Here is a 56,267-nt window from a genome sequence, read left to right on the forward strand (position 1 = left end):
CCCGGTCCTTCGCGAGCTTGCGGTAGAGACCCACCGGTGTCTCGGCGTCGGCGAGCAGGCGGCGCACGACGGGGATGACACGGCGGGTACGAGCGAGCTCGAGGAACCTCGGCAGCGCGGGCCAGGTGGCACCGAGCTCGCCGCTCGGCACAGCGTCAGGGCCCGTCTCGTGCTCGCTCATCGCGCCGTCTCCTCTCGTTCGCGGCCGGCGTCCTCGCCGGCCTCCTCGTCGCCCACGACCGCGCCCAGATCGGTGAAGAAGCAGGTGCGCTCACCGGTGTGGCAGGCCGCGCCCACCTGCTCGACCCGGACGAGCAGGGCGTCGCCGTCGCAGTCGATCGCGACCGACCTGACGTACTGCCGATGTCCCGAGGTGTCGCCCTTGCGCCAGTACTCCTGCCGGCTGCGCGACCAGAACGTGACACGCCCCGTGGTGAGCGTGCGTCGCAGCGCCTCGTCGTCCATCCAGCCGAGCATGAGCACCTCGCCGGTGTCGTGCTGCTGGATCACGGCGGCCACGAGACCCGCGGCGTCGCGTCGGAGCCGGCCGGCGACCTCGGGTGGCAGAGGGTGTGTCGTCACGCCCCGCATTGTGCCGGGTGTCCCCGACCACCGATGACGAGCGGTCGCGTCATTTCCCGGTGGGGACGAACCCCGTTGCCTAGCATCGGCTTTCAACGAGAGCGAAACGTCGCTCTCGTGGCACCCGCGTGTGCCCGGCCCGATCACGGAGTCGCCCCATGTCCATCCGTCCCCTCCTCCCCGCCGCCCTCGGCACGATCGCCCTCACGGGCTCACTCGCCGTCGGTCTTCCCGCCACGGCCGCCCCTTCCACCCCCACGGTGACGCCGCCCGCGGCGGCTGCACCCGCAGCACCGACTCGGGCGTGCTCCGAGACCCCGGTCTTCGCCGGCAAGGTGCCCACCCCCTCCTCGTCGCTCGGCTTCGACCTGGGCACCCGCAAGGCGAGCGTCGACCAGGTGTACCGCTATCTGAACCAGGTGGATCTGGCCAGCGACAAGGTCACGGTCGGCACCTTCGGCCGCACCGCGACGGGCGCGCCGCTGAAGTACGCGCTCGTCGGGCGCCCTGACGTGCTGTGGGCCGCGCAGTCCGGCCGCCTCACCGCAGACGTGGAGGCGCTGCGGAACCCGCGCACGCCGGCCGCCACGGCTGCGGCGATCGCGGCGCGCAGTCCGTTGATCCTCTGGGTCGCCGGCAACGTGCACGGCAACGAGCCCGCCTCCACCGACGCCGAGATGCGCCTCATCCACGAGCTCGCCGACCGCACCGACTGCGGTGCGACCGACGTCCTGGCGAACGCCCTCGTCGTCGTCGTGCCCATCCAGAACCCCGACGGACGCAACGCGAACACCCGCGCGAACGCCGCAGCGTTCGACATGAACCGCGACTGGTTCGCCCGCACCCAGCCCGAGACCCGAGCCAAGCAGGCGCTGCTCGCGAAGTTCCCGCCGCACGTGTTCGTCGACCAGCACGGCATGGGCGGCAAGGGCTACTACTTCCCGCCGAACGCCGACCCGATCTTCCACGAGACGGCCCGTCAACCGCTCGGCTGGATCGACGACATCGCGGGCAAGGCGAGTGCGGAGGCGTTCCGAGCCAAGGGTTACGCCTACGAGACCTGGCAGGCGGGCTTCGACCTCTTCTACCCCGGCTACGGCGACACCTACCCCGTGCTGCGCCACGGGGCCGCCGGCATGACCCACGAGGTGGGCCAGGCCGCGCCGTTCGCCGACCAGGTCGACAAGCACTTCACCGCCGGCATCACGGCGCTGCGTGCCACCGCCCGCGCCCGTCAGCGCATCAACACCGAGTACCACCAGCAGTTCGTCGAGGCGCAGGCCCAGGGCCGGGCGTGCACCCTGCAGCCGAACCACGTCGACAACCCCGGCAACACGGTGCAGCGCGCCGTGCCCGACGTGCGGGTCTGCGGGTACTTCGTGCGCAACGACGACCCGGGCCGCCGGCGCGAGGTCGCGACCCTCGTCTCCCGGCTGCAGCAGGACGGGGTCGAGGTGCACACGCTGCAGGCCCCGGCCCACGTGCCCGGTTTCAAGGCCTACGGCAAGCCCGCGGCCACGACCGTCATCCCCGCCGGGAGCTACTGGATCCCGATGGCGCAGGGCCAGAAGCACTGGATCCAGACGATGCTCGGCGAGGACACCTACGTTCCCTTCCCGTACTTCTACGACGTCTCCGGTTGGTCGATGCCCCTGCTGCAGGACGTCTCCGCCGGCTCCGCGCCGGTCGTCCCGGCGATGCGCACGACGCCGACGCCCCGGGTCTCGGTGCCGCGTGTCGCACTGCCGGCCGGACTGCCGAACGTCGGAGTGCTCACGGCCTCGGCGAGTCCGTTCAACCCCAACCAGAGCACGGGCTGGCTGCAGTGGCGGCTGAGGTCGGACTGGCGGATCCCCTCGACGACCCTGCAGGCCTCGCAGATCACCGCCTCGACCCTCGCCGGGCTCGACGTGCTCATCGTGCCGAACATCGACGGCAAGGCGCTCAACGCGGCCATGGGCACCGAACGCAACGCCGCGCTCGCGACCTGGGTACGCGACGGCGGTCGCCTCGTCACGTGGAAGGGCGGCACGCAGTACGCCGCGCTCGCCGGACTCTCGTCGGCGGTCCTGAAGAACCCGGCCAACGAGGTTCCCGGTGCTCTCGTGCGGGCCACCGCCCCTCGCAGCGGTCCTCTCATGAAGGGCGCGGGATCCGACGTGTGGACGATGTACGAGGCCGACCCGATCATGACCGCCGGGCGCGGCGAGGTCGTCCTCTCCTACCCGCGCGCCGACTCGCCGGCCTGGGCCGTCTCGGGCTTCGCCAAGGGCGTCGAGGAGATCGCGGGCAGCACCGCCCTCGTCGACGAGCAGGTCGGGCAGGGGCGCGTCACCGCGTTCTCGTTCGAGCCCAACTTCCGTGCGTTCACCGACGGGACCGCCTCTCTCGTCCGCAACGCGATCGTCGACTCTCGTGGCACCCTGCAGCGCTCCGTCGACGCCCCCGGTGGACGTAACGCCACCGCCGCCGAACGCCGTCGCGCCGGCATCGCCGCCACCAAGCTCGACCGGCAGGGCGTCACCGCGCGGATGGACGACCGCTCTCGTCCCTGAGCCTCACCCGCGCATACCTGTCCGCGTGTCGCGCGGAAAGAGCTGCTGCGGCCGTACTCCGGCGCGGGGTACGGCCGCAGCGACGTTCGGCGCCGGATGTCGTGTGCGATCGATCCGACCGCGTGCCCCGACGCGCATCACTCGCGTCGCAGATGGACTCGCCGGTGCGGGACTCGGCTGTGATGATGGGGCCCATGACCGGACTCGCTCAGCTCGAACGCGAGGCGCTCTGCGCCACTCTCGTCGACGTCGGCCCCGACGCACCGACCCTGTCTGCGCCCTGGACGACGCGCGATCTCGCCGCTCACCTCGTCGTGCGCGAACGCCGACCCGACGCACTGCCGGGGGTGCTCATGCCCGCGCTCGCCGAGCACACCCAGCGCGTGCAGGATTCCTACGCGGCGAACGACTGGTCGACGCTCGTCGACATGGTGCGCGAGGGCCCTCCCGGCTGGAACCCCACCCGGGTGCCGGCGGTCGACGACGCGATCAACCTCGCCGAGTTCTTCGTCCACCACGAGGACATCCTGCGGGCCGCCCCCGGCTGGACCCGCGAGGGCGCCCGCCGCGTCTCCGACGACACCGAGAGCGCCCTGTGGACACGTCTCAAGCAGGCCGGTCAGCTGCTGTTCCGCCGCTCACCGGTGGGTGTCGTGCTGTTCTCCGAGGAGCACGGCCGGCATTCTGCCAAGGGCCCGACGAAGAAGGGCACCGTGGTGCTGCAGGGACGCCCCAGTGAGCTCGTGCTCTTCGCGTTCGGCCGGGGCGAGGTCGCCGACCTCGACTACCAGGGCACCGAGGCAGCGATCGCCGCACTCAAGGGCGCCGAGTTCTCGGTCTGAGGGGCCCGGCGGCAGCGCCCCCTCAGGCCTGCAGCCCCATCAGCGCGAGGAGCGCCTCGGTGTCGAGGTGCTCCTCGACCGCGTCGGCGAGCCGTTCGATCATCGACTCGCGGCGCGCGGCGAATCCGGGAGCCGTCGTCGCGACGCGGAACGTGCTGCCGGACAAGGCGGCCGCCTCGGTGAGGAACGCCCGGCGGAACGCGTCGTTCTCGAACGCGCCGTGCCACGTCGTGCCGAAGGCCGCGCCGCTGCGCCAGCCGTCGAGGAACGGCTCGACACCCTCCTGACCTGCGGGTACCGTCGCGACGCCGTGGTGGATCTCGTAGGCCCGTACGACGTGACCTCGCCACGCGCCGCTCGGTGTGGCGAGGGCCTTCTCGCGGGCGAAGTCGACGCGGGTCGGGAGCAGCCCGAGGCCCTCGACGGAACGCACGTCGCGGGACTCGACGCCGTCCGGGTCGTGGATCTCGCGGGCGAGCATCTGGTATCCCCCGCAGATGCCGAGGATCGGCGCGCCTCGTCGTGCTCGCGCCGTCAACGGCTCGTCGAGCCCCCGACTCCGCAGCCACGCGAGGTCGTCGAGCGTGGCTCGGCTGCCGGGAAGGACGACGAGATCGGCGCCGGTGACCGTGTCGGGGTCGGCGGTGATCGTCACGTCGACGCCGGGCTCGGCCGCGAGGGCGTCGACGTCGGTCGCGTTCGACAGCCGGGGAAAGCCGACGACGGCCACTCGCAAGGTTCCGGAGGAGGGTGGGTGGGTGTCCACGGCCCGCGACCACCCGCCCAGGGCGAGAGCGTCCTCGCCGTCCAGCCACGCGCCCTCCAGCCACGGCACGACGCCGAGCACGGGCAGTCCGGTGCGCTCGGTGATGACCTCGAGCCCCGGGCGCAGCAGGTCGACGTCACCGCGGAACTTGTTGACGATCCACCCGCGCAGGTGGGCCCGATCGGCCGCGTCGACGAGCGCCCACGTGCCGTACATCGCCGCGAGCACCCCGCCCCGGTCGATGTCGCCCACGACGACCACCGGAAGATTCATCGCGCGAGCCATACCGAGGTTGACGTAGTCGCCGCCGCGCAGGTTGACCTCGGCCGCGCTGCCGGCGCCCTCGGCGAGGACGACGTCGAAGCGGGAGGCGAGATCCTCGAACGCCGCGTAGGCCGTCTCCGCGAGCTCCCGCCGGCCGGTCGCCCATTCGCCGGTACCGAGCTCTCCGTGCGGCCGGCCCATGAGCACGACGTGGCTGCGCCGATCCGAACCGGGTTTGAGCAGCACGGGATTCATCGCCGCCTCGGGCACGACGCGGGCGGCGACGGCCTGCACCCACTGGGCGCGACCGATCTCCGCACCGTCGGGACAGACCATGGAGTTGTTCGACATGTTCTGGCTCTTGAAGGGCGCGACCCGCACTCCCCGCCGCACGAGCCAGCGGCACATCCCGGCCGTGAGCAGGCTCTTGCCGGCGTCCGAGGTCGTGCCGCAGATCAACAGGCCGCGCGGCCCGTTCGCGTGCTGCATCGTCACCGGCTGCTCCTGACGGGGATGGGCCCTCGCGCGGCGGCGACGAGCACCGCGACCAGTAGCGAGGCATGGGAGACCGCACGCGAGAGCCGCACGGCGCGAGGCAGATCCGCGACCCCGGCGGGCGGGCCGTCACCGAGGGTGCCACGGTCCTCGACCTCGCCGGAGTAGGTGTTCTCGCCGCCGAGGCGCACGCCGAGGGCGCCGGCGGCGCTCGCCTCGACGGGCCCGGCGTTGGGGCTCGGATGACCCGCGGCGTCGCGTCGCCACACCCGCCAGGCTTCACGGGAACTCCCGCCGACGACGGGCGCGAGCAGCACCGTGAGCGCAGCGGTCACCCGGGCCGGGACGAGGTTGACGATGTCGTCGAATCTCGCCGACGCCCAACCGAACTCACGCAGCTCGGGCGTGCGGTAGCCGACCATCGCGTCGAGGGTGTTCGCGGCGCGGTAGCCGAGCAGGCCCGGAACGCCGGCGATCGCACCCCACCACAGCGGCGCGGTCACGGCGTCGGAGGTGTTCTCGGCCAGGGACTCGGTGGCGGCCCGGGCGAGCCCGGCGGCGTCGAGGCCGGTCGCGTCGCGGCTGCACAGGTGCCCCAACCGGAGCCGGGCCGGGCCGAGATCACCGTCGTCCGTGCCGATGAGTCGCGCCATCGCCCGCCCCTCGCCCGCGAGGCTCGTTCCGCCGAGCACCGCCCACGTCGCGACCGCCGTCGACGCCGATCGCAGCAACGGCCTTCGTGCACAGAGCCGTTCGACGACGAGTCCGAGTGCGACGCTGCCGCCGACGAGGATCCCCGTGTACGCGACCCCGGCCGCCCGGGACCGCCCAAGGCCTTGTCTGGCTCTCAGCCGCGTGCCGAGGGCGTTCGCGAGGCTCCCGAACACCGCCACCGGGTGCCCCCGACGAGGGTCGCCGAACACGAGGTCCGCGGCGTACCCGAGCGCCAGTCCCGCCGAGCGGGCGCTCGCGGTCGCGGCCCAGGCCTTCCCGGGGGACGACTCCCGCGCGGCCGCGGCCTCCGACGACGCGAGACGCGTCGAACGGGGTGCGGCGATGGTCGGCATGATCACGGCGGCAGTCTCTCAGGCGCCGCGAGTCCGGTTGACGCAGGCCACCGGCGGTGGGACGGTCTAGGGACCGACGACCCGCGCGGGGGAAGTCCGGTGTGAACCCGGCGCTGACCCGCAACCGTGAGCCGTGACGGCGAGCCGGAAGGCCCGCGCAGGTCCTCGGCCCACATCGTTCGTCGAGGCATACGAGCGGGGCCGGTGCCTCCCCGCGTGTGCAGAAGGGACTTCCCATGACACCCGCGGTCCTCTCCCCCAGCCGCCGCGCTCCTCGCACCCTGTTCGCGCTCCTGGTCGCACTGCTCACCGCGACCGCCGTCGTTCTCCCCGCCGGCGCCGCTCACGCTGCGGGCGCCAGCCGGTTCTGGGGTTACTACCAGTTGCAGAACGGCGCCTGGGAGTTCGCCACGACCGGTCCCGACCAGTCCACCCCGGCCGACGGCGGTGTCGAGGGCTGGCGCTACGCCGTCGCGTCGATGGACGAGCCTCGTCGCCCGCGGGCCGTGATGACGTTCGATCAGATCTGCGGCGACACGCCCGCCGAGAGCGGCAAGAAGCGCGTCGGCGTCGTCATCGACTTCGGCCGGCCCGCCGATGCGGCCGACGGCACGACGACCCCGCCGGAGCCCAAGGCCACCTGCGCCGTCGTCGCCTCCGCCGCCACCGGCACCGACGTCCTCACGGCGGTTGCGAAGCCGCGCCTCGAACAGGCCATGGTGTGCGGCCTCGACGGCTACCCGGCCACGGGATGCTTCGAGGAGGTCGCGTCCCCGCCCGCGGCCGCCGCGTCGCCCGACGAGACCGTGAGCCCGAGCGTCGCCGCCGCCCCGGCAGCCTCCCCGGCAGGGTCGGCCAGTGCGTCGGCTCCTGCAACGGCCGTGTCCGATCCCGCACAGACCCCGACTCCCGCTGCGACCAGCGACGCTCAGCCGTCCGCTGACCAGCCCCTCACCGGTGCGTGGCTCTGGATCACGCTCGGACTCATCGTCGTCGCGGGGCTCGTCGCCGCGTTCGTCTCGATGAACCGCCGTCGCCGCAGCCGGGACTGATGCGTCGTTCCCCGTCGCTCGCCCGATCGCTTCACCCCGTCGCCTGGTGGGTGTGGGCGATCGGACTCGCCGTCGCCGCGTCCCGCGCCACCGAGGTGCTCACGCTCGTCGCGGTGGGCGGAGTCGTGGCCTGGGTCGTGGTCGAGCGGCACGAACCGGGGGGTCTGCGAATCCTCTTCGCGTTCCTCGGCATCGGGGCGGTCACCTTCGTCGTGCGGCTGACGATGACCGCGCTCTTCGGGGGCGGGATCGTCGACGGGCCGGTCGTCCTCTCGTTGCCCGAACTGCGGCTGCCCGCCTGGGCAGGTCGACTGCGGCTCGGCGGCGACGTCACCCTCGGCGCGCTCACGAGTTCGGTGCTCGAGGCCCTGCGGCTGGCCGTCATGCTCCTCTGCCTGGGCGGAGCCAACGCCCTGGCCGGTCCTCGACGGCTGCTGCGGCACGTCCCCGCCACGCTCTACGACGTCGGCACCGCGCTCGTCGTCGCGCTCTCCTACGCACCAGAACTCGTCGACGACGCGAGCCGGGTGCGGGCCGCGCGCATGTTGCGCGGTCACTCCGGCCGCGGGGTGCGAGAACTCGGCACGATGGCTCTTCCGGTGGTCGCCGGAGCGCTGGAACGCTCGCTGCATCTCGCGGCGTCGATGGAGTCCCGCGGTTACGGCCGGGCCGGGCACCGCGGCGTCCGGCGGCAGCGTCGAGCCACCGCGGTCGGCCTCGTCGGGGTCGTCGGTGTGCTCGTCGGCGTCTACGGACTGCTCGACGCCGCAACGCCGTTCCTGCTCGCGGCGCCGCTCGTCGTCGCCGGGCTCGTGCTCGCCGCCGGTGCACTTCTCGTCGGGGGCTCGGCCGACCGGCGCACGCGCTACCGCCACGATCCCTGGTCGTGGCCGGAGACGATCGTCACCGCCCTCGGCATCGGGCCCGCCGTGGTCGTCGTCGTGCTGTCGGCGACGCGAACGCCCACGACGGTGCTCGCCCCGACGGCCACCTCCGCCCTGACGGTCGCCGTCGTGTTGACCGCGGGGCTCGCGGGTGTCGTAGCTCCGCCGCGGCCCGAGCACCGCACCCGTCCGAGGACCGATCGCGTCGACCTTCCGGTGGGCCGGGCCGCATGACCGGATCACTCGACGCACCGCTCGTCGCGATCGACGACCTCGAGATCACCTACGACGGCGCCGACTCCCCCGCCCTCGTCGTCCCCCGCTGGCGCGTCGAGGAGGGCGAGCTCGTCCTCGTCACCGGGCCGACGGGAGGCGGCAAGTCGACGCTGCTCCAGGCCCTCAACGGGCTCGTCCCGCACTTCACGGGCGGCACCCTGCGGGGGCACGTGCGCATCGCGGGACGCGACACCGCGAGTCACCGCCCCCGCGATCTCGCGGAGGTCGTCGGCCTCGTGCGCCAGAACCCGGCCGCCTCGTTCGTCAGCGACACCGTCGAGGACGAGATCGCCTACGGGATGGAGGTGCTCGGTGTCGCGCCGGGCGTGATGCGGCGGCGGGTCGAGGAGATCCTCGACGTTCTCGGGCTGGCGGACGTGCGCGACCGCCGTCTCTCCACTCTCTCCGGCGGCCAACAGCAGCGTGTGGCGATCGCGGCGGTGCTCGCCGCCGGGCCGCGTGTGCTCGTGTTGGACGAGCCGACCTCCGCGCTCGATCCCGTGGCCGCCGAGGACGTGCTCGCCGCGCTCACCCGGCTCGTCCACGACATGGCCCTCACCGTCGTGCTCGCCGAGCACCGGCTGGAGCGCGTCGTTCATCACGCCGACCGCATCGCGCTCGTCGAGCGCGGGGTCGCGACCGAACCCCTTCCGCCGCGGGAGGCCATGGCGCGCTCGGCCGTCGTCCCGCCCGTCGTCGCGCTCGGCAAGCTCACCGGGTGGCGGCCGCTACCCCTCTCGGTCCGCGAAGCACGACGCGCGGCAACGGGATTGCGTGACCGCCTCGCGCCGGGTGTCGAGACGCCCGCCGCCGCGACGGCTCAGGCCGCCGGTGAGAGCGACCGGAGGCGAACGTGGAGCCTGCGGCGACGCCCGGCCTCCTCGCGCCCCCTGCAGGCCCGGGTGACACGCGCCCAGGTCGAGCGCGGACGCACGCCGGTGCTGCGCGGACTCGACCTCGAACTCCCGCCCGGTGGCGTCAGCGTGCTCATGGGCCGCAACGGGTCGGGCAAGTCCACGCTGCTGTGGAGCCTTGCCGGTCGACTCGCTCCGACGAGTGGCGCGATCGAGATCCGGCGCACGGCCGACGGCGCCGACGACCTCGTGGAGCCACGCGGCCTGCGGCCCTCGGAGCGCATCCGCCACGTCGGGCTCGTGCCGCAGGACCCCATGACCCTGCTGTACGCCGACTCCGTCGCGGCCGAATGCGCCCAGGCCGACTCCGACATGCGCGCCGAACCCGGCACGGCTGCAACGCTGCTCGAACGCATCGCCGGCCCGGTCGACGCGTCCCTCCACCCGCGCGACCTCTCCGAGGGACAACGTCTGGGTCTCGCGCTGGCGGTCATTCTCGCCGCCCGCCCGGCCCTCCTGCTCCTCGACGAGCCGACGCGGGGACTCGACTACGCGGCCAAGGCACGTCTCGTGCAACTCCTCGGCGAACTTGCCGAAGAGGGACACACGATCCTCGCCGCCACCCACGACGTCGAGCTCGCGGCCGAGATCGCCGATCGCGTCGTCCTCATGGCGAGCGGTCGCGTCGTCGCCGACGACACCTCCGCCGGTGTCCTCGCCCACTCCACGGCGTACGCACCACAGGTCGCCCGGGTCATGCACCCGCTGCCCCTGCTCACCGTCGGCGACGTCGAGCGTGAGCTCGACGCCACACGGCTGGGGAGTCACCCATGACCCTCACCCGCCACCACCCGGCTCGCGAGGTCGTCGAGCCCCCGCGCGCGGCCCCCACGTGGCCCGGCACCGTCGTCCTCGTCGTGGTGACGGTCGTCGGCGTGCTCGCGTTCACCTGGCCGTTCTTCGCGACCTCCACCCTCGTCACCGAGCACACCCAGGACGCGCCGTGGGTGTTCGCGGGAATCATGGCGCTGCTCGCGGTCAGCCTGCTCGCCGAGCAGGGCAACGGCCGGCTCGACGCGAAATCCGTCGCCGTGCTCGGTGCACTCGCGGCCCTCGGCGGAGCCCTGCGAGTGCTCGGAGCCGGCACCGCCGGGCTCGAACCGGTCTTCTTCCTCGTGGTGCTCGCCGGGCGGGTCCTCGGCCGGCGGCTCGCGTTCCTCTGCGGCTGCCTCGTCCTGCTCACCGGAGCGTTCCTCACCGGTGGCGTCGGGCCGTGGACCCCGTTCCAGATGATCGCCACCGGCTGGGTCGCGCTCGGCGCGGCACTGCTGCCAGGACGGTTACGGGGGCGCGTCGAGGTGGTCGTGCTCGCGCTCTACGGCGCAGCTGCCGGCCTGGCGTACGGCGCGATCATGAACCTGTGGTTCTGGCCGTTCCTCGGCGCCTCCGCACCGAGCGGTGCCGGGTTCGTACCCGGCGCCGGCGCCGCGAACCTCACCCACTACCTCGTGTTCTACCTCGCGACCTCCCTCGTCTGGGACGCACCGAGGGCTCTGCTCACGTTCGTTCTCGTCCTACTCGCCGGAGGCCCCATGCTCGCCACCCTGCGTCGCGCCACGCGTCGCGCCCGCTTCGAGCAGGCGTCGTGATCACCCTCGTTCTCGGCGGCGTCCGCAGCGGTAAGAGCGCCCTCGCCGAGCGGCTGCTCGCACACGGCCCCGCCCGTTACGTCGCCCCCGGGCCGGTACCGGACCCGCACGACCCGGCCGATGACGAATGGGCCGAACGCGTCGCACTCCACCGGCGGCGACGCCCCGCGTCCTGGACGACGCTCGAGACCGGTGACGTCGCCGCCGTCCTCGGCGCCGACGGTCCCCCGGTGCTCGTCGACTGCCTCGGCACGTGGCTGACCCGGGTCGTCGACGACGCCGCGGTCTGGGAGGAGCGGGAGCGCGGCCGCGAGGTCGTCGCCGCCGCCCGCGCCGATCTCGTCACCGCGCTGCGCCAGGCCCGCTGCGACGTCGTGCTCGTGAGCAACGAGGTGGGTCTGGGGGTCGTGCCCGCCACGCCGTCGGGCCGGTTCTTTCGCGATGAACTCGGTCGACTCAACACCGCCGTCGCCGCCGTGGCCGACGAGGTGCTCCTCGTCGTCGCCGGTCGCGTGCTCGACCTCTCGAAGACACCGGGGATCGACGTCTTCGTGACGGCCCGGAGCGCGCGATGACCGAGTCACCTACTGCCGCGCCGCTGCTCGTCGACGGCTGGCGCATGTCGGTCGGCACGCTCACCGCGATCCCGGTCCGGCCGCCGTCGAGGATCGACCGTCGGGTGGCCGGGCTCGCGATGCTCCTGGCGCCGCTCGCCACCCTGCCCATCGCCGGGATCTGGCTGCTCGGCGCCTTCGCGGCACGGCTCCTTCCCGCGCCCACGCTGTTCGCCGTCGTCGTGGTCGCGCTCATGGTGCTCTCCACTCGTGCCATGCACGTCGACGGTCTCGCCGACACCGCCGACGGGTTGTCGGCGAGCTATGACCGCGAGCGTGCCCTGGTCGTCATGCGTACGGGAGACGTCGGGCCGAGCGGCGCCGCGGCGATCGCCCTCACCCTCGCGCTCCAGGGCTCCGCGACCGCCACGCTGTTCACAGCGGCGACGTTCGGGCTGGGCACCGTTCTCGGCCTCGGACTCGTCGCGTTCGTCGCCTCCCGGCTGTCACTGGCGTTCGCGTGCATCTCGGGGATTCCGGCGGCCCGCCCGGGTGGCCTGGGTGCGACCGTCGCCGGGAGCGTGAGCCGGTCGGCCGCCGCAACGTCGGCTCTCCTGATCGCCGTGTTCGGCGCTCTTGTCGCCGCCCTGGGCGGTGGCCGGTGGGCCGCCGCGGGGGCCGTGTTCGTCGTCCTCGTCGCGATCGTGACGACGCGCCTGCTCGTGCGTCGGTGCGTGCGTCGACTCGGTGGGATCACCGGTGACGTGCTCGGCGCGGCGATCGAGATCTCGGCCGCCATCACGCTCACGGCCGCCGCCGTGGTCGCGCTCGTGGTGCCGATGCTGCGCTGAATCAGGCGTGCAACCGGCTGAGGAACCGGCGGGTCTCCTCGGAGGCCGGCGCGTCGATGACCTGTGACGGCGGCCCGATCTCGGCGATCACCCCGCCGTGCAGGTGGGCGACGACGTCGGCGACCTGGCGCGCGAACCCCATCTCGTGGGTGTTGAGGATCATCGTCATGCCGTCGTCGGCGAGGGCACGCAGCAGGTCGAGCACCTCCCCCACGAGCTCGGGGTCCAGAGCCGACGTGACCTCGTCGAGAAGCAGGAGGCGTGGCCGGTTGACGAGGGCACGCGCGATCGCGACCCGCTGCTGCTGCCCGCCGGAGAGGTCGTCGGGTCGGGCCGTCGCCTTGTCGGCGAGACCCACCCGCTCGAGCATCTCGAGGGCCGCCGTGCGCGCCTCGGCCTTCGAGCGACCGTGCACGCGTACGGGTGCGAGGGTCACGTTGTCGACGACCGAGAGGTGAGGGAAGAGGTTGTAGCTCTGGAAGACGATGCCGATGCGCGAACGGATGTCGTCGACGTCGACGCGCGGGTCGGTGAGCTCCTGCCCGTCGAGGGTGATGACGCCGTCGTCGATCGTCTCCAGGAGGTTGATGCACCGCAGCAGGGTCGACTTGCCCGAGCCCGACCCGCCGATGAGGACGACGCATTGGCCGGCGCGCACGTCGAGGTCGACGTCGCGCAGCACGAGGTTGCGGGGCTCCCCGCGGTGGCGGCCGGGGAACGACTTGCGGACTCCGCGCAGCGACAACAGGACATCGCCGGCGGTCGGGGCGGTGCCCCGCGCGGCGGGTGGCGTCGGCGTGATCACAGGTGTCCTCCCGCGCCCTGGAAGCCCTGTCGCCGCGCGACCCAGTCGGTGAAGCGGGCCATCGGCACCGTGAGCAGGATGAACAGCACCCCGGCGACGACGTACGGCGTGTAGTTGAAGTCGGCGGCCGTCTCGATCTGCGCGGCGCGGACGGCGTCGACGACGCCGAGGATCGAGATGAGGCCGGAGTCCTTCTGCAACGACACGAGGTCGTTGAGCAGCGGCGGCTGCACGCGCCGGATCGCCTGCGGCACGACGACGTGCCGCAACGTCTGGGCGTAGGACAGGCCCAGCGAACGGGCGGCGGCACGTTGGGAGGGGTGGATCGACTCGATGCCGGCGCGGAACACCTCGGCGACGTACGCGGTGTAGGACAGCACGAGCGCGACGCAGCCCCAGAACAGGACGCTCGTCGGCAGCCCCTGGAGGCGTAGGGCGGGGGCGCCGTAGCCGAGGAGAAGCAGGACGAGGATGAGCGGCAGCCCGCGGAACAGGTCGACGTAGATCGTGCCCGCCAGTCGCAGCGGGAAGAAGACGGGTCCGCGCAGGGTGCGCATGATGGCGACGAGCAGTCCGAGCACGAAGATGACGACGCCGCAGACCACCATGATCCGCAGGTTGAGCCACAGGCCGGTCAGGACCGCGGGGAACGCCTCGACGGCCTTGTCGAGGTTGAAGTACGTCCACCGCACCCGAGGCCAACCGGGTGAACTCGTGAGGAGCCACCACGCGACCGCGGCGATGGCGAGGGTGCTCAACGCGGAGATCGCGGCCGAGCGTCTGGCGCGGGAGCGGCGATAGGCGGCGCGGCGGCGCTCGTGGTCCGAGGGATGCCAGTCGTCGTGCGCGGCTGCCACCGCGCCTTCAGGGGTCTGCGGGGCGGGGTTCACGGGGTGCGTCACTGCAGTTCGGGCGCGCCCTGCTTGTCCAGCCACTGCCGTTCGAGCTTCTCGAGGGTGCCGTCCTCGCGGAGGGCGTCGACGGCCTGGGAGACGCACGGCGTGAGCGAGGAGCCCTTGTCGAGAACCGCACCGAACTGCTCGGGCTTGCCGCCGAACTGTGGGAGGCGGCCGACGATGACGCCGTCGTCGAGCTGGGCGGCGGTCATGTAGAAGGCGGTGGGCAGGTCGACGACGATGCCGTCGATCTGGTGGTTCTTGAGGGCCTGGACGGCGAGGTCGTTGGTGTCGAAGGCGTTGGGCGGGGTGGACGGCTTGATCTGCCCGGTGATGGCGGTGTAGCTGGTGGTGCCGACCTGAGCGCCGAGCTTGGCGCCCGCGAGGTCGGCGACGGCGCGTTTGCCGTCCAGCGGCGACCCCTTGTAGGTGACGACGGTCTGCTGCACGTCGTAGTAGCCGGAGGAGAAGTCGACGGCCTGGCGGCGGTCGTCGCTGATGGAGATCTGGTTGAGGTCGATGTCGAACTTCTTGGGGCCGGGGGCGATGGCCGTGTTGAAGGGGACGACGACCCAGCTGACCTCCTTCTTGTCGAAGCCGAGCTTGTCGGCGACGGCGTAGGCGACGGCCGATTCGTATCCCTTGCCGTTGGCGGGGTCGTCGTCGGCGAACCAGGGCGCGTAGGCGGGCTTGTCGGTGCCGACGGTGAGGGAGCCGGGGGTGACGACCTCGAGCGACCCCTTCTGGCATTCGGTGGTGGCGGCCGTGCCGGTCGCCTGGGGCGTGTCTCCGGTCGGAGCCCCGGGCTGCGCACCGCCGCCGTCGGTGGGCGCACTGCAGGCCGTCAGGGCGGCGAGAGGCGCGAGGAGGAGGGCGAGGGCGAGGCGCTGACGCATGGGGGCCGTCCTTGGAGTTCGAGAGCAGTTCACCGCCCCCGCAGGCAGGAGACGGGGAAGGGCGACGCCACCCTACCCCGCAGTTCGAGAAGGCCAACCTCACCCGAGTGAGGAGCGGAAGACGACGGCCCCGTTACCTTCTTCGCGCCCCGAAGACCCGAAACCCCCTCCGGATGGGCTCCGGACGGGGTTTCGGGTTCTCGTCGCTGCCGAGCGCAGTGAGGCCTGAATCGGTGGAACACGGACGCGCGCGAGCGAAGCGAACACCGCGCGAAGCGTCAGTCGTGTACTCCGGCCTCGACGAAGGGGGGTTTGGTGACGGTGGCGGGGATGTCGCGGCCGCGGACGTCGATGGTGACGTGGTCGCCTTCTTTGATGCCGCGGTCGATGAGGGCGAGGGCGATGCCTTTGCGGAGGGTGGGTGACATGGTGCCGGAGGTGACGGTGCCGATCTCGTCGCCGTTGTCGTTCTTGATGGTGCAGCCGGCGCGGGGGATGCCGCGGCCGTCGACGAGGAGGCCCCAGGAGAGGCGGCAGGTCTTCTCGGCGCGTTGGGCGGCCAGGACGTCCTTGCCCCAGAACTGGTCCTTGTTCCAGCCGACGGCCCAGCCGGCGCGGGCCATGTTGGGGGTGATGTCCATGGAGAGTTCGTGGCCGTGGAGGGCGTAGCCCATCTCGGTGCGAAGGGTGTCGCGGGCGCCGAGGCCGCAGGGGAGGCCGTCGTAGGGCTTCATGGCGTCGACGAGGGCGTCCCAGAGTGCCTCGGTGTCCTCCCAGCGGGGGACGAGTTCGTAGCCCTTCTCGCCGGTGTAGCCCGTGCGGCAGACGGTGAGGGGTTTGCCGTTCCACTCGGCGCGTTCGAACGACATGTACTCCTGGCCGGTGGGGAGGCCGAGGGCCTGCAGTACCTCGTCGGAGCGGGGGCCCTGCACGGCGATGATGCCGTAGTCCTGGTGCTGGTTCTCGAGTTCGAGACCCTCGGGGAGCTTCTCGCGCATCCGGCGAACGACCTCGGTGGTGTTGGAGGCGTTGGGGATGAGGAAGACCTCGTCGTCGCTGAAGTAGTACTGGATGAGGTCGTCGACGACGCCGCCGGTCTCTTCGTCGCAGCACATCGTGTACTGGGCCTTGGGTGGGGAGACCTTGTGGAGGTCGTTGGTGAAGCAGGCGTTGCAGAAGTCGGCGGCGCCGGGACCGCGGACGACGGCTTTGCCGAGGTGGGAGACGTCGAAGATCCCGACGCGTTCACGCACGGCCTCGTGTTCCTTGAGGACGCCCCCGCCGGGGTATTCGATGGGCATGAGCCATCCGCCGAAGTCGGCCATCTTGGCGCCGAGTGCCGTGTGGCGTGCGTGCAGCGGGGAGGTGAGGAGGTCGGTCTCTGTCATACGGCCACGGTAGACGCACGCGCCGTCGATATTCTCGGGGTTGGCGCGAACCGCGGCGGGACTGGGCGGGACTGGCTGGATGGTTGGTGGCGCGTGGCGGGTGGCCGCGTCTCGTCTTGCGGCCGGTAGGGGGCGCTCGTAGCCTCGGGAGCCCGGCCCGGCGTGATCCGTGCCGTACCAACCGATGAGGTGAACGTCGTGATCGTGCAGATGATCGACAGGCTGATCGGCAGGATCGGCAAGTCCAAGGCGCTCGATGCGGTCGGCAAGCCGGTCGCGAGCGAGGTCCAGAAGTTGACGGAGCCCACTGTCGTGCGCAACGCGTTGTCGGGGTCGTGGCTCGGTCATCCGCTCCACCCGGTGCTCACGGATGTGCCGATCGGGGCCTTCACGATGGCGACGGCACTGGACGTGTCGATGGGCGATGAGGGGGCGGCAGCGGCGAAGCGCCTCGTCGGGCTCGGCCTGCTCGCCTCCGCTCCGGCGGCGTGGTCGGGTGCCTCCGACTGGTCGACGTTGCACGGCGCGATCCAGCGGGTCGGCCTCGTGCACGGCGCGCTCAACGGCGCGGCGACGGGCCTGCAGGTCATGTCGTGGTTCGCGCGCGGGCGTGGCCACCGCGGCACGGGCACGATGCTGAGTCTCGGCGCCGTCGGCCTCACGGTCGGAGCCGCCTACCTCGGTGGCCATCTCAGCTTCGTCAGAGGTGTGGGCGTCAGTCACGAAGCCTTCCAGACGCGCAAGTCCGGCTGGACCGACGTCGCCGGCGCCGACGAGCTCATCGAGGGCCGACCCAAGCGGGTCATGGTGGGCGAGACTCCGGTCGTGATCGTGCGCAAGGGCGGCCACGACCACGCGTTGTCGGCCACGTGCAGCCACGCCGGCGGTCCGCTCGACGAGGGGAACGTCGAGGGCGACTGCATCGAGTGTCCGTGGCACGGGAGCCGGTTCCGTCTCGCCGATGGCGAGGTCGAGCGCGGACCCGCCTCGATCGCCCAGCCCGCGTGGCACGTACGCACCGAGGGTGATCGGATCCAGGTGCGTCCGGCGCCGCGCTGACGGTGGACTGCTGCCGCCGCCCGCCGCCCGGAACGGTGCACAGGAGCCCGCGACACACGCTCCCGTGACGACGACGCAGGCCTTACGCCTTCCGGTCGGCGCCACTTTGCGCGGGTTCGCACGCGCGGAGCGCAGGCATGGCATCCTACGAGGCAGAGAGCCCGACGACCGCTCGGGCGTCCCTCGTGACGACCGAGCAGTTCATCGATCTCGGCGCCCAGAAGATGCGCCCGGCCCGTCCGGCCCGACGACCTGATCGAGCACATCGTCCCGACGGATTGCGCTCGGGCGGGGCGTCGTCCGACGACCTTCCCGGCTGTGCCGCCCGCCCGGGCGAGTGCCGGGTCTCACCCCCGATCACAGGAGGACCACGTGAAGCTCAGCTTCGCCACCATCGCCCCCGATTCGGTCAAGGCCGACGCGCTCGTCGTCTTCATGCGGCCTGCGGCCGACAAGGGTGGGACGCCGCGGCTGGTCGCGGCGGACGCGCTACCCGGTGCGTCGGTGTCGCACGTCGAGAACGCTCTTTCCGGCCTGAAGGCGAAGGGCCGGGCCGACGAGGTCGTCACGTTGACGTCGGTGCCCAAGGTCGCCGCTTCGGTGGTCGTCGTGACGGGCCTCGGCACGGCCGCCGGCGAGGCCGCACCCACCCACGAGGAGGCGCGTCGCGCTGCCGGCGCGGCGGCTCGCGCCCTGACAGGTCGTGCGAACGCGGCCGTCGTCCTGCCGGTCGCCACGCCCGAGTTCGCCGCCGCGGTCACCGGCGGCCTCGTGTTGGGTGCGTACCGGTTCGACACCCACCGCGGAGCCAAGGCCCGCGCCGCGGCCGAATCCGCGGTCGGCGAGATCGCGCTCGTCGCCGGCAAGAAGGCACTCAAGGGCGGGCTCGACGGTGATGGCGGCAAGGTCACCGAGACCACCATGAGCGAGGCCGTCGCCGCTGCCGAGACCGTCGCCCGCTACCAGTGCTGGGCCCGCGACCTCGTCAACACCGCCCCCAACCAGCTCTACCCGGCCTCCTTCGCCGACCTCGTGCAGCGTGCGGCCGGCAAGGGCGTGAAGGTCGAGGTCCTCGACGAGAAGCAGCTCCTCGACGGCGGCTTCGACGGCCTCGTCGCGGTGGGTCAGGGTTCGACCCGTCCTCCGCGCCTGGTCAAGATGACCTACGCGCCCCGCAAGGCCGGCGCCTCGCTCGCGTACGTCGGCAAGGGCATCACGTTCGACTCCGGTGGCCTGTCGCTCAAGCCCGCCGCGTCGATGATGACGATGAAGTCCGACATGGGCGGAGCCGCCGCCGTCGCGGGTGCCGTGCTCGCGATCGCCGCCCTCGGCCTGCCCGTGGCCGTCACCGGCTACCTCTGCCTCGCGGAGAACATGCCGAGCGGCGGTGCGACGCGCCCCGGCGACGTCATCACCCAGCGTGGTGGACTCACCGTCGAGGTCCTCAACACCGACGCCGAGGGCCGTCTCGTCCTCGCCGACGGCATCGCCCTCGCGGCGGAGTCGGCTCCCGACGCGATCGTCGACATCGCGACGCTCACCGGCGCGCAGATCGTCGCGCTCGGCAAGCGCACGGCCGCCGTCCTCGCCAACGACGACGAGTTGCAGGGGGCCCTCACCCAGGCCGCCGCCGACGCCGGCGAGTCGGTGTGGCCGCTGCCCATCGTCGAGGAGGTCCGCGGTCACCTCGACAGCACCGTCGCCGACATGAAGAACATCGGCGAGGCCGGTACGGCCGGCACGCTGGCGGCGGCGGCGTTCCTGCGCGAGTTCGCCACCCCCACCGACGAGGGCAAGAAGCAGGCGGCCACCCGCACACAGCCGTGGGGGCACATCGACATCGCCGGCCCGTCGTTCAACGAGGGCGGCGTCTACGGCTACACGGGCAAGGGCGGCACGGGCTTCGGTGTGCCGACGTTGGTCGAGTTCGCCCGCGGGTACGTCACCGACTGACGTCTTCGGCCGCTCACCACGGGCGGGTCCGTCCTCCTCACCGGTACGAGCCGGCGAGGGCAGGGGCGGACCCGCCCGTTCGCGTGCACGACACGCACCCGCCCCTCCTCCCGCCCTGCTCCGCCCCGCGTGCACGACACGCACCCGCCCCTCCTCCCGCCCTGCTCCGCCTTGCCCCGCAGAGTGTCCCGTACGTGCTCGTGGGCGGTCGTCGTCCCCTCTGACCTGCCTCATCACGCACGTGCTTGGCCCGGTCGAACGACGAAAACCCCTCAGTTCCACCCCGACTCGTGACGAACAGGCTCCCGATGGGCCTTCCCTCGGGCGGATGCGGGACCCCCGCCTGCCACCCGCCCGGCCCGTCGGTCCTGTCGTCGGTCGAGGAGAGCACGGGTGTTCCCACGTCTGGTCGTCCCGGCCACGAGGGCGGCTCGATGAGCCGCTCCCGCGTCGACTCCCTCGACGGCCTGCGGACGATCGCCGTGCTGCTCGTCGTCGCCTTCCACGTCGGGGTTCCCGGGTTCGCCGGGGGCTACCTCGGGGTCGATGTCTTCTTCGTCCTCTCGGGGTTCCTCATCACGACCTTGCTGGTCAAGGAGCTCGGTGCGACCGGTCGCATCGACCTGGGGCGTTTCTGGTCGCGCCGCGCGCTGCGCCTCATGCCCGCCTCGCTTCTCGTCGTGCTCGCCGTCGTCGTGTGGGCCCTGTTCGTCGCCCCGCCCTACCGTCGCCCCGGCATCGGCGCCGATGCGCTGTGGTCGCTGCTCTACGTCGGCAACTGGCGCTTCATCGGCTCGGCGGGCTACTTCAGCGACGACGGCACGAGTTCGCCGTTGTTGCACGTGTGGTCCCTCGCCGTCGAGGAGCAGTTCTACCTGGCCTGGCCGCTCGTGCTCACGGTCGTCGGCGCGCTCGTCCGGCAGCGGGTGGGCCGCGGGGATCGGGGCGTCGTCGACTCCGCCACTCGCCTGGAGGGCGAACGCCGCCGCCGTCGCGCCGCCGCCGTCGCCACGGGATGCACCGCGCTCGCACTGGCGGTCGCCTCCGCCGTCTGGCTGCACGCGCTCTACGACCCCGCCGCTCCGGAGCGCGCGTACATGGGCACCGACACCAAGGTCTTCGAGCCCCTCATCGGGGCGGTCGCGGCGGCCCTGCTCACGCGCGAACGCGTCCAGCGCCTCGTCGTGCGCCATCACGCCACTCTCATGGCCGGTGGCCTGGCCGGCCTGGGGATCGGTGTCGCGACCCTGGGTGGGCCCTCCCCTCTCTACTTCGGCGGTGGTGCCGTGGCGTTCTCGATCTGCTGCGCCGTGCTCGTGGCCGCCGCCACCGCCGGAGGCAACGGCCACCTCGTCGCCAGGACGCTCGGACTCCCGCCGCTCGCCTACGTCGGCCGGATCTCCTACGGGGTCTACCTCTGGCACTGGCCGCTGACCGTGTGGATCCTCGGCGACCACACCGGCTTCGAGCCGTGGCGGGCGCTTCTCGTCGTCGTGCTCACCCTCGCCGTCGCCTCGGTGAGCTATCACGTCGTCGAACTCCCGCTGCGCACCGGCGGGCTCACCCGCATCACTCCTCTGCAACTCCTGCCGGTCGGCGTGGGCACCCTGGCCGCGAGCGTCGTCATCTCCACGGCCCTCGGCGGCACCGCTCTCAGCCGGTTCAACCCCCTCACCGAGCACATGGCGGCGTCCATGGCGTCCAGCGGCGCCCGGCAGGACACGATGGTCGTCGTCGGCGACAGCGTCATGCGCCGTCTCACCCCCACCCTGGCGACGGAGGCCGCCACACGCGGAATCACCGTGCTCGACGCCGCCCGTGGTGGCTGCCCGGCCCTCACGGTGCCCGCCCTCGCCCCCGACGGCACACTCCTCGCCAAGGGCGCCTGCACCGACAAGGTCCGTGCCGCTCAGGACGAGGCGATCGCGCAGCACCACCCCGGAACCGTCTTGTGGTGGTCGCGCTACGAACTCGCCGACCGCCGCGGCGACGACGGTCGCCTTCTGCGTGCCGGCACTCCGGAGTTCTGGGCGGCGCAGCGAGCGTCGTTCGTCGCGGACGCCGCCCGGCTCACCTCCCACGGCGCGCGCCTCGTCGTCGTCCTCACCGACCGGCCGGGCATCGGCCTCGCCTCGCGCTGCACGCCCGACCGGTGCGATCCCTTCCTCCACCGCCTCTGGTACGACGACGAACTGCGCCGCACCTGGAACACACTCGTCACCGAGGTCGCCGCCGACGACCCGCGGATCGAGACGATCGCGCTCGACGACGTCTTCTGCCGCGACGACGCCGTGCCCTGCGACGATCGCCTGCCTCTCGACGCGAGCGGACTCCCCCGCGACCACACCCCACCGGGCGCCGGCGCGGCGGCGGCCGCACCGAGTTCGGTCCCGGGCTCGACGCCGGGCTCCGGCATCACCCCCGCGTCCCGCGGTTCGGTGAGCAGCGGCAGACCGCCCGCGGCTGCGCACGTCGTGCCCCGCACCCGCTCCCGCGTGGACGCCGCCGAGCTCACCGGCCTCGCGCGCCCCGACGGGTCGCACTTCTCCCCCGAGGCGGCGCCCGCCGTCTGTACCGCACTGCTCGATCGCGTGGCGGCCGCGATCCGGGGCTGAAAGGGAGCGTTCCTCCAGCGTCCGTGCGAGGATGAGGCCCGTCGCGCCCCCGTGACCCGGGAGGCCGCACCGCCGGCGCCGGCATCCACGGCGTCGTGCCGGACTGGACCGTGCATCGCCGCCGGAGAAGGAGCCGCTCAGCATGACCGACAGCAGCGAGACCTACGACCTCGTCATCCTGGGCGGAGGCAGCGGCGGATACGCGTGCGCGCTGCGTGCCGCGCAACTCGGCCTGAGCGTCGCGCTGGTGGAGAAGGACAAGCTGGGCGGCACCTGCCTCCACAAGGGCTGCATCCCGACCAAGGCCCTGCTGCACGCGGCCGAGGTGGCGGACTCCACGCGCGAGAGTGCCAAGTTCGGCGTCAAGGCCACCCTCGAGGGCATCGACATGCCGGGCGTCCACACCTACAAGGACGGGGTCATCGGCCGGTTGCACAAGGGCCTGCAGGGTCTCGTGAAGGCCGCGAAGGTCACCTACGTCGAGGGCGCGGGCAAGGTCGTCGGCAAGGACGACGCGGGCACGGCCGTCGAGGTCGACGGCCGCCGTCTCGTCGGACGCACTCTCGTGCTCGCCACCGGTTCGCGTCCGGTCACCCTGCCCGGCATCGAGATCACCGGCCGCGTGATGACGAGCGAGGGCGCGCTGACCCTGCAGGAGGTCCCGCAGCGGGTCGTCGTCCTCGGCGGCGGCGTCATCGGTTGCGAACTCGCCTCCGTCTTCGCGTCGTTCGGTTCGACGGTGACGATCGTCGAGGCCCTCCCCCGCCTGCTCGCACCCGAGGAGCCGTCGATCTCCAAGACGCTCGAACGCAGCTTCAAGAAGCGCAAGATCGGCGTCAAGACGAACACCCGTTGCGCCGCCGTCACGCAGAACGACGACGTCGCCACCGTGGAACTCGACAACGGCGAGAAGCTCGAGGCCGACCTCGTGCTCGTCGCGGTCGGTCGCGGCCCGGTCACCGACGGACTCGGGTACGAGGAGCTCGGCCTCGAGATGGAACGCGGGTTCGTCCTCGCCGACGAGCGCTGCCGCACCAACGTCGAGGGTGTGCGGGCCGTCGGTGACATCGTCCCCGGCCTGCAGCTCGCGCACCGCGGGTTCGCCCAGGGCATCCTCGTCGCCGAGGACATCGCCGGTCTCGACCCCGAGCCCATCGAGGAGTCCGGCATCCCCCGCATCACCTACACCGACCCCGAGGTCGCCTCCGTCGGCGTCACCGAGGCCAAGGCCAAGGAGGTGCACGGCGACGACGCCGTCGAGGCCATCGAATTCAACCTCGGCGGCAACGGCAAGTCCCAGATGCTCGCCACGTCCGGCTTCGTCAAGGTCGTGCGGGTCAAGGACGGCCCCGTCGTCGGCATCCACATGATCGGCGCCCGGATGGGCGAACAGATCGGCGAGGCCCAGCTCATCGTCGGATGGGAGGCCCTCCCCGAGGAGGTCGCCCAGTTCGTCCACGCCCACCCCACCCAGAACGAGGCGCTCGGCGAGGCCCACATGGCCCTCGCCGGCAAGCCGCTGCACGCCCATGCCTGAGTCGTCGCTCCCATCGGGACCGACATCCCGCACGACATCCCGCACGACGCCGGAAGGGGCACCGGCCCGCCGCAGGCGGCGAACGGTTCTCTCCTAGACTCGTCGACAACACCGCACACCCGAGGAGACACGAGAAATGTCAGAACGCGTGACCATGCCGGCTCTGGGCGAGTCGGTCACCGAAGGCACCGTCACCCGCTGGCTCAAGAGCGTGGGCGACTCCGTGGAGGTCGACGAGCCCTTGCTCGAGGTCTCGACCGACAAGGTCGACACCGAGATCCCCTCCCCGGTCGCGGGCACCCTGACGAAGATCCTCGTCGACGAGGACGAGACGGTCGAGGTCGGAGCCGACCTCGCTCTCATCGGCGACTCCTCCGACGTCGAGGACGACGACTCCTCCGAGGGTGGGCAGTCGCAGGAGGAGCCGCAGGACTCCGGCAGCGACACCGAGGAGAAGAAGGAGTCCCAGGGCGCGCAGCCGGAGTCCGACGAGTCGGCGGCCGAGACCCCCACGACCCCGTCCGCCGAGTCCGACGAGCCCAAGAAGAAGCCGACCGGCGACGTCAGGGGTGGCGACCGCGTGACGATGCCGGCCCTGGGCGAGTCGGTGACCGAGGGCACCGTCACGCGCTGGCTCAAGTCCGAGGGTGACGAGGTCGAGGTCGACGAACCGCTGCTCGAGGTCTCCACCGACAAGGTCGACACCGAGATCCCCTCCCCCATCGCGGGCACGCTCACCAAGATCCTCGTCGGTGAGGACGAGACGGTCGAGGTCGGCGCCGACCTCGCGGTCATCGGCGGCGAGGCCTCCGGCGGGGGCGACGAGGAGCCCGAGCCGGCTCAGGAGGAGCCCGAGGAGAAGCCGGGGGAGAAGCCGGAGCCCGAGCAGGAGAAGAAGCCGGAACCGGCGAAGGAGGAGAAGCCCGAGCCGAAGAAGGAGACGCCGAAGGCGGAGAGCAAGCCTGCCGCCGACGAGGGCGCTCCGGCCAAGGCCGAGCAGACCGACGCCTCCGCCTACGTCACGCCGCTCGTGCGCAAGCTCGCGGCCGACCACGGTGTCGACCTCTCCACGCTCACGGGCACCGGCGTCGGCGGCCGCATCCGTAAGCAGGACGTGCTCGACGCGGCCAAGGCCGCCGAGGACGCGAAGAAGCAGGCCGAGGCCCCGGCTCCGTCGGCGCCGGCTGCTCCCGCGGCTCAGGCACCGCAGGCGGCTCCCGCGGCCCCCACCGCGGTCCCGGTGCCCTCCGACAAGCGTGGCACCAGCGAGAAGATGTCGCGTCTGCGCAAGATCATCGCTCAGCGCATGGTCGAGTCCCTGCAGGTCTCCGCGCAGCTCACGGCCGTCGTCGAGGTCGACATGTCTCGCGTCGCGGCCCTGCGTGCCCGCGCCAAGGCCGACTTCGAGAAGCGCGAGGGTGTCAAGCTCTCGTACCTGCCGTTCATCGCGTTGGCCACCATCGAGACGCTCAAGGCCTTCCCCACGCTCAACAGCAGCATCGAGGGTGAGGAGATCGTCTTCCACGGCGCCGAGCACCTCGGCATCGCGGTCGACACCGAGCGCGGCCTGCTCGTGCCGGTCATCAAGGATGCGGGTGACCTCAACATCGCCGGCATCGCCCGCAAGGTGGCCGATCTCGCCGAGCGCACCCGCACGAACAAGGTGACGCCGGACGAGCTGGGTGGTGGCACGTTCACGATCAGCAACATCGGCAGCAACGGTTCGCTGCTCGACACGCCGATCATCAACCAGCCGCAGGTCGGCATCCTCGGCACGGGTGCGATCGTCAAGCGCCCGGTCGTGGTCCAGGACGAGTACGGCAACGACTCGATCGCGATCCGGCACATGCAGTACCTCGTCCTCACCTACGACCACCGTGTGGTCGACGGCGCGGACGCGGGTCGGTTCTTGTCGGCGTTGAAGAAGCGCCTTGAAGAAGGTGCCTTCGAGGTCTGACGAAGTAGCGGCTCGCGGTGACACCGCACGAGCGAAGCGAGCCGGTGTCGCCGCGGGCCGCGTGAGGATGTGCGGTTCGACGGGGCGGTGGGGTCTCCTGCCGCCCCGTCGCCGTCGTGTCGGGTCTGGTTGTCGGGGCGGGAAGGGTTGTGCGATGGGGCAGGGGTTGTGCGATGGGGCGGTCGTCGGAGTTCGTGGGTCTGGGGCGAGGGGTGGGTTGACGTGCGTGTTGCTCTCACGGGTGCGTCGGGTCTGATCGGGTCGGCGTTGTCGCAGGCCTTGACGACGCGGGGCGATGAGGTCGTGCATCTGGTCCGTCGTGCGCCGCGGACCTCGGCGGAGCGGGAGTGGTCTCCTGGGGAGGCGCTGGATTCGGGTGTGCTCGGCGATGTCGACGTCGTCGTGCATCTCGCGGGGGCAGGGGTGGCGGATCGGCGGTGGACGCCGGAGTATCGCAAGACGATTCGGCGATCGCGCATCGACGGCACTCGGACGCTCGCGAACGCGGTCCTCGCGCAGGAACGGCCGGTGCGGGTCGTGAGCGGCTCGGCGGTGGGCATCTACGGCAGCGACCGAGGTGAGGAGGTCCTCACCGAGACGAGCGCTGCCGGCAAGGGATTCCTCGCCGACGTGGTGCGGGCGTGGGAGGGCGAGATGCGCCCGGTCGCGGCGGCGGGGATTCCGGTGGCGTTCGCGCGCACCGGCATCGTCCTGTCTGCCGACGGCGGTGCGATGGCCAAGGTGCTCCCGCTGGCGAAGGCGGCTCTGGGCGGTCCGCTCGGGGACGGTCACCAGTGGTGGCCGGTGGTGACGTTGGACGACGAGGTGGCGGCGCTCGTCTGGCTCGTCGATCACCCGGAGATCACCGGGCCGGTCAACATCGCGATTCCCGAGCCCGTACGGCAGGGGGAGTTCATGGCTCTGCTGGGTGAGGAGTTGCACCGGCCGTCGGTGATTCCCGCTCCCGCGTTCGCGCTGCGTGCGATGCTCGGCGGGTTCGCCGACGACGTCCTCGGCAGCCAGCGGGTCGCCCCCAGGGTGCTCGAGGAATCCGGCTTCACGTTCGCCCAGGGCGACGGCACGAGCGCCGCCCGTTGGCTCACGTCGCGTCGCGACAGGCAGGAGTGAGGAATGCGTTACGAGGAACTGGGGTTCGCGCCCGACTACGTGGACTACGTGCAGGCGTGGGATCACCAGCGTGAGGTGCACGCGGCGGTGGTCGCGGGTGAGCTGCCCGACACCGTGCTGCTGCTCGAGCACGCTGCCACGTACACCGCGGGCAAGCGCACCGAGCCTCACGAGCGGCCGTTCGACGGCACCCCGGTCGTCGAGGTCGACCGCGGGGGCAAGATCACGTGGCACGGCCCCGGGCAGCTCGTCGGCTATCCGATCGTGCACCTGCCCTCGCCGGTCGACGTCGTCGCGCACGTCCGTCGTCTCGAGGAGGCGATGATCGGCGTGTGCGCCGACCTCGGTGTGGACGCCGGGCGCGTCGAGGGCCGAAGCGGTGTGTGGATCGCCGCCGACGACCGTGGGCCGTGCCGCAAGATCGGCGCGATCGGCATCCGGGTCAGCCAGGAGGTGACGATGCACGGGTTCGCGCTCAACTGCGACTGCGACCTCTCGTGGGGTCAGGTGATCGTGCCGTGCGGCATCTCCGACGCCGGGGTCACGAGCCTGTCGACGGAGCTCGGGCGTGACGTCTCGGTGGCGGAGGTCCTTCCGCTCGCGAAGGCGCACCTCGATCGCGTGCTCGACCCGGTCTCCCTCCACGAGGCCACCGCCGCCCCGCTCGGCGCCTGACCGGGCCGCTGCAGGCGGACGGACATGTGCCCGGGACGCCTGCGGCGCTCCGACCTCCCCCGGGTACCCTGGGAGACCCACCACGGACGGGCCCATCGACAACCCGACTCGAACACGGCGCCGCGAACGAGACGCCGGCAACACGGCGACGACCGAGGCGCCATGGACCGGCAGCACGAGCAGGCATCACGCACAGGCACCACGTACAAGCACCACGTACAGGTACGGAAAGGATGGTCTTCGTGACCGTCGCACCAGAGGGACGCAGGCTCCTGCGCGTCGAGGCGCGCAACGCAGAGACCCCGATCGAACGCAAGCCGTCGTGGATCCGCACGACCGCCAAGATGGGGCCGGAGTACGCCGCCATGTCCAAGCGGGTCACGGGTCAGGGCCTGCACACCGTGTGTCAGGAGGCGGGCTGCCCCAACATCTTCGAGTGCTGGGAGGACCGGGAGGCCACCTTCCTCATCGGCGGTGACACGTGCACGCGCCGCTGCGACTTCTGCGACATCGCGACCGGCCGGCCCGGGCCGTTGGACGTCGACGAGCCGCGCAAGGTCGCGGAGTCCATCGTGCAGATGAACCTGCGTTACGCCACGGTCACCGGTGTCGCTCGCGACGACCTGCCCGACGGCGCGGCCAAGTTGTACGCCGACACGATCCGCGAGATCCACGCGCTCAACCCGAACACCGGCGTCGAGATCCTCCCGCCCGACTTCGGCGCCCGGCCCGAGCTCGTCGGTCAGGTCTTCGACGCGCGGCCGGAGGTGTTCGCGCACAACCTCGAGACCGTCGCCCGCATCTTCCGCAAGATCCGGCCGGCGTTCACGTACGAGAAGTCCCTCAAGGTCATCACGATGGCCAAGGAGGAGGGCCTCGTCACCAAGTCCAACCTCATCCTCGGCATGGGCGAGGAGGAGCACGAGATCGCCCAGGCCATCCGCGACCTGCACGACGCGGGCTGCGACATCCTCACGATCACCCAGTACCTGCGCCCCTCCAAGCTCCACCACCCGATCGACCGGTGGGTCAAGCCCGAGGAGTTCATCGCCTGGTCGGAGTTCGCCGAGGAGACCGGCATGCTCGGTGTCATGGCCGGCCCGCTCGTGCGCTCGTCCTACCGCGCCGGCCGCCTCTGGGCCCAGGCCATGCGCAAGGCGGGACGCGAGCTGCCCGACAACCTCGCCCACCTGGCGCAGAGTGCCGACGAGCCGGCCCGCCAGGAGGCGGCCACCCTCGTCGAGCGACGCCTCACCCCGACCACCTCTCGCTGAACCCCGACCAAGGAGCACGACCACCACGATGGCCCGCACGTCCAAGGGCGCGAGTGCCGCGCCGGCGCCGCCGAAGAAGCCGCGGTTCGAGAAGCTGCGTCAGATCTACACCCTCGCCAAGAACGACGACCCGCAGATCCTGGTCAAGCTCGTCGGGATCACGCTGGCGGTCGTTCTCGTCGGTCTCGTCATCGGGCTCGTCGTCAAGCACCCGCTCTACTGGAGTCTCGTCTTCCTGCCCCTCGGTGTGCTCGCCGCGTTCATCTACCTCACGCGTCGGGCCGAGCGGGCGGCGTACAACGCCATCGAGGGGCGTCCCGGAGCCTCGGGAGCGGTGCTGCAGGGATTGCGCCGGGGGTGGAGCTACTCCGAGGAGCCCGTCGCCGTCGAGGGCGGCCGAGGCCAGAACATGCAGGACGCGGCGATGGTGTTCCGCGCCGTCGGGCGCGCGGGCGTCGTGCTCATCGGCGAGGGACCGCAGGGCCGGGCCTCGAAGCTGCTCCTGGGCGAGAAGCGCAAGGTCAACCGCCTCACCCCGAACGTGCCGGTGACGTTGTTCCGCGTCGGCTCGGGCGAGCCCAACCCGAAGACGGGCGAGGAGGTGCTCGCGCCCCGCGACATCGTGCGTCGCATGGGCAGGCTCAAGAAGACCCTCACCCCCACCGAGGTCACCGAGGTCGACCGGCGGCTGCGGGCCCTCGGCGCCCAGCGGCCTCCGATTCCCAAGGGCATGGATCCCAACCGCGTCCGCTCGATGGGCCGGGGCAGCCAGTTCCGCTGACCCGGCTCGATCCGGCTCTGCGACGCGGCTGCGTGGGGTCGACGTGGCGGTGGGGTTCAGCGGGCGCGGACGAGCACCGTTCCGGGCAGCTTGTCGTGCAGGCCGCGTTCGTCGCGGTCGTAGATCAGGCCCGGCACGACGAGGGCGATGAGCACGGTCCGCCAGAGGGCGGCCACCGGCCCGGCCCATCCGCCGTCGACGCGCACGACCCGCAGCCCGAGGATCCGGTGACCGATCGTCGAGCCGGTCGTGCCGACGAGCAGCAGGTGCATCGCGAGGAAGACGAGGCTGGGCAGGAACACGCCGAGACCGCCCTCGCCCTGCCGGTAGCCGAGGAACGCCATCGCGATCAGCTGGCAGACGACTCCGTCGACGAGCAGGGCCGGGATGCGCCGGGTGAACGGGGCGATCGAACCGGGACCGTGCTCCGGGAGGCCGAGCCGTTCCCCGGGGTAACGGTGATCGTCGGGAGTCGTGGGGGGTCCGGAGAGCCAGGATCCGACGTCACGACGTTCCACCATGCCGGTCAGCCTATCGGCCGCGCACTCCCCTTCCCTTCGCGTCTCTCCCCCGCCGTCGCCACCGGCGGGCCGCGACACGAAACACCGGTGAAACACAGCGGTGACGAGCACTTAACGGCGACTCGTTAGTGTCGCCTCGACAGTGGACGCCGACCCGGTGTCCGGATCCTGAGGAGAGCAGCGTGTTCACCACACCAGAAGAGGTTCTTGCGTTCATCGAGGACGAGGGTGTCGAGTTCGTCGACATCCGGTTCTGCGATCTTCCCGGTGTGATGCAGCACTTCAACATCCCTGCGAGCACGGTCGACATCGACTTCTTCACCGAGGGACAGGCGTTCGACGGCTCGTCGATCCGCGGATTCCAGGCCATCCACGAGTCCGACATGAAGCTCATCCCGGATGTGACGACGGCGTATCTCGATCCGTTCCGGGACCACAAGACGCTCATCATGAACTTCTCGATCGTCGACCCGTTCACCGACGAGCCGTACTCGCGCGATCCGCGGAACATCGCGGCGCGTTCCGAGGCCTACCTGCGGTCGACGGGAATCGCCGACACGGTGTTCTTCGGGGCCGAGGCGGAGTTCTACGTCTTCGACGACATCCGCTTCGAGAACTCGCCGCAGTCGACGTTCTACAAGCTCGACTCCGTCGAGGCGGCGTGGAACACCTCACGTGAGGAGGAGGGCGGCAACAAGGGGTACAAGACGGCGTTCAAGGGCGGCTACTTTCCCGTGCCGCCGGTCGACCACTTCGCCGACATCCGCGACGCGATGTGCCTGCGGATGGCCGAGGTGGGCCTCAAGGTCGAACGCAGCCACCACGAGGTCGGCACCGCCGGTCAGCAGGAGATCAACTACCGGTTCGATTCCCTGCTCGCGGCGGCGGACGACGTGATGAAGTTCAAGTACGTCATCAAGAACACGGCCTGGGAGTTCGGCAAGAGCGCGACGTTCATGCCCAAGCCCCTGCTCGGCGACAACGGCTCGGGAATGCACACGCACCAGTCGCTGTGGAAGGACGGCGAGCCGCTGTTCTACGACGAGCAGGGTTACGGCGGCCTGTCGGATCTCGCCCGCTGGTACATCGGTGGGCTGCTCACGCACGCGCCGGCGCTGCTGGCGTTCACGAACCCCTCGGCGAACTCCTACCACCGGCTCGTGCCGGGTTTCGAGGCGCCGGTGAACCTCGTCTATTCGGCGCGGAACCGTTCGGCGTGTATCCGCATTCCGGTGGCGGGGGCGTCGCCGAAGGCGAAGCGCATCGAGTTCCGCATTCCCGACCCGTCGGCGAACCCGTACCTGTCGTTCGCGGCACAGCTCATGGCGGGGTTGGACGGCATCCGTAACCGCATCGAGCCGCCGGAGCCGATCGACAAGGACCTCTACGAGTTGCCGCCGGAGGAGCACGCGGACATCGAGCAGGTGCCGTGCACGTTGGAGCAGGTGCTCGACGCGCTCGAGGCCGACCACGAGTTCCTGCTCGAGGGTGACGTGTTCAGCGAGGACCTGATCCGCACGTGGATCGACTGGAAGCGGGAGAACGAGGTCGCGCCATTGCGTCTGCGGCCGCATCCGTACGAGTTCCAGATGTATTACGACATCTGACGAAGATGAGGCCGGGGGTAGGAGCGCAGCGAAGCGAGCATCCTGCCTCGGGTCGAATCGAGGAAGATTCGCCGACGATTACGACATCTGAGGAACAGAGCCCGGAGGTAGGAACCGCAGCGGGGCGAGGATTCCTGCCGCAGGGTGATGGGACTCAGATGGCGTCGAGAACATCGCCATCTGTCCCCTGATCCGGAAGTAGGAACCGCAGCGCAGCGAGGATTCCTGCCGCAGGGTGATGGGACTCAGATGGCGTCGAGAACATCGCCATCTGTCCCCTGATCCGGAAGTAGGAACCGCAGCGCAGCGAGGATTCCTGCCGCACGAGCCGTCATCGCGTCGTCGGTGGCGGCTCGTGTCGTGTTCGGGTGTGGTGACGATCTCAGGCCGTCCCGGGGACCGCGCCCTCGTGTCGGGCCGAGACTGGCGGTATGGAGATCGCGGTGTTGGGGACGGGGTCGTATCTGCCGGAGCGGGTCGTGGACAACGACGAGGTGGGTCGCGCGGCGGGTGTCGACGACGAGTGGATCGTGTCGAAGACGGGGATCCGGCAGCGGCGGTGGGTGGCGGAGGAGCAGGCGACGTCGGATCTGGCGATCGAGGCGGCCCGGGCTGCGCTCGACTCGGCCGGGGTGGTGGCCGAGGACATCGCGTTCGTCGTCGTGGCCACGTCCTCGCCGGATCATCCGCAGCCGCCGACGGCGGTGTACGTCCAGGACGCGGTCGGTGCGTCGGGGGCGGCGGCGTTCGACATGAACGCGGTGTGCAGCGGGTTCGTGTTCGCGGTGGCGGTCGTGGCTCGGATGCTCGCGGGCGGGGGTGGATACGCGCTGGTGGTGGGGGCCGACATCTACTCCCACATCCTCAACCCGGAGGACCGGCGCACGGTCGCGTTGTTCGGTGACGGGGCCGGGGCGGTCATGCTGGGGCCGGCGGGCGGCGTCGGCCATGAAGAGGGGCGGGCGGTCAAGGAGTTCGTGCTCGAGGAACTGCCGCCGCTTGTGGCGGCCTTCCTCGACGAGGCGGGTGTCGACCCCGCCGACGTCGATCATTTCGTGCCGCACCAGGCCAACCGCCTCATGCTCGCCGAGCTGTTCCCGCGGCTCGGTCTCACGGACGCGCGGATGCACGAGACGATCGTGGAGTACGGCAACACCGGCGCCGCCTCGGTCGGCATCACCCTCGACGAGGCCGCCCGCGCAGGCGAGTTCGATCGAGGTGACCTCGTCCTCCTCGCGGGGTTCGGCGGCGGGATGGCCGCCGGTCTCGCGCTCCTGCGGTGGTGATCTAGGCCACGATGTCCCGCATTCCAGACACCAATCCGGCGACAGTCGGCACCCGCAAGGCGATTCGCTGAGAGGCTGCACCCCGTACCTCATACGACGATGTAGCGAGGAAGTGAGTCAGCGGATGACGCTTCGACAACAGATCATGCGCCGCAAGCCTCTGGCAGCGGCAGACGAGGGTTCCGACGAGGCCGGCCATCTCAAACGGTCCATCGGCACCTTCCAGCTCACGATGTTCGGTGTGGGCGCCACCGTCGGCACCGGAATCTTCTTCGTGTTGCAGGAGGCCGTGCCCCACGCCGGCCCGGCCGTGCTCATCTCGTTCCTCATCGCCGGCATCGCGGCGGGCCTGTCGGTGCTGTGCTACGCCGAACTCGCGGCCGCCATCCCGGTCAGCGGGTCGACGTACTCCTACGCCTACCACACGCTCGGCGAGGGCATGGCCATGGTCATCGCGGCGTGCGTGCTGCTCGAGTACGGCGTGTCGACGTCGGCCGTGGCCGTCGGGTGGAGCGGGTACTTCAACGAGCTGACCCACGGTCTGTTCGGCTGGCAGCTTCCGCAGAGCTTGTCGTACGCCCCCATCCCCTTCTACGAGCCGGACGGATCGATCGCCGATCCCACGGGCATCGTCAACCTGCCGGCGGTTGTCCTCGTGTTCCTCTGCATGTTCCTGCTGCTGCGTGGCGCGACGGAGTCGGCGACGGTGAACACGATCATGGTGCTCATCAAGCTCTCGGTGCTCATCATGTTCGCGGTCATCGCGTTCACCGCGTTCCAGGCCGACCGTTTCGACAACTTCTGGTCGGCGGGTGCGGGTGGGATCAGTACCGCCGCCGCGACGATCTTCTTCTCGTTCATCGGTCTGGATGCGGTCGCGACGGCCGGTGAGGAGGTCAGGGATCCACAGCGGGCGTTGCCGCGGGCGCTCATGGCCGCGCTCTTCGTCGTCATCGGCGTCTACCTGCTCGTCGCGGCCGCCGGCGTCGGTTCCCAGCCGCTGCAGGAGTTCTCGAGTCCCGACCAGCAAAGTGCCGGCCTCGCGGTCATCCTCCGCAACGTCACGGGCTCGGAGATCCCGGCGATCATCCTGGCGGCCGGCGCCGTCATCTCGGTGTTCTCGGTCACCCTCGTCACGCTCTACGGCCAGACCCGCATCCTCTTCGCGATGGGTCGTGACGGCATGGTCTCCCCCAGGTTCGCGCACGTGAACCCGCGCACGATGACGCCGAACTACAACACCGTGGTCGTCTCGATCGTCATCGCGATCATCGCGGGCATCGTGCCTGCGGGGTATCTGTGGGACACGGTCTCGATCGGCACGCTCGTCGCGTTCACCGTGGTCGCGGTCGCCGTCGTCGTGTTGCGACGCACGCAGCGTGACCTCTACCGGCCGTTCCGGGTGCCGGGATACCCCGTCACCCCGGTCCTCGCCGTCGTCGCGTGCGTCTACGTGCTCTGGGGCCTGCCGTGGCACACGTGGGCCGCGTTCTTCGTCTGGCTCGCGATCGTGCTGGCCTTCTACTACGTCTACGGCCGCAAGCACGCCGCATTGGCCCGGCTGCGGCACGTCCCCGAGGATGTTCTCGAGCCGGGCGCCGGCGTGCACGCGTCCGAGGCCACCCGTACCCGCATCGACCCCGAGGAGGATCCCCGATGACGTCGACCTACGTCGTGGGCTGGACCCCGTTCCACCGTGACGCCGGATCCATCGAGCTGGCCTGCCGCTTCGCGCGATCCACGGGAGCCCGGCTGCACGTCGTCTCGGTGTTGCCGAGCGGGTGGGGTGGCATCGCGCGCCGCGATCCCCAGTCCGCCGAGGCCGAGGCCGAGCGGGCCCTGCACGAGGCTCGCAGCGTCATGGACGCCGCCGGCGTCGAGGGCGAGACCGTCGCCACGACCGGCCGGTCCGTTCCGCAGACCCTGCTCGACGCCGTCCGTGAGACCGAGGCCCGCTGCCTCGTCCTCGGTTCGGGCACGGAGGCGGGCATCGGTCACATCGACGTCTCGTCGAAGGCCGGCCGGTTGCTGCACTCCAGCCCGGTCGCCGTCGCCGTCGCCCCGCGCGGCTATCGCGGCAAGGACGGCAAGCTCTCACGCGTCACGTGTGCCTACCGAGACCACGAGTCCTCCGAGCCGGCACTGAACCGTGCGGCGATCCTCGCCGAGGCGGCCGACGTTCCCCTGCGGGTCGTCACGTTCGGCGTCGAGCCTCGCCGCATGGTGCCCACGGAGGTCAGCGGTGACGCCGAGATGGTCCTGGAGCAGTGGCGCACCCAGGCCGCCGCCGCCCTCGACCGCGCGATCGCCTCCCTGCCCGACGACCAGCAGCACACCGGTGACATCTTCATCGGCCGCACGTGGGACGAGGCGCTGAACGAGGCGGATTGGGAGGACGGTGACGTCCTCATCGTCGGGTCGTCCTCGACGAGCCAGATCGCCCAGGTGTTCCTCGGTTCCAGTGCGACCAAGATCGTGCGCCAGTCCCCGGTGCCGGTCGTCGTCGTGCCCAGCCGAACCGCCGATTGATCCCTCAGGTTGCGTATCGAACGCGGCCCGAGGACACGACACGCCCTTCGGCTCGTTCCATCGAACGGACCGAAGGGCGTGCCGCTCACTACCCCGAGTTCGGCGCCTTCAGGAAGCCGTGCGCCGGCGACAGCATTACAGGTGAGCGGGGCTTCTCGAACGGACGAGGAGCACGACCCGGCGCGGGCCGGAGCCAGTTGTCCTGTGGTCGCGGCGGATCAGCCATGTCGACATCCCCGTGGCCGTCTCAGCTTTCGGGCACGCCGTCCGGTGCGGGGCCTGGGGGCTCGTGGCGGCGGGAGCCGGGACCGGCCTACGCGGGTGCCGCCGGGTCGGCCAGAGCAGCGTCGACCCGCTCTCGTAGGTCGGCCGGCAGGTCGTCCACGGCCCGCGTGGCGGTGCGCAGCGCGGCCCGGGCGGCGGTGACCGTGGCCTGGGCGGAGACGGCGGCGCGTTCGGCCTCCTCGCAACGCGTGAGATGACCGCGCACCGCAAGGTGTTCGGGACGCGTCTCCGACAGGCCGGCGAGTTCGAGGAGGTCGACCTGCAGCACCGAGGACAGATCGCAGGCCTCGGTGAGCCGCACCGGCCGCAATCCCTTCTCGGTCTTGACGACGGTCTGCTGGTGCCACGGATGCCCGAGTGCCGCCATCTCCTCGGCGAGCCGGGCCTGAGTCATGCCCAGGTGCTCCCGCAGCCTCTGCATTCCCGCGCCGATCCGCGCGTCCGTCGTCGCCGTCATGGCGTCGACCCTACTGCGCGCCACGGACGACCCGAGGCACTCGTCGTCTCCTGCCCTACCGACGCCGTGACCTGCGCCTCTTCGTGAAGTGGCCGGAAACGGCGGCTGTCTCGGCGCGGTCAGGCGTCCAGGGCGTGACCGTCGTGGGGCCTCTTCGGCCCGCTCACGTCCTGTTCGTCGTCGTGGGTCTCCTCGTGCATGCGGTCGAGCGCTGCGGCTTCGAGCGTCTCGCCCGCGAGCGGTACCGACCATCGCAGCAACGTGCCGGAGGGCTGGGTGGACGTGGCCTCGAACGTGCCTCCGTGGCGGGTGGCGCGGCCGGCGAGGTTGGCCAGGCCGCTGCGATCGGCGTCCTGGCGAAGGCCCACGCCGTTGTCGACGACGGTGACGACGAGGTCGTCGCCCGTGTTGCTCACCCGCACCCGGGCATCGGTGGCACGGGCGTGCCGGGCGACGTTGGCGAGGGCCTCGCGCACCACGGCGACGACGTCGGGGACGAGGGTCTCGGGGATGTCGGAGAGGCGGCCCTCGAACGAGACGTCCGGAACGAATCCGAAGGCCACCGTGGCCTTCTCGACGACCGACTCGAGCTCCGGCCCGAGCCCGCCCTGCGGAAAACCATGGTGCAGTTCAAAGATCGCCGAGCGGATGTCCTTGACGGCGAGATCGAGTTCGTCGACGACGAACTCGATGCGTTCGGCGACCTTGCCCTCGGCGATGCGGCCCACGGCCTGCAGAGTGAGACCGGCGGCGAAGAGTCGTTGGATGACGTGGTCGTGCATGTCGCGCGCGATGCGGTCGCGGTCCTCGAGCAACACGGCGCGCGAACGGTGCCGCTGAGCGCGCGCGGCCTCGATGGCGAGGCCCATGCTGTCGGCGAAGCCACCGAGCAGGTCCATCGTCTCCACAACCCCCGCGGGCGCATCGGCCCCCCAGCTCAGCACGACGAGCCCGACCTCCACCTCACCGACGGCCATGGGCACGACCACGGTCGTCGCGGGGCGCGGCAGTCCTGCCGGAACCCGGAGTTGGTTGGACAGCTCGCCGCCGCCGATGTCACCGGGCTCGAACCGCAGCTGCACCGGGGTGCGGCTCGCCATGAGCATCCGCCACCGGTGGTCGTCGAGCACTCGCCCGCGCACGTCGAGCCCCTTGCCGTCGGTGTCGACGGCCTGCACCACGAGGCCGCCCTCGGTGTCGGGAACGAGCAACGCGCACATCTCGGCCTCGCCGAGCTCGCGGGCCTGTTTGACCATGCGGGCCAACGCCGAACGCTCGTTGCGACCTTCGAGGAGGGTCTGGGTGAGCTCCCCCACGGCCTTGGACCACTCCTCGGCCCGCCGCGCGCGCCGGTACAGCTGAGCGTTGTCGACCGCGATGCCCGCCGCCGCTGCCAGTGCGACGAGCACCGACTCGTCGTCCTCGGTGAAGGTCTGCCCGTCGGCCTTCTCGGTGAGGTAGAGGTTGCCGAACACCGCGTCGTGCACACGGATCGGGGCGCCGATGAACGTGCGCATCGGGGGGTGTCCGGGCGGAAAGCCCACGGCCTGCGGGTGGCTCCCCATGTCGTCGACGCGCTGGGGCACGGGATCCTCCAGCAGGAGGCCCAGCAGCCCCTCACCGTGGGGCAAGGTGCCGATGCGCTCGGCCTCCCCCGGTTCGAGCCCGTGGTGCACGAACTCGATGAGCTGTCCCCCGGCCGGGTCGATGACACCGATGGCCCCGTAGCGCGCCTCGAGCAGGGTGCAGGCCGACTCGATGACCTGGGTGAGCACCACCGACAAGTCGAGTTCGCTGCTCATCGCGACGACCGCGTCGAGAAGCGCGGCCAGGCGGGTCTGGGAGCGGCTCGCGCCCTGGGTGCGCTGCCGGATCTCGTCGAACAGATCCTCGAGGTCCAGGCTCGACGGCCGGGTGAAGCCCCGCAGCGGGGGGCCCGGGGTCGCGTCGGGGTCGCTCATGCTCCCGATGGTACGAGGGCCGTTCGACGCGGCGATCGGGGACGCTCGACCCGCCGCCGCACTCAGGCGTCCTGTCGCGCGCGGCGACCGCGTCCCGGGGTGCCGACCGTGCCCCCGGCGGTCGCGCCGGACTGTGCAGGCTCGGCCCGCTCGGAAGCCGACGTCGACTCCTCGGGTGCCGACGCCGTCGGGCGCGCCGTGCGCACGTCGCACGCGGCGTGTTCGAGGCAGTACATCGCGAGGGCAGACATCTCCTCGGGGTCGTCGCTGCCGATGACGAGCACGCCGGCGCTGCGGCTGCGTTCGACGAGCACCGGGCCGGGCTCCCCGACGGCGATCTCGAACGAGACCGGAACCCGCGAGGACTCGCGCAGCGCCTTGAGGGCGGCCGCGAACGTGTTCGCGCCGGCCGCGTCGCGTTCGGACGCCGTGGAGCCGGGCTCGATGACCTGGACGAACCGGACCCGCGCCCCGCGTGCCGCGGCCTCACGGACGGCAGCGCGTGCGACCCGTCCCGCCGACGGGCCCGGGACGAGTCCGGCCACGACATCGAGAACGGGTGCGGACGCCCGGTCGGCGTGTTCCCAGCGGCCACGAGTCATGCCGACAGAGTCCGACGAAACCGCAGCTGAGGCCAAGGGTCCAAGGTCCTGCGGCACCCCGGTCACCGCTCGGATCGGCCCGGTCGCTCGGCGAGTTCGTCGGCGTGCGTGGCGGCGAAGACGGCGGCCTGGGTGCGTCGTTCCATGCCCAGTTTGGCGAGCACGGCGGTGATGTAGTTCTTCACGGTCTTCTCGGCGAGGAAGAGTTCCGCGCCGATCTGCCGGTTGGTGAGGCCCTTGGCGACGTGCAGCAGGATGCGGCGTTCCTGCGGGGTGAGGCTGCGCAACCGGGGGTCGCCCGGCTCGGCGGCGGCGAGCTTGTCCTGGATCGAGCGCACGTCGTCCTCGGCGAGCAACCGCTCCCCCGCGGCCACGCGGCGCACGGCGTCGACGAAGTCGGCCCCGCGGATGTCCTTGAGCAGATAACCGGAGGCGCCGGCGAGCACGGCGGCGGTGAGCGCCCGCTCGTCGTCGAACGACGTGAGGATGAGTCCGGCGATGTTCTCGTCGAGCGACCGCACCGTGCGACACACCTCGATCCCCGAACCATCGGGCAGCCGTGCGTCGAGGACGGCGACGTCGGGGCGCAGGGCGGGGATGCGGCGGGCGGCCTCCTCGGCGGACCCGGATTCGCCCACGACCTGCAGATCGTCCTCGAGCTCCAGCAGTTCGCGCAGGCCTCGCCGCACGATCTCGTGGTCGTCGAGCAGGTACACCGTGATCGACATCGTCACCTCGTCTTCGGCCCTGGAGGGCGGATCGGACACACTCGGTCGTCCATTATCGACATACCGCGTTCCTCGCGCGGACCACTCCTGCTGTCGGCGCCGATTCCGCTGTGGGCCGCGCGCGTCGACGGTCAGGGACAAACCGGGCGAATCCGGGGACGTCGGGCAGAACGAGGGTGTGGGGCGGTCAGGGCCGACCGCGCAGGTCGTCCCCGACCGGGTGACCCCGCCGGCGTTCGGGCTCCTCGGCGCGACCGTAGAAGAGGCGATCGGTCACCGCCCGGGCTCGGCGTGCCGCGCGCAGGTAGCGCTCGGTGAGGTCGACACCACTGCCGGGTGGCCCCCCGAGGATGCGGTGCATCGCCTCCGCGTCGCGCATGCTGACCGGCAGGGAGTCGCCGACGCGGGCGCGCCACAGCACAGCGGCGTTGCGGATCTCCGAGGCGAGTCGCCACGCCTGTTCCAACGCGTCGGCGTCGCCCGGGTCGATAAGCGAGGCATCCTTCGCCGCCGTCAGCGCACCCAGCGTGGACGTGGTGCGCAGCGCGGGCACCGCGTGGGCGTGACGCATCTGCACGAGCTGGGTCGTCCATTCGACGTCCGAGAGCCCGCCACGGCCGAGCTTGACGTGCCGCTTCGGATCGGCGCCACGAGGAAGGCGTTCGGCCTCCATGCGCGCCTTGAGACGCCGGATCTCGCGCACCGCGGTCTCGTCGAGCACACCCGGGGCATAGCGCACCTCGTCGGCCATGCGCGCGAACTCCGCACCGAGCGCGGCGTCCCCCGCGACCGGGCGTGCGCGCAGCAGCGCCTGGTGCTCCCAGGCCTGCGACCACCGCGCGTAGTACGTGCGATATCCCTCGAGCGTTCGGGTGAGCGGGCCGTTCTTGCCCTCGGGCCGCAGGTCGACGTCGATCTCCAGGGCGGGGTCGGGCCTGTTCTGGCGGGTCGAGCGACGCAGCTCCTGCACGACCGCGGTGACGGCGGCTGCGACCTGCTGGGGATCGGCGCCCGGGTACGGGCGGTGGACGACCATGACGTCGGCGTCGGAGCCGTACCCGAGTTCGCGTCCGCCGAGCCGGCCCATGCCGATGAGCGCGATGTCGGCCTCGACGGGCTCGCCCCGCTCGGCGGCGACCTTGGCCGTCGCGAGGTCGAGGGCGACGTCGAGCAGCGCCTCGGTGATGTCGGTGAGCCCGGCTCCGACCTGCTCGAGCGTGAGTTCGCCGACGAGATCGGCGAGCGCGACGCGAAAGAGCTCGAGGCGGCGCACGACCCGGGCCGCCTGCACGGCCGTCCCGGGGTCGTCCTTGCGGGCCGCGGCGCTGCGCATGGTGCGGGCGATCGCCTCCGCGTCACGCGGCCGCAGGCCGGAGTCCTCGCCGAGCATCCTGACCGATTCCGGTGCGCGCTCGAGCAGTTCGGCCGCGTACCGGCTGCGGGCGAGGACGTGGGCGAGACGTTCGGCGGCCCGGCCCTCGTCGCGCAGCATCCGCAGGTACCACGGGGACCGCCCCAGCGATTCGCTCACCTGCCGGAACGCGAGCAGTCCCGCGTCGGGGTCGGCCTCGTCGGCGAACCAGCCGAGCATGACCGGCAGCAGGGTGCGTTGGATGGCGGCCGTGCGCGAGGGCCCCGCCGTGAGGGCCTCGAGGTGGCGCAAGGCCCCGGCCGGGTCGCGGTACCCGAGTGCGGCGAGCCGGTCGCGCGCCGCGTCGGGGCTGAGCCTGGCCTCGTCGGAGGAGAGGCGGGCCACCGCCGCGAGCAGGGGACGGTAGAACAGGGACTCGTGAAGGCGGCGCACCTCGCGGGATTCCTCGGCCCACCGATCGGCGACGGCCGTCTCGGGATCGGCGCGCAGCCCGAGGGAGCGCCCGATGCGGCGCAGCTCGGCACCGGCGGTGGGCATGAGGTGCGTCCGGCGCATCTTGTAGACCTGGATGCGGTGTTCGAGGCTGCGCAGCAGGCGGTAGGCCTGGTCGAGTCGGGCCGCATCCCGCCGGGCGACGTAACCACCGGCGGCGAGCTGCTCGAGTGCCTCCAGCGTGCGCGGGGAACGCACCGAAGGGTCGGTTCGTCCGTGCACGAGCTGCAGGAGTTGGGCGCTGAACTCGATGTCGCGCAGACCGCCGACGCCCAGCTTGATCTCGCGAGGCGCCTCGGCGCGCGGCAGTTGGGCCTCGACGCGCAGTCGCATCGCCTGCACGTCCTCGACGAAGTGGTCACGCGAGGCGACCTCCCACACCATCGGAGACACGGCGTCGAGGTAGGCCTGCCCGACCTCCGCGTCCCCCGCGACGACGCGCGCCTTGAGCAGCGCCTGGAACTCCCACGTCTTGGCCCAACGCGTGTAGTAGGCGAGATGGCTCGCGACCGTGCGCACGAGCGGGCCCTGCCGGCCCTCGGGTCGCAGCGCGGCGTCGACCTGCCAGAGCGTGCCCTCCGTGGTGTGCGCCGAACAGATCCTCATCAGCGCCGAGGCCAGCCGCGTCGCGGCGGCGATCGCCTCGGCCTCGGAGACCGCCTGCTCGTCGGCCTCCCCGTTCGTCCCGTGGGCGCCGCCCGGGGTGCCCGGCGGCTCGGCCACGAAGATCACGTCGACGTCGGAGACGTAGTTGAGTTCGCGCCCGCCGGTCTTGCCCATGCCGATGACCGCGAGACGGCACCGGGTGGCGTCCTCGGGGTGCTCCTCGCGGGCCAGGTCGAGGGCGGCTTCGAGGGCCGCCGCGGCGAGGTCGGCCAGCGCCTCGGCGGTCGGTTCGAGCGTCGAGATCGGGTCGGGGGACGCGAGGTCGGCGGCCGCGATGCCGAGGAGTTGACGGCGGTAGGCGACGCGCAGCGCGTCCGGCCCCGACACGTCGCCACGGGCCCCCGGCGAGACCCGCCGGCACAGATCCGTGGCCCGGCCCACCGCGTCGAGGGGCTCGGGACGGGCGGCGTCGATCCACTGATCGGGATGACGCACGAGGTGGTCGCCGAGCGCGCTGGAGGCACCGAGCACCGCGAGCAACCGGTCCCGATCCTCGCCGTGCCGGGACAGCGTCTCGCGCAGCTCCCCGGCCCGGGCGTCCGCCTGCCCATCGGCCGCCTCGAGGAGCCGGACCAGCGCGAGCAACGCGAGGTCGGGGTCCGCGGTCCACGCGACGGCGCGCAACAGGCCGGTCGAGTCGTTCTCGAGGTCGACGAGGCCGTCGAGCACCGCAGATGCGGCGAGCGACAGCGCCCGGCGCGTGTCGTCGAACCCCAGCCGGGCGACGTAGCCCGTGGTGCTCTGCGCGCGGGCGGCCATCAGAGGAGCGGCAGCAGCCGCTCGAGCTCGAACGGCGTCACCTGGGCGCGGTAGTCGGCCCATTCGCGGCGCTTGTTGCGCAGGAACACGTCGAAGACGTGCTCGCCGAGAGCGCCGGCGACGAGGTCGGAGCGAGCCATCGCCGACGTCGCCTCGTCGAGGGAGGAAGGCAGCGGCACGATGCCGAGGGCATGCCGTTCGCCGTCGGTGAGCTGCCACACGTCGTCCTCCGCCTCCTCCGGCAACTCGTACTCGTGCTCGATGCCGGCGAGCCCGGCGGTGAGGAGCACGGCGAAGGCCAGATAGGGGTTGCAGGCCGGATCGACCGTGCGCACCTCGATGCGGCTGCTGTTCTCCTTGCCCGGCTTGTACAGGGGGACGCGCACCATCGCGCTGCTGTTGTTGTGCCCCCAGCAGATGTGCGCGGGCGCCTCTCCCCCACCCCACAGGCGCTTGTAGCTGTTGACCCATTGGTTGGTGACCGCGCTGATCTCGGGCCCGTGGTGGAGCAGGCCGGCGATGAACTGTCGTCCGATCCTGCTGAGCTGGTAGGGCGCTCCCGCTTCGTGGAACGCGTTGTGATCGCCCTCGAACAGCGACAGGTGGGTGTGCATGCCCGAGCCCGGAACGCCCGAGAGGGGCTTGGGCATGAACGAGGCGTAGCAGTTCTGTTGGGCCGCGACCTCCTTGATCACGGCGCGGAAAGTCATGATGTTGTCGGCGGTCGACAGTGCGTCGGCGTAACGCAGGTCGATCTCGTTCTGGCCCGGGCCGCCCTCGTGATGGCTGAACTCCACCGAGATGCCCATCGACTCGAGGATCGTCGTCGCCTCGCGGCGGAAGTCCTGCCCCAGGCCGTCGTGGACGTGGTCGAAGTAGCCCGCGTGGTCGATGGGGCGGGGGGCGACGCCCGGCACGATCGGGTTCTCGAAGAGGTAGAACTCGATCTCGGGGTGGGTGTAGAAGGTGAACCCGAGATCGGCCGCCTTGTCGAGGGCGCGGCGCAGGACCTGGCGCGGGTCTCCCGGGCTCGGGGAGCCGTCGGGGGTGTGGATGTCGGCAAACATGCGTGCCGTGAGCGGCGGCTCGTTCGGCCACGGCAGCACCTGGAACGTGGCGGGATCGGGTCGCACGAGCATGTCGGACTCGGTGATGCGCGAGAACCCCTCGATCGCCGACCCGTCGAAGCCGAGCCCCTCCTCGAACGCGCTCTCGAGCTCGGCCGGGGCCACGGCCACGGACTTCAGCGTGCCGACGACGTCGGTGAACCACAGCCGGATGAACCGGATGTCGCGTTCCTCGATCGCCCTCAGCACGTATTCCTGTTGCCGATCCATGCCTCAATCCTGCCTCATCGGCCGGCTCGTCGGCCCGTGCCGGGAAGCGGGCCGCAGCGCGGGTGTCGGCCTCGTGCCTGGTCGCGGCGGGTGCCGGACGAGGTGGGCGGGGTGCCGGTGTCGGCGGCGGACCCCGGCCCGACGAGCGCGGCGAGGGTGAAGACCCAGAACGGCAACCCGGTGAAGACGACGACCCCGACGACGACGACCACGGCGACGTCGAGCACATGCCCCTTCTCGGCCGGCGGAGCGGTCGCGTCGAAGCCGACGGCCGTGAGGAGGGCGAGCAGCACGACCGCGACGATCGCCGCCACCGTCGTCACCGCGGCGAACATCCAGCGGGCACGGTCGGAGGCCCACACCCGGCCCCGGCGGGTCCGGTGATGGACGAGGACGGTGAACGCGGCCACGAGGATCGGGAACGCCACGAGCGGAACGAGATCGGTGACGGCGGCACCGGCCTCGGCGAGGTCGCCGAGGGTGAGCGCGCCGAACCCGATCGAGACGAGCAGCGCCACGACCGACACCGCACCCGAGCGCACCGCGATCTCTCGCATTCCCGTCTCCGTCCCACGTTGCATCGCCCGAGAGCGCCGGCGTCGTCGTTCTCCGCCCCGGCCCCGCCCAGGATCGTACGGCCACGAGACGATCGCCGTTCGACGCCGCCGGCGGACGCGCGGTGTCGCGACGGGCTCGTCGTCTCGGCGCCCACCTGCCGAACGCGGACCAAAAAGAGGGCCCAAAGTCATGGACGCCGCGGGCCCTCAGGTGGTGTGGTGGTCAGACGAGTTCTCCCCCGCCGAGGGGCAGCCTCGGCGGGATGTCAACGAGGAGGTCCCATGTCTCTTCAGAACGACACCGAGGTGGCGAGCGCGCCCGACGGTGAAGATTCGATCGAGGTCGTCCAGCAAGTCTCTCGCCCTCTCGGCGAGATCTGGTCGCTGCTCACTCGCACGGAGGGCGTCGAGGCCCTGCTCGGCGAGGGCGCGACGCTGGGCGACAAGGGTGATCCGTGGCGCGCGGCCGACGGCACGTGCGGCGTGACCCGCAGTTACCACCCCGAGCAGCAGATCCGGGTCTCCTGGCACGCCGACCCCGACTCACCTCCCACGCTGGTCGACCTCCAGATGGAGCCCGAAGGCGAGGGCACCCTCCTCGTCCTGCGCCACGAGCACCTCGACGCCTCCGCCGACCGCGAGGCCCTGCGGCGCCGCTGGGACGAAGCGCTGCACCGCCTGACCTCGATCTGACCCGGCGCTGCGACGCATCCACCCGCACCCATCCACCCGTACGCACGAGGAGAGGCCCCGCGCGATCGCGGGGCCTCTCCTCGTCGTGATCAATCGGCCGTCGCGGCGAATCGGCCGTCGTGGCGAATCGGCGGTGTCGGCGGGACCGGAGGTCACCACGCGTCGTCGTCGGGATCCTTGCCGTCCTCCTCCGCGCGGCGGCGGTCCTCCTCGTCCCAGGCCGCAGTGCGCTCGGCCGCGCTCTGCAGCGCGTTCTCCGCGGCCTCGCGAGTGGGGTACGGCCCCATGAGGTGGTCCTTGCTCGAGGTGGTCGCGTCTTCCTCGACCTGACGTGTGTCGAGGTTGTACCAGTACGTCATCGGCCGTCCTTCGTCTCGTCCGTCATCTCGTCCACCGTCCGAGGCGCCGTCACGACCGGGCGCACCTCGACCGGTGCGCTGGTCCTGCGCCTGAACTCGTCCCGCCACTGTAGTCGGCGAGGCCCGCCCGGGCGCCGTCACGCGAGCCGACACGGGTCCGTACGGATGTGCGCTCGCGGATGTGCACGCGGGCGCGTCGCGAGGCCGGCGAGGGGTGTCGGAGGCGCCACCTAGAGTGGGAGCCATGCCCACCAGCTCTCCCGTCGTCGCCGGGCGCGTCGGCCCACGACGCCCCGTCCCGTCCACCATCGTCCGGCCCGCGTACGTCGACCGGGACGCCCCGGAGGCCTACGGCGGCAGCGATGTGCAGGACGCCGAGACGATCGAGCGCATGCGGCACGCGGGCCGGGTCGCCGCGCGGGCTCTCGCCGCCGCCGGCGCCGCGGTGGCGCCCGGAGTCACCACCGACGAGCTCGACCGCATCGCCCACGAGTCGATGGTGGCGGCCGGGGCCTACCCCTCCACCCTCGGCTACCAGCGATTCCCCAAGTCGTGCTGCACGAGCGTCAACGAGGTCGTCTGCCACGGCATCCCCGACGATCGGCCGCTGGCCGAGGGCGACATCGTCAACATCGACGTCACCGCGTTCATCGACGGCGTGCACGGCGACACCAACGCGACGTTCCTCGTCGGCGACGTCGACGAGGAGTCACGGCTGCTCGTCGAGCGCACCGCCGAATCGCTGCGACGCGCGATCAAAGCCGTCGCGCCCGGCCGGCAGATCAACGTCATCGGCCGGGTCATCGAGAGCTACGCCAAGCGTTTCGGCTACGGCGTGGTGCGGGACTACACCGGCCACGGCATCAACACGGCGTTCCACAGCGGCCTCATCGTGCCCCACTACGACGCCGCGCCGGGGTACGACACCGTCATGGAGCCGGGGATGACGTTCACCATCGAGCCCATGCTCAGCCTCGGGACGTACGAATGCGAGGTCTGGGACGACGACTGGACGGTGGTCACCGCCGACGGCCGTCGAAGTGCCCAGTTCGAACACACGGTCCTCGTCACCGATCGCGGCGCGGAGGTGCTCACCCTGCCGGAGTGACGAGCGCGACACCGCCACGAACCACCTTGGCGGACACCGCGCTTCGACGGCCGACTCCACCGGTTCGGTGCGCCCGCGGCGGCGTGGTCGGCGAGTTCACCTCCTGGTCCTATCCTGTTCGCCTCATGTCCACGACCGAGGAGTCCCGACCCATGACCGGCACCCACCTTCCGCTCGGCATCGACATCGGTGGCAGCGGCATCAAGGGCGCCCCGGTGGATCTCGAGGCGGGCGGCTTCGCCGCGGACCGCATCCGCATCGAGACCCCCGGAAGATCCACCCCCAAGGCCGTCGTCAAGATCGCCACCGAGATCGCCAACGAGTTCGCCGGCGTCACCGGCGACGGGCCCGTCGGCGTCACGGTGCCTGCCGTGACCTCCGGCGGCACCGTGCTGTCCGCGGCGAACATCGACAACGCCTGGATCGGGACCGACGCGGGCGCCATGCTCGCCGATGCGCTCGGTCGCCCCGTGACCCTGCTCAACGACGCCGACGCCGCGGGCGTGGCCGAGGTGCGGTACGGCGCGGCCCGGGACACGGCCGGAACGGTGCTCGTCGCGACGCTGGGCACGGGCATCGGCTCGGCGTTGTTCGTCGACGGTCGCCTCGTGCCCAACACCGAGCTCGGCCACCTCGAGATCGACGGTCACGACGCCGAGAGGCGCGCCTCCAACGGCGCCCGCGAGGCCGACGACCTGTCGTGGGAGAAGTGGGCCAAGCGCCTGCAGCGTTACTTCCGGCACGTCGAGGATCTCCTGTGGCCCGACCTCATCGTCATCGGCGGCGGAGTGTCGAAGAAGGCCGACAAGTTCCTCCCCCTGCTCGATCTGCGGACCCCGATCGTCCCCGCGGCCCTGCGCAACGACGCCGGCATCATCGGCGCGGCCTGGACGGCGTCCCAGGCGGCCGGCGAGGCGGTCTGAGCCCGGGTCGGTCCAGGTCGACGCGGGGTCGACGCGGGGTCGACGTGGGGTCGCCCCCGGCGACGACCGACGGCCGGTTCTCCGTTTCCGGCGCTCGCTCCTACGATGAGCGGCGTGGAATTCCTCAACGGTCAGCAACCGCAGTACGACCTCACCTACAACGACGTCTTCATGGTGCCGTCGCGGTCGGCAGTGTCCTCACGACTCGACGTCGATCTGCGCACCCCCGATCAGGTGGGCACGACGATCCCGATCGTCGTCGCGAACATGACGGCGGTCTCGGGTCGCCGCATGGCCGAGACCGTCGCCCGCCGTGGCGCGGTCGCGATCCTGCCGCAGGACGTCAAGGTCGAGGCGCTCGAGGAGACGATCGGCCGGGTCAAGGCCGCGCATCCCGTGTACGAGACCCCGGTCGTCGTGGGCCCCGAGGAGCCGATCGCCGCCGTGCTCGCGCTCATCGGCAAGCGCTCGCACCGCGCGGCCGTCGTCGTCGACGCCGAGCGTCGGCCCGTCGGGCTCGTCAGCGAACGCGACTGCCACGAGGTCGACCGCTTCGCGACCGTTGCCGACGTCATGCGTCGTGACCTGTTCACCCTGACCGCGGGAGTGGACCTCGACGAGGCCTACGCCGAGCTCGAGGCCCGCCACCTCGGCCTCGCCCCCGTGGTCGACTCCGACCGGCTCGTCGGCGTCGTCACCCGCAAGGGCATCCTGCGCTCGGCGATCTACTCCCCGGCCCTCGACCCCGAGGGACGACTCATGGTCGGCGCCGCGGTCGGCATCAACGGTGACGTCGCCGGACGCGCGGCCCAGCTGCTCACCGACGGCGTCGACGTGCTCGTCGTCGACACCGCGCACGGCCACCAGGAGAAGATGTTCGACGCGCTGAACGCTGCCGTGCGTGCACGCGACGACCACGAGCAGCACACCGGACGCCGCATCCCGATCGCGGCCGGCAACGTCGTCGCCGCCGAGGGCGCGCAGGATCTCGCGGAGTCGGGAGCCGACATCGTCAAGGTCGGCGTCGGCCCGGGCGCGATGTGCACGACGCGCATGATGACCGGCGTCGGGCGTCCGCAGTTCTCGGCGGTGCTCGAGTGCGCGGCCGCGGCCAAGGAATGTGGTGCTCACGTGTGGGCCGACGGTGGCGTGAAGTACCCGCGCGACGTCGCTCTCGGTCTCGCGGCCGGGGCGGCGAGCGTGATGATCGGCTCGTGGTTCGCGGGCACGTTCGAGTCGCCCGGCGACCTCGTGCGTGACGCCGACGGTCGCATGTACAAGGAGAGCTTCGGCATGGCCTCGGCCCGAGCCGTGCGCGCTCGCACCAAGGATCAGTCCTCGTTCGCCCGCGCCCGTTCGGCCCTGTTCGAGGAGGGCATCTCCAGCTCGAGGATGTACCTCGACCCCGAGGCCGGCGGCGTGGAGGATCTGCTCGACCGCATCGTCTCCGGAGTCCGCAGCTCGTTCACCTACGCGGGTGCCGCGACGATCGGTGAGTTCCACTCCCGGGCCCGCGTGGGCATCCAGAGCGCGGCCGGCTACGACGAGGGGAGGCCGCGTGCCACGTCCTGGTGAGCCCGGGACGGAGGCGCACTCCACTTCCCCAACAGCCCGCCCCGTCCGCCCCGCCGGCGCCGCGCGTGCAGGCGCGCGGGGCGCTGCCGGGCCGTTGCGTCGATCCGGCGCGCCGCGGGTCTGCGTCGTCACCGAGGTCATCGACCTGACTCCCCGGCTGCGGCGCGTCCGGTTCCGTAGCGACGACCTCATCGGTGTCGAGCCGGTGAGTCCCGCGCAACGCGCGACGATCGTGCTGCCCGCGGGCGGATCGTTCGGGCCCGAGGGCCTCGACTCCGCCGAGTACTCGGCCGCTCGCCGCACGCGACGCACGTACACGCTGTGCGACCTCGACCCGCGGACGGGCACCGCCGCGATCGACCTCGTGCGTCACGGCACGGGTGTCGCGGGCACGTGGGTGGAACGGGTGCGCCCGGGTGACGACTTCGTCCTCTCGGGCCCGATGGGCAAGTTCCACCTCGACCCCGCGCAGACCCACTACGTGCTCATCGCCGACGAGACCGCAGTGCCCGCCTTGCGCGAGATCTGCGCTCAGTTGCCTGCCGGCGCGCGCGCCGAGGTGCACGTCGAGGTCGCCGACGAGGCCGAGCGCATCGACCTGCCGTCCCCCGCGGAACTCGACGTCACCTGGTGGCTTCGCTCGGAGCACGGCGGTGAGGTGGGAGAACTCGTCGGCCGCCTCGCCCCGCATCTGCGCACCGCCGGCCCCGGAGTCACGGTGTGGATCGGCGCGGAGGCCGACTCCGTCACGGCCCTGCGCACCCATCTGCTGGCCGAGGCCGGTTGCGACCGCCGCCTGCTCGACGCGGTCGCGTACTGGCGTCGCGGTCGCGCCGAGAGCTGACGCGCAACCCCGAGCAACCGGAGCACCCCCGACTCCGCCCCTCCCCTCATGAAGGAAGACGGGATGGCAGCGATCGCGGGGTGATCACCCCCGTTCGGCTGCCATCCCATCTTCCACGTCGGGTGGGCGGCGGGGGGCGTTGCTCAGCGCGGCGGCTCCAGCGCCGCGTCGAAGAACGCGAGCTCGCACGTCACCGCTCGCGCGAAGAGGTCCTCGACGAGCGCCTTCTCCTCGGGGTCGCGCGGTTCGTGGGCGTCGAGCTGTTCGCGCAGCCACCGCACCCACGCCTCGAACTCCGGGCCGCGGTGCAGGTCGACCCAGCCGACGTGCTCGGGACGCGTCGCCGCGAGGGGGTCGGCGGCCGGCCGGGTCGCCCAGTCGAGATAGAGCCACTCCGCGACGACGAGCACCGCGAGCACCCCGGCGTACGAGCGGGATGCGACGGCGTCGCGCATGACCCGGTCGAAGTCGCGGGTCGCGTCGGTGAGCACCGGGTCGACGCGGTCGCGCTCGCTCACCCCCAGGGCGTCGAAGGAGTCGACGAAGTAGGTGTTCTCGTCGGCGGCGAAGAACCCGAGCTGGCGGGCGAACCGGAGGCGGGTCTCGAGATTCGGTGCCGAGGCGCACGCCTGACCGAGCATCGCGACGAACGCGTCGCAGAACCGGTAGTCCTGGACGAGGTAGTGCGCGAGCTTGGCGTCGTCGACCGTGCCCGCGAGCAGTTCGTCGACGAACCGGTGACACACCGCCGCGTCCCATTCCGACGCGTTGGCGTCGCGGAGCCGGACGGAGAACCGTGTCATCGTTTACCTTCCCGCAGCGCCTTGATGAGCTCGTCCTTGTTCATGCTCGAACGGCCCTCGACGTCGAGCTCCGCGGCGCGCTTGCGCAGTTCGTCGACCGTCCAGTCGTCGTACGAGCCGTGCTCGCCGCCCTTGCGTCCGACGGCCGAGCGCGAGGAGTTCGCCGCCGCGTTCGAGATCGCCGCGGCCTTGGACTTGCTGTTGCCCTCCTCACGCAGCTTCTCGTACATCTCCGGGTCCTTGATGGAATCGGCCATCGGTCAGCTCTCCTTCGTGTCGGGGTTGCGTGGGTGGGTCATGTCCATCGGCACCACCCAAGCGTCGAACTGCTCCTCGGTGACGTCGCCGAGGGCGAGTGCGGCCTCCTTGAGCGTCGTGCCGTCGTTGTGGGCCTTCTTGGCGATCTTCGCCGCCTTGTCGTAGCCGATGTGCGGGTTGAGCGCGGTGACCTGCATGAGGTTGCGTTCGAGCTCCTCGGCGATGCGTTCGCGGTCGGGTTCGATGCCCACGGCGCAGTGATCGGTGAACGCCGCGCACGCGTCGCCGAGCAGACGGATGCTCTCCAGCACGGCGTGCGCCATGACCGGCTTGTACACGTTGAGCTGGAAGTTGCCCTGGCTGCCAGCGAACCCGACGGTCGCGTCGTTGCCGAAGACACGGGTGGCGACCATCGTCAGCGCCTCGCACTGGGTCGGGTTGACCTTGCCCGGCATGATGCTGCTGCCCGGCTCGTTCTCGGGGATGCGGATCTCGCCGATGCCGTTACGCGGGCCGGAGGCGAGCCAGCGCACGTCGTTCGCGATCTTCATGAGTGCCATCGCGAGCGTGCGCAGCGAGGAGCTGAGCGCGACGAGCGCGTCGTGCGCCGAGAGCGAGGCGAAGAGGTTGCCCGACTGCCGGAAAGGGTGGCCGGTCTCCTCGGCGATCTTCGCCGCGGCCAGTTCGCCGAACCGCGGGTGGGCGTTGAGCCCGGTGCCGACGGCCGTGCCGCCGATCGCGAGGTCGAGCACGCCCTCCTCGGCGTGGTGCACTCCGGCGAGCGCGAAGTCGAGCTGCGCGACCCAGCCACCGATCTCCTGCCCGAGGGTGATCGGCGTGGCGTCCTGCAAGTGGGTGCGGCCGACCTTGACGACGTCGGCGAACTCCTCGGACTTGGCGGCGAGCACGTCGCGCAGGCGCGTGACCTGGTCGTAGAGGTACTCGTGCAGGTCGAGGACGACCGCGATGTGCATCGCCGTAGGAAAGGTGTCGTTGCTGCTCTGGCCACGGTTGACGTGGTCGTTGGGGTGCACCGGCGACTTGCTGCCCATCTCGCCGCCGAGGATGTCGATCGCGCGGTTGGCGATGACCTCGTTGCTGTTCATGTTCGACTGCGTGCCGCTGCCGGTCTGGAACACGACGAGCGGGAAGTTCTCATCGAGGTCGCCGGCGACAACCTCGCGGGCAGCCTGTTCGACGGCGTCGAGTGCCTTGTCGTCGAGGGCGGAGAGTTCTCCGAGTTCACGGTTGGCGCGGGCGGCGCCGAGCTTGAGCTGGCCGAGCGCCCGGATCATCGAGCGCCCCCACACGAAGGTGTCGCGCCCGATGGGGAAGTTCTCGATGCTGCGCTGCGTCTGCGCGCCCCAGTAGCGGTCGGCGGGCACCTCGACGGCGCCCATGCTGTCGGTCTCACGTCGCTTCGCCATACGGCCACCCTAGGAGCCGCGAGGGCGGCCTGCACGGCGGGCGAGCCTTACGCCACGAGGACGCGCAGCCCCCAGAGCAGGGCGCCGACCAGCACCGACGCGATGACGAACCTCGGTGGAAGCGTCGAGGCGAGTGTCGCGCGATGAGCAGATCGGGCCGTCGACTGGTCATCGGCGAAAGTGCAGCTCGTACACGTCGTCGACGTGGCCGCCCCGCTCGCTGGGCACCCGGGCGACGCGACTGAAGCCGACTCGGGAGAGCACGCGCGCGCTGGTCGTGTTCTCGGTGTGAACCCGGGAGGAGACGGCCTTCGCCCTCAGCTCTCCGAAGGCCCAGTCGCACACGCGGCACAGCGCGGCCGTGGCGATTCCCCGGCGACGGAAGCGGGGGTGCACGAAGTAGGCGACGTTCCACCGGTCGTCGAGGCGGCTCAGGTCGATGCCGCCGGCGAAGCCGTCGGCGGTGCGGATCGCCCAGACGAACGAGCCGGGGAACTCACCCGCGACGACCCGCTCGAGGTAGCTCCGGCACCGCTTCACCCCCGGCGGCGCGGGCCAGCCGAACCAGCGCGCGCACTCCTCGTCCTGTGCCTGCGCCCAGTCCTCGGCGTCGGCCACCACGGCCTGGTTGAGAACGAGACCGTCGATCACCAGCTCGGGAGCCCGTGGCGGCGTGGACTCCGCTCCCACCTCTGTTCACCTCGCCCTCGTCGTGCCGGAGGTGTCGTGCCGGAAAGGCCCTCGTCAGTTGCGGTAGTTCTCCACGGTGCGTGCAGAACGTTCCTGCGCCTCGTCGGGGTCGCGACCGAACTCGCGCTGTGCGTCGCGCTGGCGCAGCAGGTCCCAGAGACGGTCGAGCTCGACCTCCGCGGCGCGCAGTTGCTCCCGCTTCTCGTCCCCGGCGACCGGGTCACTGCTCAACTCGTCGCGCAGTCGGCGCTCGGTGTCGACGAGTTCGGTGATACGGGCGTGGATGCTGTCGTCGGTCATGGCCTCATCGTGGCATGGGCGCCGTCGTGCGGCATACGGTGAGGACCATGACGGAGACCACGCTGTTGTTCGCCGACGGGCTCGACCTCGTGTCGGCCCAGGTCGATTCGACCGACGCCGAGGCCTGGCAGAACCCCTCGCCGTGCGCCGGGTGGCGCGCGGTCGACGTGCTCGCGCACGTCACCGGCACCGTGCACAAGGCGCTGAACTCCCTCGGTGGCGGTGACTACGCGTCCTCGCCGGCCGAGGCCGCGGGCGAGGTCGACACCACGGAGGTGCTCGCCCGTTGGCGGGACACCGCGGGTCGCGCCGCCGACGCTATCGTCACCGCCGACCTCGACCGTGTGGTCCCCTCACCGCGCGGTGACGTGCCACTGCGCGAGGCCCTCGCCCTGCCCACCGCCGACCTGGCTGTGCACGCGTGGGATCTCGCCGCGTCCGCCGGACAGGACCTGGAGCTGCCGAGCGAGCTGCGCGAGCTGGTCGAGCGCCTCGTGCGGGGCATGCCCGAGGAGATCCTCCGCAGCGATCAGACCTTCGGCCCGGCGGTCGAGCCACCGGCGGGTGCGAACGAGACCGCGCGGCTCATGGCCTTCCTCGGCCGTCGTCGCCCGTAACCTTCCCCGCCTCCGCAGCTCCGGCACCTGCCGTCACGGGTGCTCCACCTGCGGTGACGCGTCCGAATCACGCGGCAGCCCTGCGGGTTCTCGCACCGCCGGGCGCACCCCCGATGCCTCGAGCCAGCGCACCGAGAGGGCCCGGCTGCCGTCGGGCTGCGCCTCGACGAGCGCGACGAGCACCTGCCAGCCGGACTCACCGCGCCGTTGCTCGACGACGAGACCCGGCGCACCCTCCGGGCCGACGAACACGAACGGCAGCCGCCGCGGCGGCACCGATCTCGCGGTCGCGGGGCGCCCTGGCGCCCGAGACGTCACGCCGGAGCCGTTCTGCTCCCCCGCCGCCTCCACGCCGCCAGGATGCCGTTCCCCGATGGGGATGCCGAGTGCGCCGCGAGAGGTCCATCCGCCTGCCATGAGCGGCAGCCTCTCAGCGGCCACCGACAACGCGTGACCACGTGCTCCCCCGGGCCGCTCCGAGTCTCAGGCTCCGTCGACGAGCCTCTGTTCGAGGTCTTCACGCAGGCCCTCGGCCTCCCCGGCCTGCTCTTCCCGAGCGGCCGCGCGGCGAGCGGCCTCCTCGGTGGCCCCGGCAACGGCGTCCTTCAGGTGCGCGAGCTGCTTGCCGGGTTCGTCCCGGTTGGCGGTGACGACCTCGACCCCGTCGGCCGAGACGCCGCGCACGACGTCGAAGCGACCGAGCGACTCCGCGACCACGGCGAGCTCGTCCTCGGTCGGTCGGCGGTTGAAGGCGAGAACGTACCGCACGTGGGTGGGCACGATCTCGCCGCCGACGGCGACGCGGTCCTCGGCCTCGGCCACCTCCGAGAGGGCGAGCGGGTCGGCGGGTGCTGCGCGGTGAGCGGTCATGCCCTCCTGTCGGCCGAAACGGCCGCGGCGCAAGCAAGCAAGCAAGAGGATGACGCGTCCGAGACGCCGGGTTCCGCGCGTGGGTCGTCGAGCGCCGTCGCGACCGTCGCCGCAGGGCGGTCCGGACGTCCCGCGCCGGGGCTGCTCAGCGTTCGAGGCGGATGCCGATCGCGCGCCAGCCTCCGACTGGGTAGGTCTCCCGTTGCGCCGGGCCGTCCGCGGCGAGCGACAGCGACGTCGTCGCGGCGAGCAACTCCGCGGTGAGCGCGACGAGCTCCATCGTCGCGAGCGGACGACCCGGGCAAAGGTGGATGCCGGAGCCGTACACGAGGTTGTGCACGGCGTTCTCCAGTGGCCGGTAGGCGTCGGGGTCACCGACAACCCGAGGATCGCGGTTGGCCGACGTCCAGTTGAGATAGAGCCGGGTCTGCGGTTCGAGGTCATGCCCGGCCACCTGCGCCGGACAGGTCACGACCCGGCGGTTGACGAGGAAGGGATCGTCGAGCCTGAGCATCTCGTCGATCGCCCCCGCCAGCCCGCTGGGGTCGGCGCGCAACTCCGTCTGCACCTGCGGATGGGTGGCGAGGAAATGGAGGATGACGCCGACGCAGGCCGCGATGGACCCGAGGTCGCCCGCCGTCCAGTTGCGCAGGATCGAGACGATCTCGGCGTCGGTCAGCGCCCGGCCGTCGACCTCGGTGCGCATGAGTTCGGTCGTCGGATCCGCAGGTGCGTCCTCGCCGAGGGCCCGTCGCCGCTGGACCTGGTCGGCGACGATCGCGTCGAACGCCGCGGCGACCGCGGCCGTGCGGGTCCGATCGGCCGACCGTGTCGCCGCGTGGTTGTCGGCCATCCACCCGAGCAGGCGATCCTCCGTCCCGGTCCAGCCGAGCCATCGGGCCTGGGCCCGGGCGGCGAACGGGTACCCGAGGTCGTGGACCGCGTCGATCGTCTCCGGCGCCGTGGCGACGAGGTCGGCGGCGATC

At 71.5% G+C, this 56,267-nt stretch carries 52 protein-coding genes and 1 riboswitch (2 of these 53 running past the window's edge); of the genes, 27 read left to right on the forward strand and 25 right to left on the reverse strand.

Translation table 11 applies throughout. The features are described from left to right. Together BN1197_RS15240 and hisI are read right to left on the reverse strand one after the other, a co-directional pair. Positions 1–181 carry the 5' portion of an anthranilate synthase component I gene (locus BN1197_RS15240; RefSeq protein WP_040161000.1) on the reverse strand. Its footprint begins 1,373 nt before the window's first position, so only the first 181 of its 1,554 coding nucleotides appear in the window; it begins with the start codon at positions 179–181; its stop codon lies beyond the left edge, outside the window. Next, entirely contained in the window at positions 178–582 is a 405-nt protein-coding gene (hisI, locus tag BN1197_RS15245) for a phosphoribosyl-AMP cyclohydrolase (RefSeq protein WP_245851975.1), read from the reverse strand. The genes BN1197_RS15240 and hisI overlap by 4 nt, the downstream gene beginning before the upstream one ends. 158 nt (positions 583–740) lie before the next feature. Between hisI and BN1197_RS15250 the strand changes: the two genes are divergently transcribed. After that, complete coding sequence (locus BN1197_RS15250; protein ID WP_040161004.1) at positions 741–3,137, forward strand: M14 family zinc carboxypeptidase; 2,397 nt, start codon at positions 741–743, stop codon at positions 3,135–3,137. Positions 3,138–3,331: 194 nt separating this feature from the next. Continuing rightward, a complete protein-coding gene (locus tag BN1197_RS15255; protein ID WP_040161006.1) occupies positions 3,332–3,979 on the forward strand; it encodes a TIGR03085 family metal-binding protein in 648 nt (215 codons plus the stop codon). Between the two features lie 22 nt (positions 3,980–4,001). Here the strand turns inward: BN1197_RS15255 and BN1197_RS15260 are convergent, their stop codons facing one another. Beyond that, the gene (locus BN1197_RS15260) at positions 4,002–5,498 is read right to left on the reverse strand and encodes a cobyric acid synthase (protein WP_040161629.1); all 1,497 of its coding nucleotides are present in this window, start codon (positions 5,496–5,498) and stop codon (positions 4,002–4,004) included. A gap of 2 nt (positions 5,499–5,500) precedes the next feature. Continuing rightward, a complete protein-coding gene (locus tag BN1197_RS15265) occupies positions 5,501–6,571 on the reverse strand; it encodes a cobalamin biosynthesis protein (RefSeq protein WP_082043984.1) in 1,071 nt (356 codons plus the stop codon). A gap of 88 nt (positions 6,572–6,659) precedes the next feature. Then, positions 6,660–6,726, forward strand: a riboswitch (cobalamin riboswitch). 81 nt (positions 6,727–6,807) lie between these two features. Between BN1197_RS15265 and BN1197_RS15270 the strand changes: the two genes are divergently transcribed. From BN1197_RS15270 to BN1197_RS15295, 6 genes are read left to right on the forward strand one after another with little or no spacing between them, the layout of a single operon-like run. Further along, positions 6,808–7,623: an SCO2322 family protein gene (locus tag BN1197_RS15270; protein ID WP_040161635.1), complete on the forward strand. Its 816-nt coding sequence runs from the start codon at positions 6,808–6,810 to the stop codon at positions 7,621–7,623. Next, positions 7,623–8,741 (forward strand): energy-coupling factor transporter transmembrane component T, encoded by a 1,119-nt coding sequence (locus BN1197_RS15275; protein WP_052466806.1) that lies wholly within the window; start codon positions 7,623–7,625, stop codon positions 8,739–8,741. Before BN1197_RS15270 ends, BN1197_RS15275 begins: the two co-directional genes overlap by 1 nt. Next, positions 8,738–10,471, forward strand: coding sequence for an ABC transporter ATP-binding protein (locus tag BN1197_RS15280; RefSeq protein ID WP_040161008.1), 1,734 nt, complete (start codon positions 8,738–8,740; stop codon positions 10,469–10,471). Before BN1197_RS15275 ends, BN1197_RS15280 begins: the two co-directional genes overlap by 4 nt. After that, a complete protein-coding gene (locus BN1197_RS15285; RefSeq protein WP_052466807.1) occupies positions 10,468–11,286 on the forward strand; it encodes an ECF transporter S component in 819 nt (272 codons plus the stop codon). Before BN1197_RS15280 ends, BN1197_RS15285 begins: the two co-directional genes overlap by 4 nt. Beyond that, positions 11,283–11,861 carry a bifunctional adenosylcobinamide kinase/adenosylcobinamide-phosphate guanylyltransferase gene (locus BN1197_RS15290; protein ID WP_040161010.1) on the forward strand — a complete coding sequence of 193 codons (579 nt, stop codon included), beginning with the start codon at positions 11,283–11,285 and terminating at the stop codon, positions 11,859–11,861. Before BN1197_RS15285 ends, BN1197_RS15290 begins: the two co-directional genes overlap by 4 nt. Further along, the gene (locus BN1197_RS15295) at positions 11,858–12,691 is read left to right on the forward strand and encodes an adenosylcobinamide-GDP ribazoletransferase (protein ID WP_052466808.1); all 834 of its coding nucleotides are present in this window, start codon (positions 11,858–11,860) and stop codon (positions 12,689–12,691) included. Before BN1197_RS15290 ends, BN1197_RS15295 begins: the two co-directional genes overlap by 4 nt. A gap of 1 nt (position 12,692) precedes the next feature. On the opposite strand, the gene BN1197_RS15300 is transcribed toward BN1197_RS15295, so the two are convergent. The 4 genes from BN1197_RS15300 to gcvT form a co-directional block, all read right to left on the reverse strand. After that, positions 12,693–13,496 (reverse strand): amino acid ABC transporter ATP-binding protein, encoded by an 804-nt coding sequence (locus tag BN1197_RS15300; protein ID WP_281253138.1) that lies wholly within the window; start codon positions 13,494–13,496, stop codon positions 12,693–12,695. Then, a complete protein-coding gene (locus BN1197_RS15305) occupies positions 13,493–14,353 on the reverse strand; it encodes an amino acid ABC transporter permease (RefSeq protein ID WP_040161012.1) in 861 nt (286 codons plus the stop codon). The genes BN1197_RS15300 and BN1197_RS15305 overlap by 4 nt, the downstream gene beginning before the upstream one ends. 41 nt (positions 14,354–14,394) lie before the next feature. Beyond that, positions 14,395–15,288: an ABC transporter substrate-binding protein gene (locus BN1197_RS15310; protein ID WP_040161014.1), complete on the reverse strand. Its 894-nt coding sequence runs from the start codon at positions 15,286–15,288 to the stop codon at positions 14,395–14,397. A 278-nt stretch (positions 15,289–15,566) separates the two neighbouring features. Continuing rightward, the gene (gene gcvT / locus BN1197_RS15315) at positions 15,567–16,676 is read right to left on the reverse strand and encodes a glycine cleavage system aminomethyltransferase GcvT (protein WP_040161016.1); all 1,110 of its coding nucleotides are present in this window, start codon (positions 16,674–16,676) and stop codon (positions 15,567–15,569) included. Between the two features lie 198 nt (positions 16,677–16,874). On the opposite strand from gcvT, the gene BN1197_RS15320 reads away from it, so the two are divergent. The 9 genes from BN1197_RS15320 to BN1197_RS15360 all read left to right on the forward strand — a co-directional run bounded on the left by BN1197_RS15320 (position 16,875) and on the right by BN1197_RS15360 (position 29,655). After that, positions 16,875–17,735, forward strand: a complete 861-nt coding sequence (locus tag BN1197_RS15320; protein WP_245851977.1) for a Rieske (2Fe-2S) protein — start codon at positions 16,875–16,877, stop codon at positions 17,733–17,735. Positions 17,736–18,107: 372 nt separating this feature from the next. Further along, a complete protein-coding gene (locus BN1197_RS15325; protein WP_040161018.1) occupies positions 18,108–19,688 on the forward strand; it encodes a leucyl aminopeptidase in 1,581 nt (526 codons plus the stop codon). A gap of 434 nt (positions 19,689–20,122) precedes the next feature. Continuing rightward, positions 20,123–22,303 (forward strand): acyltransferase family protein, encoded by a 2,181-nt coding sequence (locus BN1197_RS15330; RefSeq protein ID WP_040161649.1) that lies wholly within the window; start codon positions 20,123–20,125, stop codon positions 22,301–22,303. A gap of 142 nt (positions 22,304–22,445) precedes the next feature. Further along, on the forward strand, positions 22,446–23,840 hold the full coding sequence (gene lpdA / locus BN1197_RS15335; RefSeq protein ID WP_040161020.1) for a dihydrolipoyl dehydrogenase: 1,395 nt from the start codon (positions 22,446–22,448) through the stop codon (positions 23,838–23,840). 136 nt (positions 23,841–23,976) lie between these two features. Continuing rightward, positions 23,977–25,797 (forward strand): 2-oxoglutarate dehydrogenase, E2 component, dihydrolipoamide succinyltransferase, encoded by a 1,821-nt coding sequence (gene sucB, locus BN1197_RS15340; RefSeq protein WP_040161023.1) that lies wholly within the window; start codon positions 23,977–23,979, stop codon positions 25,795–25,797. A 222-nt stretch (positions 25,798–26,019) separates the two neighbouring features. Beyond that, positions 26,020–26,925, forward strand: coding sequence for a TIGR01777 family oxidoreductase (locus BN1197_RS15345; RefSeq protein WP_040161028.1), 906 nt, complete (start codon positions 26,020–26,022; stop codon positions 26,923–26,925). A gap of 3 nt (positions 26,926–26,928) precedes the next feature. Beyond that, a complete protein-coding gene (gene lipB, locus BN1197_RS15350) occupies positions 26,929–27,600 on the forward strand; it encodes a lipoyl(octanoyl) transferase LipB (protein WP_040161031.1) in 672 nt (223 codons plus the stop codon). Between the two features lie 242 nt (positions 27,601–27,842). Next, positions 27,843–28,874: a lipoyl synthase gene (gene lipA, locus BN1197_RS15355; RefSeq protein WP_040161652.1), complete on the forward strand. Its 1,032-nt coding sequence runs from the start codon at positions 27,843–27,845 to the stop codon at positions 28,872–28,874. Positions 28,875–28,902: 28 nt separating this feature from the next. Beyond that, positions 28,903–29,655, forward strand: coding sequence for a DUF4191 domain-containing protein (locus tag BN1197_RS15360; protein WP_040161033.1), 753 nt, complete (start codon positions 28,903–28,905; stop codon positions 29,653–29,655). Between the two features lie 56 nt (positions 29,656–29,711). On the opposite strand, the gene BN1197_RS15365 is transcribed toward BN1197_RS15360, so the two are convergent. After that, the gene (locus BN1197_RS15365; RefSeq protein WP_040161036.1) at positions 29,712–30,176 is read right to left on the reverse strand and encodes an RDD family protein; all 465 of its coding nucleotides are present in this window, start codon (positions 30,174–30,176) and stop codon (positions 29,712–29,714) included. 182 nt (positions 30,177–30,358) lie between these two features. On the opposite strand from BN1197_RS15365, the gene glnA reads away from it, so the two are divergent. From glnA to BN1197_RS15385, 4 genes are all read left to right on the forward strand, one after another. After that, entirely contained in the window at positions 30,359–31,783 is a 1,425-nt protein-coding gene (gene glnA, locus BN1197_RS15370) for a type I glutamate--ammonia ligase (RefSeq protein ID WP_040161038.1), read from the forward strand. Between the two features lie 431 nt (positions 31,784–32,214). Next, positions 32,215–33,069 carry a 3-oxoacyl-ACP synthase III family protein gene (locus BN1197_RS15375; protein ID WP_040161041.1) on the forward strand — a complete coding sequence of 285 codons (855 nt, stop codon included), beginning with the start codon at positions 32,215–32,217 and terminating at the stop codon, positions 33,067–33,069. 124 nt (positions 33,070–33,193) lie between these two features. Further along, positions 33,194–34,729, forward strand: coding sequence for an amino acid permease (locus BN1197_RS15380; protein ID WP_052466809.1), 1,536 nt, complete (start codon positions 33,194–33,196; stop codon positions 34,727–34,729). Beyond that, positions 34,726–35,598: a universal stress protein gene (locus tag BN1197_RS15385; protein WP_040161044.1), complete on the forward strand. Its 873-nt coding sequence runs from the start codon at positions 34,726–34,728 to the stop codon at positions 35,596–35,598. The genes BN1197_RS15380 and BN1197_RS15385 overlap by 4 nt, the downstream gene beginning before the upstream one ends. A gap of 313 nt (positions 35,599–35,911) precedes the next feature. On the opposite strand, the gene BN1197_RS15390 is transcribed toward BN1197_RS15385, so the two are convergent. From BN1197_RS15390 to BN1197_RS15420, 7 genes are all read right to left on the reverse strand, one after another. Continuing rightward, positions 35,912–36,340, reverse strand: a complete 429-nt coding sequence (locus BN1197_RS15390; RefSeq protein WP_040161047.1) for a helix-turn-helix domain-containing protein — start codon at positions 36,338–36,340, stop codon at positions 35,912–35,914. A gap of 119 nt (positions 36,341–36,459) precedes the next feature. Further along, positions 36,460–38,301 (reverse strand): GAF domain-containing sensor histidine kinase, encoded by a 1,842-nt coding sequence (locus BN1197_RS15395; RefSeq protein WP_082043957.1) that lies wholly within the window; start codon positions 38,299–38,301, stop codon positions 36,460–36,462. Positions 38,302–38,363: 62 nt separating this feature from the next. Continuing rightward, the gene (locus BN1197_RS15400; RefSeq protein WP_082043958.1) at positions 38,364–38,903 is read right to left on the reverse strand and encodes a universal stress protein; all 540 of its coding nucleotides are present in this window, start codon (positions 38,901–38,903) and stop codon (positions 38,364–38,366) included. Between the two features lie 62 nt (positions 38,904–38,965). Further along, complete coding sequence (locus BN1197_RS15405) at positions 38,966–39,631, reverse strand: response regulator (protein ID WP_040161053.1); 666 nt, start codon at positions 39,629–39,631, stop codon at positions 38,966–38,968. A 187-nt stretch (positions 39,632–39,818) separates the two neighbouring features. After that, on the reverse strand, positions 39,819–42,920 hold the full coding sequence (locus BN1197_RS15410) for a bifunctional [glutamine synthetase] adenylyltransferase/[glutamine synthetase]-adenylyl-L-tyrosine phosphorylase (protein ID WP_052466810.1): 3,102 nt from the start codon (positions 42,918–42,920) through the stop codon (positions 39,819–39,821). Further along, entirely contained in the window at positions 42,920–44,257 is a 1,338-nt protein-coding gene (locus BN1197_RS15415; protein ID WP_040161056.1) for a glutamine synthetase family protein, read from the reverse strand. Before BN1197_RS15415 ends, BN1197_RS15410 begins: the two co-directional genes overlap by 1 nt. A 14-nt stretch (positions 44,258–44,271) precedes the next feature. Further along, positions 44,272–44,814 carry a hypothetical protein gene (locus tag BN1197_RS15420; RefSeq protein WP_096807373.1) on the reverse strand — a complete coding sequence of 181 codons (543 nt, stop codon included), beginning with the start codon at positions 44,812–44,814 and terminating at the stop codon, positions 44,272–44,274. Positions 44,815–45,096: 282 nt separating this feature from the next. Here BN1197_RS15420 and BN1197_RS15425 point away from each other — a divergent pair, with 282 nt between their 5' ends. After that, complete coding sequence (locus BN1197_RS15425) at positions 45,097–45,507, forward strand: SRPBCC family protein (RefSeq protein ID WP_040161062.1); 411 nt, start codon at positions 45,097–45,099, stop codon at positions 45,505–45,507. Positions 45,508–45,659: 152 nt separating this feature from the next. Here BN1197_RS15425 and BN1197_RS15430 read toward each other — a convergent pair whose 3' ends face one another. Then, positions 45,660–45,866, reverse strand: a complete 207-nt coding sequence (locus tag BN1197_RS15430) for a hypothetical protein (protein WP_040161065.1) — start codon at positions 45,864–45,866, stop codon at positions 45,660–45,662. A gap of 244 nt (positions 45,867–46,110) precedes the next feature. On the opposite strand from BN1197_RS15430, the gene map reads away from it, so the two are divergent. From map to BN1197_RS15450, 4 genes are all read left to right on the forward strand, one after another. Beyond that, complete coding sequence (gene map / locus BN1197_RS15435) at positions 46,111–46,974, forward strand: type I methionyl aminopeptidase (RefSeq protein WP_040161068.1); 864 nt, start codon at positions 46,111–46,113, stop codon at positions 46,972–46,974. A 152-nt stretch (positions 46,975–47,126) separates the two neighbouring features. Then, on the forward strand, positions 47,127–47,897 hold the full coding sequence (gene ppgK, locus BN1197_RS15440) for a polyphosphate--glucose phosphotransferase (protein ID WP_040161662.1): 771 nt from the start codon (positions 47,127–47,129) through the stop codon (positions 47,895–47,897). A gap of 114 nt (positions 47,898–48,011) precedes the next feature. Beyond that, positions 48,012–49,472, forward strand: a complete 1,461-nt coding sequence (locus BN1197_RS15445) for a GuaB1 family IMP dehydrogenase-related protein (protein ID WP_040161071.1) — start codon at positions 48,012–48,014, stop codon at positions 49,470–49,472. After that, on the forward strand, positions 49,456–50,316 hold the full coding sequence (locus BN1197_RS15450; RefSeq protein WP_176489779.1) for a siderophore-interacting protein: 861 nt from the start codon (positions 49,456–49,458) through the stop codon (positions 50,314–50,316). The genes BN1197_RS15445 and BN1197_RS15450 overlap by 17 nt, the downstream gene beginning before the upstream one ends. Positions 50,317–50,459: 143 nt before the next feature. Here BN1197_RS15450 and BN1197_RS15455 read toward each other — a convergent pair whose 3' ends face one another. The 5 genes from BN1197_RS15455 to BN1197_RS15475 all read right to left on the reverse strand — a co-directional run bounded on the left by BN1197_RS15455 (position 50,460) and on the right by BN1197_RS15475 (position 53,794). Continuing rightward, entirely contained in the window at positions 50,460–51,119 is a 660-nt protein-coding gene (locus BN1197_RS15455) for a TenA family protein (RefSeq protein ID WP_040161073.1), read from the reverse strand. Continuing rightward, positions 51,116–51,376 (reverse strand): DUF7218 family protein, encoded by a 261-nt coding sequence (locus BN1197_RS15460; RefSeq protein WP_040161076.1) that lies wholly within the window; start codon positions 51,374–51,376, stop codon positions 51,116–51,118. Before BN1197_RS15460 ends, BN1197_RS15455 begins: the two co-directional genes overlap by 4 nt. Before the next feature lie 3 nt (positions 51,377–51,379). Next, entirely contained in the window at positions 51,380–52,804 is a 1,425-nt protein-coding gene (gene fumC / locus BN1197_RS15465) for a class II fumarate hydratase (RefSeq protein ID WP_040161078.1), read from the reverse strand. Between the two features lie 168 nt (positions 52,805–52,972). Beyond that, positions 52,973–53,494, reverse strand: a complete 522-nt coding sequence (locus tag BN1197_RS15470) for a GNAT family N-acetyltransferase (RefSeq protein ID WP_052466812.1) — start codon at positions 53,492–53,494, stop codon at positions 52,973–52,975. Positions 53,495–53,548: 54 nt separating this feature from the next. Continuing rightward, positions 53,549–53,794: a DUF2630 family protein gene (locus BN1197_RS15475; protein ID WP_040161080.1), complete on the reverse strand. Its 246-nt coding sequence runs from the start codon at positions 53,792–53,794 to the stop codon at positions 53,549–53,551. A 47-nt stretch (positions 53,795–53,841) separates the two neighbouring features. Between BN1197_RS15475 and BN1197_RS15480 the strand changes: the two genes are divergently transcribed. After that, positions 53,842–54,411, forward strand: coding sequence for a TIGR03086 family metal-binding protein (locus BN1197_RS15480; RefSeq protein ID WP_040161083.1), 570 nt, complete (start codon positions 53,842–53,844; stop codon positions 54,409–54,411). A 33-nt stretch (positions 54,412–54,444) separates the two neighbouring features. On the opposite strand, the gene BN1197_RS17165 is transcribed toward BN1197_RS15480, so the two are convergent. From BN1197_RS17165 to BN1197_RS15495, 3 genes are all read right to left on the reverse strand, one after another. Further along, the gene (locus BN1197_RS17165; RefSeq protein ID WP_141397305.1) at positions 54,445–54,828 is read right to left on the reverse strand and encodes a hypothetical protein; all 384 of its coding nucleotides are present in this window, start codon (positions 54,826–54,828) and stop codon (positions 54,445–54,447) included. Between the two features lie 66 nt (positions 54,829–54,894). After that, entirely contained in the window at positions 54,895–55,281 is a 387-nt protein-coding gene (locus BN1197_RS15490) for a hypothetical protein (RefSeq protein WP_040161087.1), read from the reverse strand. A 145-nt stretch (positions 55,282–55,426) separates the two neighbouring features. Next, on the reverse strand, positions 55,427–56,267 hold the 3' portion of the coding sequence (locus BN1197_RS15495; RefSeq protein ID WP_245851978.1) for a cytochrome P450. Its footprint extends 302 nt past the window's final position; only the last 841 of its 1,143 coding nucleotides appear in the window; its start codon lies beyond the right edge, outside the window; its stop codon occupies positions 55,427–55,429.

This window comes from Mobilicoccus massiliensis, from assembly GCF_000826525.2.
Classification (GTDB): Bacteria; Actinomycetota; Actinomycetes; order Actinomycetales; family Dermatophilaceae; genus Mobilicoccus; species Mobilicoccus massiliensis.

Coding starts and splice junctions, on each gene's coding strand:
- gcvT (WP_040161016.1), bottom strand. CDS start 16,676: ATGACAGAGACCGACCTCCTCACCTCCCCGCTGCACGCACGCCACACG.
- BN1197_RS15285 (WP_052466807.1), top strand. CDS start 10,468: ATGACCCTCACCCGCCACCACCCGGCTCGCGAGGTCGTCGAGCCCCCG.
- BN1197_RS15480 (WP_040161083.1), top strand. CDS start 53,842: ATGACGGAGACCACGCTGTTGTTCGCCGACGGGCTCGACCTCGTGTCG.
- BN1197_RS15430 (WP_040161065.1), bottom strand. CDS start 45,866: ATGACGTACTGGTACAACCTCGACACACGTCAGGTCGAGGAAGACGCG.
- BN1197_RS15405 (WP_040161053.1), bottom strand. CDS start 39,631: ATGTCGATCACGGTGTACCTGCTCGACGACCACGAGATCGTGCGGCGA.
- BN1197_RS15475 (WP_040161080.1), bottom strand. CDS start 53,794: ATGACCGACGACAGCATCCACGCCCGTATCACCGAACTCGTCGACACC.
- BN1197_RS15360 (WP_040161033.1), top strand. CDS start 28,903: ATGGCCCGCACGTCCAAGGGCGCGAGTGCCGCGCCGGCGCCGCCGAAG.
- map (WP_040161068.1), top strand. CDS start 46,111: ATGCCCACCAGCTCTCCCGTCGTCGCCGGGCGCGTCGGCCCACGACGC.
- BN1197_RS15410 (WP_052466810.1), bottom strand. CDS start 42,920: ATGGCCGCCCGCGCGCAGAGCACCACGGGCTACGTCGCCCGGCTGGGG.
- BN1197_RS15275 (WP_052466806.1), top strand. CDS start 7,623: ATGCGTCGTTCCCCGTCGCTCGCCCGATCGCTTCACCCCGTCGCCTGG.
- BN1197_RS15250 (WP_040161004.1), top strand. CDS start 741: ATGTCCATCCGTCCCCTCCTCCCCGCCGCCCTCGGCACGATCGCCCTC.
- BN1197_RS15395 (WP_082043957.1), bottom strand. CDS start 38,301: ATGAGCGACCCCGACGCGACCCCGGGCCCCCCGCTGCGGGGCTTCACC.
- BN1197_RS15280 (WP_040161008.1), top strand. CDS start 8,738: ATGACCGGATCACTCGACGCACCGCTCGTCGCGATCGACGACCTCGAG.
- BN1197_RS15310 (WP_040161014.1), bottom strand. CDS start 15,288: ATGCGTCAGCGCCTCGCCCTCGCCCTCCTCCTCGCGCCTCTCGCCGCC.
- BN1197_RS17165 (WP_141397305.1), bottom strand. CDS start 54,828: ATGGCAGGCGGATGGACCTCTCGCGGCGCACTCGGCATCCCCATCGGG.
- BN1197_RS15490 (WP_040161087.1), bottom strand. CDS start 55,281: ATGACCGCTCACCGCGCAGCACCCGCCGACCCGCTCGCCCTCTCGGAG.
- BN1197_RS15365 (WP_040161036.1), bottom strand. CDS start 30,176: ATGGTGGAACGTCGTGACGTCGGATCCTGGCTCTCCGGACCCCCCACG.
- BN1197_RS15380 (WP_052466809.1), top strand. CDS start 33,194: ATGACGCTTCGACAACAGATCATGCGCCGCAAGCCTCTGGCAGCGGCA.
- BN1197_RS15295 (WP_052466808.1), top strand. CDS start 11,858: ATGACCGAGTCACCTACTGCCGCGCCGCTGCTCGTCGACGGCTGGCGC.
- ppgK (WP_040161662.1), top strand. CDS start 47,127: ATGACCGGCACCCACCTTCCGCTCGGCATCGACATCGGTGGCAGCGGC.
- sucB (WP_040161023.1), top strand. CDS start 23,977: ATGTCAGAACGCGTGACCATGCCGGCTCTGGGCGAGTCGGTCACCGAA.
- BN1197_RS15460 (WP_040161076.1), bottom strand. CDS start 51,376: ATGGCCGATTCCATCAAGGACCCGGAGATGTACGAGAAGCTGCGTGAG.
- BN1197_RS15265 (WP_082043984.1), bottom strand. CDS start 6,571: ATGCCGACCATCGCCGCACCCCGTTCGACGCGTCTCGCGTCGTCGGAG.
- BN1197_RS15455 (WP_040161073.1), bottom strand. CDS start 51,119: ATGACACGGTTCTCCGTCCGGCTCCGCGACGCCAACGCGTCGGAATGG.
- BN1197_RS15420 (WP_096807373.1), bottom strand. CDS start 44,814: ATGCGAGAGATCGCGGTGCGCTCGGGTGCGGTGTCGGTCGTGGCGCTG.
- BN1197_RS15255 (WP_040161006.1), top strand. CDS start 3,332: ATGACCGGACTCGCTCAGCTCGAACGCGAGGCGCTCTGCGCCACTCTC.
- lpdA (WP_040161020.1), top strand. CDS start 22,446: ATGACCGACAGCAGCGAGACCTACGACCTCGTCATCCTGGGCGGAGGC.
- BN1197_RS15390 (WP_040161047.1), bottom strand. CDS start 36,340: ATGACGGCGACGACGGACGCGCGGATCGGCGCGGGAATGCAGAGGCTG.
- BN1197_RS15415 (WP_040161056.1), bottom strand. CDS start 44,257: ATGGATCGGCAACAGGAATACGTGCTGAGGGCGATCGAGGAACGCGAC.
- lipB (WP_040161031.1), top strand. CDS start 26,929: ATGCGTTACGAGGAACTGGGGTTCGCGCCCGACTACGTGGACTACGTG.
- BN1197_RS15260 (WP_040161629.1), bottom strand. CDS start 5,498: ATGCAGCACGCGAACGGGCCGCGCGGCCTGTTGATCTGCGGCACGACC.
- BN1197_RS15400 (WP_082043958.1), bottom strand. CDS start 38,903: ATGACTCGTGGCCGCTGGGAACACGCCGACCGGGCGTCCGCACCCGTT.
- BN1197_RS15330 (WP_040161649.1), top strand. CDS start 20,123: ATGAGCCGCTCCCGCGTCGACTCCCTCGACGGCCTGCGGACGATCGCC.
- BN1197_RS15270 (WP_040161635.1), top strand. CDS start 6,808: ATGACACCCGCGGTCCTCTCCCCCAGCCGCCGCGCTCCTCGCACCCTG.
- BN1197_RS15385 (WP_040161044.1), top strand. CDS start 34,726: ATGACGTCGACCTACGTCGTGGGCTGGACCCCGTTCCACCGTGACGCC.
- BN1197_RS15375 (WP_040161041.1), top strand. CDS start 32,215: ATGGAGATCGCGGTGTTGGGGACGGGGTCGTATCTGCCGGAGCGGGTC.
- fumC (WP_040161078.1), bottom strand. CDS start 52,804: ATGGCGAAGCGACGTGAGACCGACAGCATGGGCGCCGTCGAGGTGCCC.
- BN1197_RS15425 (WP_040161062.1), top strand. CDS start 45,097: ATGTCTCTTCAGAACGACACCGAGGTGGCGAGCGCGCCCGACGGTGAA.